The sequence below is a fragment of the Vibrio sp. R11-SG3-ISO3-SZ genome (assembly GCF_059834345.1).
This window is the reverse complement of the sequence record NZ_JCBDGX010000091.1, coordinates 1-57,671: the sequence shown is the minus strand read 5'-3', so window position 1 is coordinate 57,671 and position 57,671 is coordinate 1. Positions and strand designations below refer to the sequence as shown.

Annotated in this window: 45 protein-coding genes and 9 tRNA genes (1 of these 54 running past the window's edge); 37 read left to right on the top strand and 17 right to left on the bottom strand. The window is 47.7% G+C overall.

Going from position 1 to position 57,671, the window contains the following annotated elements; all coding sequences use genetic code 11:
* The 3 genes from pyrB to AC6R1O_RS12145 form a co-directional block, all read right to left on the bottom strand.
* A protein-coding gene (pyrB, locus tag AC6R1O_RS12155; RefSeq protein ID WP_487901764.1) for an aspartate carbamoyltransferase crosses the window boundary here: on the bottom strand, positions 1-281 show its 5' portion. It extends 649 nt beyond the left edge of the window; the window shows 281 of its 930 coding nt (coding positions 1-281); the start codon lies at positions 279-281; the stop codon falls past the left edge of the window.
* A gap of 289 nt (positions 282-570) precedes the next feature.
* Entirely contained in the window at positions 571-1,575 is a 1,005-nt protein-coding gene (locus AC6R1O_RS12150) for an ornithine carbamoyltransferase (RefSeq protein WP_500657120.1), read from the bottom strand.
* A gap of 165 nt (positions 1,576-1,740) precedes the next feature.
* Positions 1,741-3,117, bottom strand: a complete 1,377-nt coding sequence (locus tag AC6R1O_RS12145) for a PhoH family protein (protein WP_500627080.1) — start codon at positions 3,115-3,117, stop codon at positions 1,741-1,743.
* A gap of 663 nt (positions 3,118-3,780) precedes the next feature.
* Here AC6R1O_RS12145 and rapA point away from each other — a divergent pair.
* On the top strand, positions 3,781-6,690 hold the full coding sequence (gene rapA, locus AC6R1O_RS12140) for an RNA polymerase-associated protein RapA (RefSeq protein ID WP_500657119.1): 2,910 nt from the start codon (positions 3,781-3,783) through the stop codon (positions 6,688-6,690).
* A gap of 87 nt (positions 6,691-6,777) precedes the next feature.
* Here rapA and AC6R1O_RS12135 read toward each other — a convergent pair whose 3' ends face one another.
* Positions 6,778-8,049: an NRAMP family divalent metal transporter gene (locus tag AC6R1O_RS12135; RefSeq protein ID WP_500657118.1), complete on the bottom strand. Its 1,272-nt coding sequence runs from the start codon at positions 8,047-8,049 to the stop codon at positions 6,778-6,780.
* A gap of 215 nt (positions 8,050-8,264) precedes the next feature.
* On the opposite strand from AC6R1O_RS12135, the gene rluA reads away from it, so the two are divergent.
* Both rluA and AC6R1O_RS12125 read left to right on the top strand, forming a co-directional pair.
* Positions 8,265-9,002 (top strand): bifunctional tRNA pseudouridine(32) synthase/23S rRNA pseudouridine(746) synthase RluA, encoded by a 738-nt coding sequence (gene rluA / locus AC6R1O_RS12130; protein ID WP_500657117.1) that lies wholly within the window; start codon positions 8,265-8,267, stop codon positions 9,000-9,002.
* A 35-nt stretch (positions 9,003-9,037) separates the two neighbouring features.
* Positions 9,038-9,997 carry a D-2-hydroxyacid dehydrogenase gene (locus tag AC6R1O_RS12125; protein ID WP_500657116.1) on the top strand — a complete coding sequence of 320 codons (960 nt, stop codon included), beginning with the start codon at positions 9,038-9,040 and terminating at the stop codon, positions 9,995-9,997.
* A gap of 1 nt (position 9,998) precedes the next feature.
* Here AC6R1O_RS12125 and AC6R1O_RS12120 read toward each other — a convergent pair whose 3' ends face one another.
* The 4 genes from AC6R1O_RS12120 to pepA all read right to left on the bottom strand — a co-directional run bounded on the left by AC6R1O_RS12120 (position 9,999) and on the right by pepA (position 15,939).
* Positions 9,999-10,712 (bottom strand): substrate-binding periplasmic protein, encoded by a 714-nt coding sequence (locus AC6R1O_RS12120; protein ID WP_500633972.1) that lies wholly within the window; start codon positions 10,710-10,712, stop codon positions 9,999-10,001.
* A 163-nt stretch (positions 10,713-10,875) separates the two neighbouring features.
* Positions 10,876-13,749, bottom strand: a complete 2,874-nt coding sequence (locus AC6R1O_RS12115) for a valine--tRNA ligase (RefSeq protein WP_500657115.1) — start codon at positions 13,747-13,749, stop codon at positions 10,876-10,878.
* 171 nt (positions 13,750-13,920) lie between these two features.
* Positions 13,921-14,370, bottom strand: a complete 450-nt coding sequence (locus tag AC6R1O_RS12110; RefSeq protein ID WP_500633965.1) for a DNA polymerase III subunit chi — start codon at positions 14,368-14,370, stop codon at positions 13,921-13,923.
* Positions 14,371-14,430: 60 nt separating this feature from the next.
* Positions 14,431-15,939, bottom strand: a complete 1,509-nt coding sequence (gene pepA, locus AC6R1O_RS12105; RefSeq protein ID WP_334555072.1) for a leucyl aminopeptidase — start codon at positions 15,937-15,939, stop codon at positions 14,431-14,433.
* A 191-nt stretch (positions 15,940-16,130) separates the two neighbouring features.
* Between pepA and lptF the strand changes: the two genes are divergently transcribed.
* Positions 16,131-17,237, top strand: coding sequence for an LPS export ABC transporter permease LptF (gene lptF / locus AC6R1O_RS12100; RefSeq protein WP_500627074.1), 1,107 nt, complete (start codon positions 16,131-16,133; stop codon positions 17,235-17,237).
* A 3-nt stretch (positions 17,238-17,240) separates the two neighbouring features.
* Positions 17,241-18,311, top strand: a complete 1,071-nt coding sequence (lptG, locus tag AC6R1O_RS12095) for an LPS export ABC transporter permease LptG (protein ID WP_500633966.1) — start codon at positions 17,241-17,243, stop codon at positions 18,309-18,311.
* Between the two features lie 93 nt (positions 18,312-18,404).
* Here the strand turns inward: lptG and mutS are convergent, their stop codons facing one another.
* Positions 18,405-20,969, bottom strand: a complete 2,565-nt coding sequence (gene mutS / locus AC6R1O_RS12090; RefSeq protein WP_500633967.1) for a DNA mismatch repair protein MutS — start codon at positions 20,967-20,969, stop codon at positions 18,405-18,407.
* Positions 20,970-21,041: 72 nt separating this feature from the next.
* On the opposite strand from mutS, the gene pncC reads away from it, so the two are divergent.
* The 22 genes from pncC (at position 21,042) to luxS (ending at position 39,361) form a co-directional block, all read left to right on the top strand.
* The gene (gene pncC / locus AC6R1O_RS12085; protein ID WP_500657114.1) at positions 21,042-21,542 is read left to right on the top strand and encodes a nicotinamide-nucleotide amidase; all 501 of its coding nucleotides are present in this window, start codon (positions 21,042-21,044) and stop codon (positions 21,540-21,542) included.
* A 180-nt stretch (positions 21,543-21,722) separates the two neighbouring features.
* Positions 21,723-22,769, top strand: coding sequence for a recombinase RecA (gene recA, locus AC6R1O_RS12080; protein ID WP_334568429.1), 1,047 nt, complete (start codon positions 21,723-21,725; stop codon positions 22,767-22,769).
* A 170-nt stretch (positions 22,770-22,939) separates the two neighbouring features.
* Positions 22,940-23,404, top strand: coding sequence for a recombination regulator RecX (gene recX, locus AC6R1O_RS12075; protein WP_500633969.1), 465 nt, complete (start codon positions 22,940-22,942; stop codon positions 23,402-23,404).
* Between the two features lie 133 nt (positions 23,405-23,537).
* Complete coding sequence (alaS, locus tag AC6R1O_RS12070) at positions 23,538-26,120, top strand: alanine--tRNA ligase (RefSeq protein WP_500657113.1); 2,583 nt, start codon at positions 23,538-23,540, stop codon at positions 26,118-26,120.
* 193 nt (positions 26,121-26,313) lie between these two features.
* Positions 26,314-27,501, top strand: a complete 1,188-nt coding sequence (locus AC6R1O_RS12065) for an aspartate kinase (RefSeq protein WP_500657112.1) — start codon at positions 26,314-26,316, stop codon at positions 27,499-27,501.
* Between the two features lie 92 nt (positions 27,502-27,593).
* Positions 27,594-27,791, top strand: coding sequence for a carbon storage regulator CsrA (gene csrA / locus AC6R1O_RS12060; protein WP_009847619.1), 198 nt, complete (start codon positions 27,594-27,596; stop codon positions 27,789-27,791).
* A 181-nt stretch (positions 27,792-27,972) separates the two neighbouring features.
* A tRNA-Ser gene (locus tag AC6R1O_RS12055) sits at positions 27,973-28,065 on the top strand.
* Positions 28,066-28,130: 65 nt separating this feature from the next.
* Positions 28,131-28,207: transfer RNA gene (locus AC6R1O_RS12050), tRNA-Arg, on the top strand.
* 24 nt (positions 28,208-28,231) lie between these two features.
* Positions 28,232-28,324: transfer RNA gene (locus AC6R1O_RS12045), tRNA-Ser, on the top strand.
* Positions 28,325-28,408: 84 nt separating this feature from the next.
* Positions 28,409-28,485: transfer RNA gene (locus AC6R1O_RS12040), tRNA-Arg, on the top strand.
* 51 nt (positions 28,486-28,536) lie between these two features.
* Positions 28,537-28,613: transfer RNA gene (locus AC6R1O_RS12035), tRNA-Arg, on the top strand.
* Positions 28,614-28,683: 70 nt separating this feature from the next.
* Positions 28,684-28,760 (top strand) — tRNA-Arg (locus tag AC6R1O_RS12030).
* Between the two features lie 51 nt (positions 28,761-28,811).
* Positions 28,812-28,888 (top strand) — tRNA-Arg (locus AC6R1O_RS12025).
* A 71-nt stretch (positions 28,889-28,959) separates the two neighbouring features.
* Positions 28,960-29,036 (top strand) — tRNA-Arg (locus AC6R1O_RS12020).
* A 452-nt stretch (positions 29,037-29,488) separates the two neighbouring features.
* Positions 29,489-29,746 carry an oxaloacetate decarboxylase subunit gamma gene (locus AC6R1O_RS12015; RefSeq protein WP_334555094.1) on the top strand — a complete coding sequence of 86 codons (258 nt, stop codon included), beginning with the start codon at positions 29,489-29,491 and terminating at the stop codon, positions 29,744-29,746.
* 31 nt (positions 29,747-29,777) lie between these two features.
* A complete protein-coding gene (gene oadA / locus AC6R1O_RS12010; protein WP_334555095.1) occupies positions 29,778-31,553 on the top strand; it encodes a sodium-extruding oxaloacetate decarboxylase subunit alpha in 1,776 nt (591 codons plus the stop codon).
* A gap of 9 nt (positions 31,554-31,562) precedes the next feature.
* Positions 31,563-32,693, top strand: coding sequence for a sodium ion-translocating decarboxylase subunit beta (locus tag AC6R1O_RS12005; protein ID WP_500657111.1), 1,131 nt, complete (start codon positions 31,563-31,565; stop codon positions 32,691-32,693).
* 117 nt (positions 32,694-32,810) lie between these two features.
* Complete coding sequence (locus AC6R1O_RS12000) at positions 32,811-33,761, top strand: NADP-dependent oxidoreductase (protein ID WP_500657110.1); 951 nt, start codon at positions 32,811-32,813, stop codon at positions 33,759-33,761.
* Entirely contained in the window at positions 33,755-34,216 is a 462-nt protein-coding gene (locus AC6R1O_RS11995; protein ID WP_500638426.1) for a YqaA family protein, read from the top strand. Before AC6R1O_RS12000 ends, AC6R1O_RS11995 begins: the two co-directional genes overlap by 7 nt.
* Before the next feature lie 8 nt (positions 34,217-34,224).
* Positions 34,225-37,083 carry a M16 family metallopeptidase gene (locus tag AC6R1O_RS11990; protein ID WP_500657109.1) on the top strand — a complete coding sequence of 953 codons (2,859 nt, stop codon included), beginning with the start codon at positions 34,225-34,227 and terminating at the stop codon, positions 37,081-37,083.
* A 51-nt stretch (positions 37,084-37,134) separates the two neighbouring features.
* Positions 37,135-38,712 (top strand): glutamate--cysteine ligase, encoded by a 1,578-nt coding sequence (gshA, locus tag AC6R1O_RS11985; RefSeq protein WP_500657108.1) that lies wholly within the window; start codon positions 37,135-37,137, stop codon positions 38,710-38,712.
* A 130-nt stretch (positions 38,713-38,842) separates the two neighbouring features.
* A complete protein-coding gene (gene luxS, locus AC6R1O_RS11980) occupies positions 38,843-39,361 on the top strand; it encodes an S-ribosylhomocysteine lyase (RefSeq protein WP_500657107.1) in 519 nt (172 codons plus the stop codon).
* A gap of 87 nt (positions 39,362-39,448) precedes the next feature.
* On the opposite strand, the gene AC6R1O_RS11975 is transcribed toward luxS, so the two are convergent.
* The gene (locus AC6R1O_RS11975) at positions 39,449-39,925 is read right to left on the bottom strand and encodes an RDD family protein (RefSeq protein ID WP_500627065.1); all 477 of its coding nucleotides are present in this window, start codon (positions 39,923-39,925) and stop codon (positions 39,449-39,451) included.
* A 191-nt stretch (positions 39,926-40,116) separates the two neighbouring features.
* On the opposite strand from AC6R1O_RS11975, the gene AC6R1O_RS11970 reads away from it, so the two are divergent.
* The 7 genes from AC6R1O_RS11970 (at position 40,117) to AC6R1O_RS11940 (ending at position 46,604) form a co-directional block, all read left to right on the top strand.
* Positions 40,117-40,201: transfer RNA gene (locus tag AC6R1O_RS11970), tRNA-Leu, on the top strand.
* Between the two features lie 532 nt (positions 40,202-40,733).
* Positions 40,734-41,918, top strand: coding sequence for an SIR2 family NAD-dependent protein deacylase (locus AC6R1O_RS11965; RefSeq protein ID WP_500657106.1), 1,185 nt, complete (start codon positions 40,734-40,736; stop codon positions 41,916-41,918).
* Positions 41,918-43,732 (top strand): ATP-binding protein, encoded by a 1,815-nt coding sequence (locus tag AC6R1O_RS11960; protein WP_500657105.1) that lies wholly within the window; start codon positions 41,918-41,920, stop codon positions 43,730-43,732. The genes AC6R1O_RS11965 and AC6R1O_RS11960 overlap by 1 nt, the downstream gene beginning before the upstream one ends.
* Before the next feature lie 91 nt (positions 43,733-43,823).
* Entirely contained in the window at positions 43,824-45,041 is a 1,218-nt protein-coding gene (locus AC6R1O_RS11955) for a tyrosine-type recombinase/integrase (RefSeq protein ID WP_500657104.1), read from the top strand.
* A 102-nt stretch (positions 45,042-45,143) separates the two neighbouring features.
* Positions 45,144-45,527, top strand: a complete 384-nt coding sequence (locus tag AC6R1O_RS11950; RefSeq protein ID WP_500657103.1) for a hypothetical protein — start codon at positions 45,144-45,146, stop codon at positions 45,525-45,527.
* A 44-nt stretch (positions 45,528-45,571) separates the two neighbouring features.
* Positions 45,572-46,072 carry a hypothetical protein gene (locus AC6R1O_RS11945; RefSeq protein WP_500657102.1) on the top strand — a complete coding sequence of 167 codons (501 nt, stop codon included), beginning with the start codon at positions 45,572-45,574 and terminating at the stop codon, positions 46,070-46,072.
* Between the two features lie 100 nt (positions 46,073-46,172).
* On the top strand, positions 46,173-46,604 hold the full coding sequence (locus tag AC6R1O_RS11940) for a DUF2787 family protein (RefSeq protein ID WP_500657101.1): 432 nt from the start codon (positions 46,173-46,175) through the stop codon (positions 46,602-46,604).
* A 583-nt stretch (positions 46,605-47,187) separates the two neighbouring features.
* Here AC6R1O_RS11940 and AC6R1O_RS11935 read toward each other — a convergent pair.
* Positions 47,188-47,313, bottom strand: coding sequence for a hypothetical protein (locus tag AC6R1O_RS11935; RefSeq protein ID WP_255212448.1), 126 nt, complete (start codon positions 47,311-47,313; stop codon positions 47,188-47,190).
* Between the two features lie 295 nt (positions 47,314-47,608).
* A complete protein-coding gene (locus AC6R1O_RS11930; protein WP_500657100.1) occupies positions 47,609-48,475 on the bottom strand; it encodes a helix-turn-helix transcriptional regulator in 867 nt (288 codons plus the stop codon).
* Between the two features lie 360 nt (positions 48,476-48,835).
* Here AC6R1O_RS11930 and AC6R1O_RS11925 point away from each other — a divergent pair, with 360 nt between their 5' ends.
* Positions 48,836-48,973, top strand: coding sequence for a hypothetical protein (locus tag AC6R1O_RS11925; protein ID WP_005484894.1), 138 nt, complete (start codon positions 48,836-48,838; stop codon positions 48,971-48,973).
* Between the two features lie 84 nt (positions 48,974-49,057).
* Positions 49,058-49,258, top strand: coding sequence for a hypothetical protein (locus tag AC6R1O_RS11920; protein ID WP_053809386.1), 201 nt, complete (start codon positions 49,058-49,060; stop codon positions 49,256-49,258).
* A 247-nt stretch (positions 49,259-49,505) separates the two neighbouring features.
* On the opposite strand, the gene AC6R1O_RS11915 is transcribed toward AC6R1O_RS11920, so the two are convergent.
* The 4 genes from AC6R1O_RS11915 to AC6R1O_RS11900 all read right to left on the bottom strand — a co-directional run bounded on the left by AC6R1O_RS11915 (position 49,506) and on the right by AC6R1O_RS11900 (position 54,456).
* Positions 49,506-49,775: a hypothetical protein gene (locus tag AC6R1O_RS11915; protein ID WP_053809387.1), complete on the bottom strand. Its 270-nt coding sequence runs from the start codon at positions 49,773-49,775 to the stop codon at positions 49,506-49,508.
* Between the two features lie 34 nt (positions 49,776-49,809).
* Positions 49,810-50,280: a hypothetical protein gene (locus tag AC6R1O_RS11910; RefSeq protein ID WP_500657099.1), complete on the bottom strand. Its 471-nt coding sequence runs from the start codon at positions 50,278-50,280 to the stop codon at positions 49,810-49,812.
* A 60-nt stretch (positions 50,281-50,340) separates the two neighbouring features.
* The gene (locus AC6R1O_RS11905) at positions 50,341-50,940 is read right to left on the bottom strand and encodes a hypothetical protein (protein WP_500657098.1); all 600 of its coding nucleotides are present in this window, start codon (positions 50,938-50,940) and stop codon (positions 50,341-50,343) included.
* A gap of 648 nt (positions 50,941-51,588) precedes the next feature.
* Entirely contained in the window at positions 51,589-54,456 is a 2,868-nt protein-coding gene (locus tag AC6R1O_RS11900; protein ID WP_500657097.1) for a DNA polymerase, read from the bottom strand.
* A gap of 566 nt (positions 54,457-55,022) precedes the next feature.
* Between AC6R1O_RS11900 and AC6R1O_RS11895 the strand changes: the two genes are divergently transcribed.
* On the top strand, positions 55,023-56,150 hold the full coding sequence (locus tag AC6R1O_RS11895) for a DNA cytosine methyltransferase (RefSeq protein WP_500657096.1): 1,128 nt from the start codon (positions 55,023-55,025) through the stop codon (positions 56,148-56,150).
* Positions 56,151-56,199: 49 nt separating this feature from the next.
* Here AC6R1O_RS11895 and AC6R1O_RS11890 read toward each other — a convergent pair whose 3' ends face one another.
* Positions 56,200-57,285, bottom strand: coding sequence for a type II restriction enzyme NmeDI-related protein (locus AC6R1O_RS11890; protein WP_500657095.1), 1,086 nt, complete (start codon positions 57,283-57,285; stop codon positions 56,200-56,202).
* Positions 57,286-57,671 lie beyond the last annotated feature (386 nt).

The window sequence follows — 57,671 nt, the reverse complement described above, 5'->3', positions numbered from 1 at the left end:
TGTACGGAGTCAGCTAGGGTTTCGCCTTTTTTCGCCAGAGAGGTGTTGCCGCCATTGTCAAAGCCAATCACGTCGCCACCAATACGTTGAATCGCAGTCTCAAATGAGAGTCGAGTACGTGTTGAGGGCTCAAAGAAGCAGCTCGCGACCACTTTATTTTTGATTAAATCTGGGTTTGGCTCAGCTTTGAGTTGACCTGCGGTTTTGACAATCAATTCCAGCTCTTCACGTGAAAGCTCAGGAATGGAGATAATGTGCTTGTTGTAAAGCGAGTTTGTCATAATCATCTTCCCAGTTGTATGCGTTAGGCATGAATAATATGCGTTAGGTATAAATAATAAGTGTTAGGCATAAAAAAGCCCCCCATAACGGGAGGCTTTACAAATCAATGAAGATAGAGAAACGTCGCATCAATAAGCCAGTTTGCTTATGTGCAGTAACACGTTTTGTAACACACCAACGACGTGACATATTTCACTATCTCCAGACAAATTGCCGAGCATTATACGCCGAACTTTGCGCAGAGCAAGCGATTGCATCGCGGTTTTTTGTGTCGATCTGTGTTCGATCCTAGCTGCCCAATGTGGCGACCATCACAGCCTTAATGGTGTGCATTCGGTTTTCTGCCTCATCGAAGACGATCGAGTGCTCAGATTCAAACACCTCCTCGGTCACTTCTAGGCCGTTCATGCCATATTTCTCGGCCACTTGTTTGCCAATGGTGGTCTCATCGTTGTGAAAAGCGGGCAGGCAGTGCATGAATTTGACGTGCGGGTTGCCGGTCTTTTCAAGCATTGCCGCATTCACTTGGTACGGGGTCATTTTAGCCACGCGTTCATCCCACGCTTCAGGCGCTTCGCCCATCGACACCCAAACGTCGGTGTAAAGGAAATCACAGCCTTCCACGCCTTGCGCCACATCTTCGGTCAATGTGATGCGTGCCCCTGTTTGCGCAGCGATGGTTTGGCAAGTGTCCACCAACTCAGCCTCGGGCCAAAAATCTTTCGGTGCGACTAGGCGAATGTCCATGCCCATTTTGGCTGCGCCAACCATCAAAGAGTTGCCCATGTTGTTGCGTGCATCACCGAGGTAAGCAAAGCGCATTTGGTGTAACTGTTTTCCTCGCCCATGTTCGAGCATGGTAAGGAAGTCGGCCAAAATTTGCGTCGGGTGAAACTCATCGGTCAAACCATTCCAAACTGGTACGCCTGCGTATTGACCCAGCTCTTCGACGATTGCTTGGCCAAAACCGCGATATTCAATGCCATCGTACATGCGACCCAGTACGCGCGCGGTGTCTTTCATCGACTCTTTATGGCCAATCTGTGAACCCGATGGGCCGATGTAAGAGACTTGCGCGCCTTGATCAAATGCGGCGACTTCAAACGCGCAGCGAGTTCGTGTCGATGACTTTTCAAAGATAAGGGCAATGTTTTTACCCACGAGCTTCTTTTGCTCCGTCCCGGCATATTTCGCTTTCTTTAAATCCGCAGAAAGGTCGAGCAAAAATTGGATCTCTTTGGGGGTAAAATCAAGCAGCTTGAGAAAGTTACGATTACGAAGATTAAAAGCCATACACCAGTCCTTGAATCGGTATTCATTATTTGCCAATAGTTAAACATACCTGATGGCTGTTTGTGAATAATTATTTTAAAAATAAAGCGAGATATAGATAATATCCCGCTTTTAGTGACTATTAATGCTTAATGTGGTTGTGAGTGACAGGACTGCTTAGTGAGGTTACAAGTTCTCTTCTGCAAATTCTGCCAAGCGACTGCGCACCACTCCGTTGAGGTGAATATTGGCGCTGCCTTCAAAGTTTTTAAATCGCTCGACCATGTAGGTAAGCCCCGAGGTCACCGGCGTGAGGTAGTGGGAGTCAATCTGCGCTAAGTTACCGGAGCAGACAATTTTCGTCCCTTCGCCACAACGGGTGATGATGGTTTTGATTTGAGACGCCGTGAGGTTTTGGCACTCGTCCAGCAGCACGAACGCATTCTGAATGGAGCGCCCGCGCATAAAGTTGATCGATTTGAACTGAATGTTGGCTTTGTCGCAAATGTACTTGAGCGATCCTTCTGTACAGTGATCATGTTTGTGCAGCGCTTCCAAGGTATCGGTGACCGCCGCGAGCCAAGGCATCATCTTCTCTTCCTCGCTGCCGGGTAAGAAGCCGATTGACTCACCAATATCGGGCGTGTTTCGGGTGACGATGATTTTATCAAACATGCCTTTTTCGATCGTCTGCTCAAGCGCACAGGCCAGCGCCAACAAGGTTTTCCCGCTGCCCGCAGAACCCGTCAGTATGACCAAATCGATATTGGGATCGAGTAGCGCATCAAGGGCCATGCCTTGGTAAATATTTTTTGGAGTGATGTCCCACGCTTTACGGTGCATTAATCGCTCCCGGCTGAGATCTTTAATGGTGATCTTGTCGCTGGTGATGTCCTCGACTCGACCGGCAAAGTCGCTCGAATCGTCCAAGACATATTGATTAATGTAAGTGGGTTCAAACGGCTCGCGCGGCAATGTGTGGTAAGTGCGGCCGTGAATGGTTTGGCTGTCGACTTCATCGACCTTGCTCCAAAACTCCCCTTCGATCTGTTGGTAACCTTTGGTGAGGTATTGGACATCATCGATCAGTTGGTCGGTGCGATAGTCCTCAACAAAACGTACTCCCGCCCCTTTGGCGCGTAAACGCATGTTGATGTCTTTGGTAATGAGGATCACTTCTCGCGGCGCACGCTTGTTTTGTAAGTAGAGTACGGCGTTGAGAATGCGGTTATCACCGGCTTTGTCTGCGAAGGCTTTGACGGTTTCTTGCAGTTCGAAATCCGCCAAAATGGCGATGTGACCTGTGCTTTCTTTATCGCGGTTGATGGGGATCCCTTCTGATATTTCATCGGGCGTGGCGTCTTTAAACAGTGCTTCGAGCGCGCGAATGGCGACACGGGCGTCGCGAGCCACATCGCGTTTGCTGTCTTTGATTTTATCGAGCTCCTCGAGGACCGTCATCGGTATGACGACATCGTGCTCTTGGAATGAGTAGATTGCGTGAGGTTCATGAAGAAGGATGTTGGTGTCTAAAACGAAGAGTTTCCGTTCCGTATCACCCATAAGCGTCTCCTTGCCGCAGCGCGGCTTGCTTACCTGTCATACGCAGCACGGCGTGTGCGCCATGTCAGGTGTATCCTCATTGTGTGAGGTAACTTGCAGTCATTTTGCAGTGACACCTTCAGTGAGCAGGAAGCTGACATGGCTTAGGCGTTGCCCTGTCCATTCAACATGCCGCCTAACAAGGCGTCGCTACAAACCCGAGTGGATCATCAACGTAGTGAGTCAGCGTTTTTCGTGCTGACCGTTTGGTTCACTGTACCGCTCTCTCGATGGATAGCATTTCTTGTGCCGTGTTAGGGGTAAAGCCAAGAAATTGCCAAGGTACTAACCCATTGTCAGAGATGCGCCTGCCCTTAAAGTATAAGTCAGTTTCCATCTCTTCCACTTTAGAAATGCCACTTCTTTTTTACACTTTGATGTCAGCCAGAGAGTGGCAAAAAATTTGTTGAGAATTGAGGTGTTTGTGCGTGACCAATATCACAGCTTCGAGTACCATTAGCGACCTTTTTTATGTGTGGCTGGAAAAGGCTTGAGTCCTGTTCTAGCGGCGCATTGGGGGCAGATCTTGATTGTTGGTTGGGATGATGAGAATCATTGTCTACACTATCATCAATAAGCCGTACCCCGACTCACTACAGACCGATTGAAAGAGGTAGTCGATAGATGACATTTGCTTTGGGCCAGCGTTGGATCAGCGATACAGAGAGTGATTTAGGTTTAGGTACTGTAGTCGCACTGGATGCTAGAACGGTCACATTGATGTTTGCCGCATCCGAAGAGAATCGCGTGTACGCGCGCAATGATGCGCCGGTGACTCGTGTGACGTTTAACCCAGGGGATGTTGTGGATAGCCAACAAGGGTGGTCATTGCGCATTGAGCAAGTGGTTGAAGAGCAGTCGCTGCTGACCTACATCGGTACGCGTGAAGACAACGACGATAAAGACGTCGAGCTGCGTGAAATCATGCTCAGCAACCAGATTCGTTTTAACAAGCCTCAAGATAAGCTGTTTGCCGGTCAAATCGATCGCATGGACAACTTTGTGCTCCGTTATCGTGCACTGATGAACCAATATGAGCAGCACAAGAGCCCAATGCGCGGCTTATGTGGTATGCGTGCAGGCTTGATCCCTCATCAGCTTTACATCGCCCATGAAGTGGGGCGTCGTCACGCGCCGCGCGTGTTGTTGGCCGATGAAGTGGGCCTAGGTAAAACCATTGAAGCGGGCATGATCATCCACCAGCAAGTGCTGGCGGGTCGAGCGGAACGCATTTTGATCGTGGTGCCAGAAACGCTTCAGCATCAATGGTTAGTGGAGATGATGCGTCGATTCAATCTGCATTTCTCTATCTTTGATGAAGAGCGTTGCATTGAAGCGTTCGCGGAAGCCGATAATCCATTCGATACCCAGCAATATGTGCTGTGCTCACTCGATTTTCTACGCAAGAGCCGCAAGCGCTTCGAGCAAGCGCTTGACGCCGATTGGGATCTCTTAGTGGTCGATGAAGCGCACCATTTAGAGTGGAGCCCAGAGCAACCGAGCCGTCAATATCAGGTGATTGAAGGCTTGGCTGCGCGTACACCTGGTGTACTCCTGCTCACCGCGACACCTGAACAGCTAGGTCGTGAAAGCCATTTTGCACGCTTGAGATTGCTCGACTCGGATCGCTTCTTTGACTATGAAGAGTTTGTCAAAGAAGAGCAGCAATACGCCCCGGTGGCCGATTCGGTCAGCGCTCTGTTCTCTGGCGAATCCTTGGCGGATGAGGCGAAAAACCAGATCACCGAGCTCTTATCTGAGCAAGATGTTGAGCCACTGTTTCGTATTATCGAGAGCAACAGTGACGACCAGGCGATTGCCGCCGCACGTCAAGAGTTGATTGATAATTTGATGGATCGTCATGGTACGGGGCGCGTGCTGTTTCGTAACACGCGTGCAGCGATCAAAGGCTTCCCAGTGCGTAATGTGCATTTGGTGCCGATGCCGATTCCGAGCCAATACACCACGGCGATGCGTGTCTCTGGCATGATTGGCGGCAAGATGAGCCCAGAAGCGCGTGCGCTGAAAAATCTCTACCCTGAAGAGCTGTTCCAAGAGTTTGAAGGTGACGAATCAAGCTGGTGGCAGTTTGATAGTCGCGTTGATTGGTTACTTGAGAAGATCACGCAAAAACGCAGTGAAAAGGTGTTGGTGATCGCCTCTCGCGCCAGTACAGCGCTGCAACTGGAACAAGCGCTGCGCGAGCGTGAAGGCATTCGTGCCACGGTATTTCATGAAGGTATGTCGATTTTAGAACGCGACAAAGCGGCGGCATACTTTGCCCAAGAAGAGGGAGGCGCGCAGGTTCTCATCTGTAGCGAAATTGGCTCTGAAGGGCGCAACTTCCAGTTCGCAAACCAACTGGTGATGTTTGATCTGCCGTTCAACCCAGACTTACTTGAGCAACGCATCGGTCGCTTAGACCGTATTGGTCAGCAGCGCGATATCGATATTCATGTCCCTTACCTTGAAGGCACCTCGCAAGCGATTTTGGCGCGTTGGTTTAATGAAGGTTTGAATGCGTTTGCCCAAACCTGCCCAACCGGTCGCATGGTGTACGACAAGGTGTCGGATGCACTGATCACTATGTTGGCCAGTGGGGATACCAGTGAGTTAGATGACGTGATTGCTCAATCAGCGGCGATGAACAAAGTGCTCAAAGCGGAGCTGGAGCAAGGGCGTGACCGTCTGCTTGAAATGCACTCGCACGGCGGTGAGAAAGCGCAAGCGATTGTCGATACGATTTCCGCGACCGATGGCGATACGAATCTTGTCACGTTCGCCTTGAGCCTGTTTGATACCATTGGTCTTAACCAAGACGACAAAGGCGAAAATGCGCTCGTGGTCACCCCTTCTGAGCACATGATGGTGCCCAGTTACCCAGGGCTGCCATACGAAGGCGCAACTATCACCTTTGACCGTGATACGGCGCTGTCTCGTGAGGACATGCACTTTATCAGCTGGGAGCACCCGATGATTCAAGGCGGTATTGATCTGCTGATGAGTGAGGGCGTGGGGACCAGTGCGGTGTCACTGCTGAAAAACAAGGCTCTGCCCGTAGGTACGCTGCTGCTTGAACTGATCTACAAAGTGGATGCGCAAGCGCCCAAACGTACTGGCATCAGCCGTTTCTTACCGACCACGCCGATTCGCATCATGCTTGATGGCAAAGGCAATGATTTATCGGCGCAAGTGGAGTTTGACAGTTTCAACCGTCAGCTCAGCCCGGTCGGCCGCCATATTGCGGCTAAACTGGTCTCTTCGGTACAGGCGCAGGTGCATCAGCTGATTGCCGCAGGTGACAAGCTGGTGGTCGAAAAAGTGGAAGCCGTACGCGAGCAAGCGCAAAAAGAGATGCAATCGAGTCTAAATGGCGAGCTTGAGCGTTTGCAGGCCCTGAAAGCGGTGAACCCGAACATTCGTGATGAAGAGATTGAAGCGATTGATGAGCAGATTACCGCGCTGACCGGTTACATCCGCCAAGCGCAATACCAGCTCGACTCACTGCGTATGATTGTCGTCGCGCACAACTAAGTGATCGCAACGCGAGTAACGTATTAGTACAAGGCCCTCAACGTTGAGGGCCTTTTTGATCGTTAATAAAGATGACGAAACCGATGACTAAAGAAGCCATTTCCACCAAATAAAGACCGCCAAAAAGCCGAACAGATAAATCAGACCGGCGATAGAGAGCCACTTTAGCGAGGATGTCATTGCGAGCGGCTTAGGCAGATCGGTTTTGGTCACCAAAATGTAGTTGAGTAAACCGAAAAATGGAGTCGTAACAAAGGCAAGGATCATCGCAAAATTGAGCATTGGCAGTAGCGCTTTGGCCCAAAACAAGATGATGGCAAGGGCTGCTGCAGAGATGATCACCATCCAAGTCAGCGTCACGCCGTTTTTCATGTCTGGTTGCTTTTGCACTAAACGTTGAGATTCAGACAACACACGCGCATAACCGTCAATCACGGTGATCGTACTTCCAAAAATACAGAAGAACGCAATCACAGCAATCAAGTAGCGTGACCACTCACCAATGGTCGATGCATAGAGCCCAACCAACTGATGCGAGAAGCCGACACCAGAGCTTGAAAGCTCCACGCCTGTCCCATGCAGCACCAAAGCGCCCAAGGAAAGAAAGACAATCGCCAGCAGCGCTGTCCCTATGTAGCCCACGTTGAAATCAAACAGCGCAGAGCGCGGCGTCACCGTTTGCTGCTTACACTGACTTTTTAGCCACATTGAGGTGATACTGGAAATTTCAATCGGTGCAGGCATCCAACCCATGGTCACAACGAGAAATCCGATTGCGGCTAATGTCCAAGGCGAGGGGGATTCGAAGCCCACGACGGGCTCGGCAGGTTTATCCAATGCGATGCACACCGCGAGCAGTGTGGCAATGGTTAGAACCGCCATGATGGTTTTCGATAACGCATCCAACGCCTTGTATTGGCCTGCAAATAAAATCGCTAAACAGGTGCTCAGTATAAGGATGCTGAGCACGGGCATCGAGAGATCAAAGGGGACGAAATAGGCGAGCAAGCTAGCGCTAAACATCAGCAGTGCAGCGGTGTTGACCACAGCGGAGACCGCACTTAAGCCGGCAAACAGCCACAAGTATGGTTTGCCAAGTTTTGAGTAGCCTTCGACTAAACTGGTGCCGGTGCCCATAGTGTATTGCACACCGGCGCGAAAAAACGGGTATTTGAATACGTTGACGAGCAAAATGAGCGCCGCCAACTGCCAGCCATAAATGGCACCCGCTTTGGTGGAGGCGACTAAGTGAGAGCCACCGACAGCAGCGGCGGCCATCATAATTCCTGGGCCTAATGAGCGAATAAGGTGGGCTAACGAGAAACGCGCCTTCGGGGGCGCTGAAGTGATACTTTCCATACTACTGCCTATGGGTGAAATGTTGTGTTTTATTGTATTTATTACCTGTCAAGGTCATTAAGGAATAACACATTTGCTTTGTCTGTCATAGATTTTTTACACTTTGAGTGAAACTTTCTTTTCAAGCGTGAATAATCGACAAAAATGCCAGACTGGTGCCCTTGCGAGTGGCTTCGGGTATACTTCGCCCGAATTCATAGTAGTTGAGAGTGTTTATGGCCATGCTGGAGTACAACCCACCAAGGGAACCCTGGGTGGAGGTTGTTTTTGAAGATGAACATATCCTTGCGGTCAATAAACCGTCAGGACTGCTGTCTGTGCCTGGGCGCGATCCTGCTCATCGCGACAGCATGTGGTCACGACTGCAAGAGACGCACCCGGATATTCAAGTGGTGCATCGCTTAGATATGTCCACTTCCGGCTTAATGGTATTAGCAAAAAACAAACGCGCAGAAAGTGCGTTAAAGAAGCAGTTTCAGTTTCGTCTCACACACAAAGTCTACTATGCACGAGTATGGGGAGAGGTGAGTGAGCAAGAGGGCGTTATTGATCTGCCGCTGATTTGTGACTGGCCAAATCGCCCGCGGCAGAAAGTGTGTTTAGAGACAGGTAAACCGTCAAAAACCTTATACCAAGTGGCGAAACGAGAAGAGAACACCACCATCGTGCGCTTGTTGCCGGTGACGGGGCGCTCTCATCAACTGCGCGTTCATATGCAAGCGCTCGGCCACCCGATTGTCGGTGATGAGTTCTACTCCAGCGGTGAGGCGCTGCTCTGTTCGGAGCGCTTAGCCCTTCACGCGGCGGAGTTGAGCTTTTATCATCCACGCAGTCATTGTCTGAAAAGTATTTTTGTTCCTTGTGACTTCTATCCCGAGGCGCAAGAGATGCTGTTTGATTATTTCGATCCTGTGCGAAAATTACCCGATTATAAAACACTGCCCAAACCATAATCGGTGACACAGAGTGGGCAGTTGAAGGAGACCTTATGCTGCCCAACCTTGTTTTTCTTGACAGAGCCACCATTCCAAGCCAAATCACCTTGCCCATCCTTCGCCATCCGCACGTTTGGCAAGCGTATGATTTCACCGCACCAGAACAAATAGTTGAGCGCCTGCAAGGCGCCACTGTCGCGATCACCAATAAGGTGGTACTCGATGAAGCGGTGCTTGCGCAGCTTCCTTCACTCAAACTCATCGCCGTCTCGGCGACAGGATACAATAACCTTGATATTGAAGCGTGTCGCCGCTTGGGCATTGCTGTGACCAACGTTCAAGGTTACGCCACCCAATCGGTACCTGAGCACGTGCTGGGTATGATCTTTAGCTTGAGTCGTCACCTCAGTGCCTACCATCACGACATTGCCCAAGGGGAGTGGCAGCGCAACAAGCAGTTCTGCTTTTTTACCCACCCGATAAGGGATGTAGCGGGGGCAACCCTTGCGATTGTGGGCGGCGGGGCATTAGGACGCGCTACCGCGCAACTGGCCAGTGCGGTCGGTATGCACGTGATCTTTGCTGAGCGTAAGGGTGAACATCAGTGCCGTGAGGGCTATGTCCCGTTTGAGGCGGCGCTTTCTCAAGCGGATGTGGTGAGTTTGCACTGTCCACTGAGTGATGAGACCTTTCACCTCATCGGTGAGCCAGAGCTGGGCATGATGAAATCGAGCGCGATATTGATCAATACTGGGCGAGGGGGATTGGTTGATGAACAGGCATTGGTGTCGGCGTTGACGTCTGGTCAGATAGGGGCGGCGGGGGTCGATGTGTTCACGAGTGAGCCAGCCGATGAGAGTAACCCTTTGTTGGCGAATATTTCGCTCCCAAACTTGCTGCTTACACCACACGTTGCTTGGGGTAGCGACTCCGCGATTCAGAAACTCGCCGACATTCTTATTGATAACATCGACGCATTTCTTGACGGTCGAGAGCAAAATCGCGTGGTGTGATTTACTCGCTGCTGCTGGCCTTTAATTGACTCAAGCCTTGATTGAATACACGCAGCAGCTTTTCTCCATCGGGGTGCGCTTTGGAGAACATCAAATAATTACTATTAGTCAAAAATGGCTTAGGGTGAAAACTGATCAGAGCCTGGGTTTCATAGGGGAGTTTGTTGAGCGTAGATAGACCGATGTGTTTCTCTTCTGGCACGAGCTCAACCCGGCGATATTTGAGAAATTGAAACGCTTTGGTAGGGTCGGCGACCCGATGTATGGTGACATGCCCATCCTCGATCAGTGCATCCAGTTCTTCACCATAGCTGTAGCCCAGCCCACCGCCAAGGTGTTTACCCTCTAAATCTTCTAAACGCTGCCAAGAAAAGTCATCACTTTTGCGATGAAAGAAAACAAATTCCTCCTGTGCCACTGGTTCGCTGAAATAAAAATGTTCGGTTCTCTCTTGGGCAAACATCCAGATCGCGGTGGCGACAAATTCGCCTTCACTCGCTTCTTTGTAGGCCCGTTTCCAAGGAAAGAAGTGGAATTCGACTTGATAGCCTTGTGTCGCAAACGCCTGCTCAATGGTCTTTCCGACAAAACCGAATTCTTCTAACTCTTGGCCAATAAAAGGTGGCCACTCACCTGCGGCAATTTTGACAATCTTATTGTCTTCATCATTATTCACTTCACCATTATTGGTTTCAGCCGTGGCGTAAACACTCACGGCGAACCACAATGCGAATAGGGCACTAGAAAGGGATACTGCGAGCGCGCGCACAAGTCACTCCTTTGTCGCTTTTACTTTAACTTTAGTTCTCAGTCGATAAAGAGCAAGACATAAAAAAGGCTGGTCATCATGACCAGCCTCCCAGACTTGATTTGTGCACTTACAGTGCGGCAATCGTCGTTTTTTGCTCTTCAAGCTTCACGAGCGTTTCTTTGTAGCCTTCTAGCTTCTCACGCTCTTTGGCCACCACTGCTTCTGGTGCTTTAGCCACGAAGCCTTCGTTACCTAGCTTGCCTTCAATGCGTTTGATTTCGCCTTGTGTCTTTTTGATTTCACCATCGAGGCGAGCAAGCTCGGCGTCTTTGTCGATGAGACCCGCCATTGGGATCATTAGCTCCGACTTAGCGACAAGTGCCGTTGCGCATGCTGGCGTTTCTTCACCCGCTTCCAGTACACGTACAGACTCAAGCTTCGCCAGAGAAACAAGAACTTGCTTGTTCGCTTCTAGACGAGCTGCGTCTTCCGCGTTTGCGGCTTTTAGCATCACTTCAAGCGGCTTACCTGGGTTGATGTCGTACTCCGCACGTAGGTTGCGGATGCTAGTGATGAATGACTTCACCCACTCGATGTCATCCAGTGCTGCTTGGTTGAAGTTCGCTTGGTCGAACTGAGGCAACGCTTGAAGCATGATCGTCTCACCTTCAACACCATCAACCAGTGGTTTAACGCTCTGCCAGATAGTTTCTGTGATGTATGGGATCACTGGGTGTGCTAGACGAAGTGTTTTCTCTAGAACGGTGATCAGCGTGCGGCGAGTACCACGTTGCTGAGCTTCGTTACCTTTCCAAAGCACTGGCTTAGTGAGCTCTAGATACCAGTCACAGAATTGGTTCCAGATGAATTCGTAAATCGTGTTTGCTGCCATATCCAGACGGAAGTTATCAATGTGGCTATTGAACTCTTTCGCTGCTAGCTCAAACTGAGACTCGATCCATTTGTCTGCGAGTGAGTACTCGATCTCACCTGCCTGTTCGTTAGATGAATGGAAGCCACAATCCTGATCTTCTGTATTCATCAGCACGTAACGGCTCGCGTTCCATAGCTTGTTACAGAAGTTACGGTAACCTTCCAGACGCTTCATATCCCAGTTGATGTCACGACCCGTTGAAGCCATAGCAGCAAGAGTGAAGCGCAGTGCATCCGTACCGTAGGGTTCGATACCGTTTTCAAACGTCTTGCGCGTGTTCTTCTCGATCTTCGCGGCAAGTTGAGGCTGCATCATGTTACCGGTGCGCTTCTCAACTAGAGACTCAAGGTCGATGCCGTCAATCATGTCGATTGGGTCAAGCACGTTACCCTTAGACTTCGACATCTTGTCGCCGTTTTCATCACGGATGAGACCCGTTACGTAAACCGTTTTAAATGGCACTTGTGGCTTGCCGTTTTCATCTTTACAGAAGTGCATAGTCATCATGATCATGCGAGCAACCCAGAAGAAGATGATGTCGAAACCGGTGACCAGCACATCTGAAGGGTGGAATGTTTTTAGATCATCTGTGTTTTCAGGCCAGCCTTGTGTGCCAAACGTCCACAATGCAGAAGAGAACCAGGTATCCAGTACGTCGTCATCTTGGCGCAGTACCACAACCGGTGCTAGGCCGTTCTTCTCACGCACTTCGTCTTCAGTGCGACCAACGTAGACATTGCCGTCGTTGTCGTACCATGCAGGGATACGGTGACCCCACCAAAGCTGACGAGAGATACACCAGTCTTGAATGTCACGCATCCAAGAGAAGTACATGTTTTCGTATTGCTTAGGTACGAATTGGATTTCGCCGTCTTCCACTGCTTTAGTTGCGGTTTCTGCAAGAGGAGCAGTACGCACATACCATTGGTCGGTCAGCATCGGTTCGATGACCACGCCGCCACGGTCGCCGTATGGCACGGTGAGGTCGTGGTCTTTGATTTCGTCTAGCAGGCCAATCTCTTCAAATTCCGCTACGATGGCTTTACGCGCGGTAAAACGCTCCACCCCTTGGTATTTAGCCGGGATCTCTGTTGAGTAAGCATCGCTTGCTTCGCCATTCGTGTTGAACACTTCGGCTGCCTCACGGATGTTGGCATCAAAGGTGAGGATGTTGATCATCGGTAGCTGGTGGCGCTTACCCACTTCGTAGTCGTTGAAGTCGTGCGCAGGGGTGATTTTCACACAGCCTGTACCTTTCTCCATGTCCGCGTGCTCATCACCGACGATAGGGATGCGGCGGTCAACGATCGGAAGCAGGATTTCTTTGCCGATCAAGTCTTTGTAGCGAGGATCTTCTGGGTTCACCGCAACGCCCGTATCACCCAGTATCGTCTCTGGACGAGTGGTAGCGACAACGATGTAGTCTTTGCCGTCTGCCGTTTTCACCCCATCCGCTAGTGGGTAGCGGAAGTGCCACATGTGGCCTTTTTTATCTTTGTTTTCCACTTCAAGATCAGAAATTGCGGTATGCAGTTTAGGATCCCAGTTAACCAGACGCTTACCACGGTAGATGAGGTCATCTTCGTAGAGGCGCACGAATACTTCTTGAACGGCGTTTGATAGGCCGTCATCCATAGTGAAACGTTCACGGTCCCAGTCGACAGAAGCACCTAGGCGACGCAGCTGTTTAGTGATGGTGCCACCTGATTCGCCTTTCCATTCCCAGATTTTGTCGATGAACGCATCACGACCGTAATCGTGCTTGGTTTTGCCTTCTTCTGCTGCGATCTTACGCTCAACCACCATCTGTGTGGCGATACCCGCGTGGTCAGTACCGACTTGCCAAAGGGTGTTCTTGCCCTTCATGCGTTCGGCACGGATCAAGGTATCCATGATGGTGTCTTGGAATGCGTGGCCCATGTGAAGGCTACCGGTGACGTTCGGTGGCGGGATCATGATGCTGTATGATTCTTTCGTCGTGTCGCCGTGCGGCTTAAAGTAGCCTTTTTCTTCCCAAGCCTGGTATAGAGCTTGTTCAATTGAAGTTGGGTTGTATGTCTTTTCCATAGCGCTCATTTTGCCTCGTGATGATGGAACTTAGGCGGCGTGCATTCACCTAATGATTAGGGCCAGCCTACGTTCTACCCCTTGGAGGTTTGATTCTGGTTAATGGTAAATCTAGGTCAATCTTTATAAGTGAGCTCTCTGAAAAGAGAGCTTAACTATAAGGATTGACGGTCAGTGGTGTTCGAGTGCGAACGTTTGCATTTGAAAGCCCGATTGACGGTAAATTTTATACCGTTCTCGCGCTTGCTGCTTGGCTTTTTCGTCGCAAGGGACGAAGTCTACCACCTCTGTAAACGGATGCGCAAAGGTTGTCTCATTTTCAGCCAAATTTATCACCAACTGGCGATGCCAAGAAGGGCGGACCTGCTGATGGCCGATCTCAATCTGCGTGCCATACTTGGGGCCTTCTCCAACCAAGTTATGGCCGATGTACTGCTCAGGTTCCACTTGCCAAAACCGCTCAGCAAGGGCTTCCGCGTGGGCTTTGTGTTGGCAGTTGACGTACACTTTTGCCCCTTGTTTGGCAAAGTGCTGCGCCAAAAAGACCGCATACGCATCCAACCCCTCAGGGGTGGCTTGGGGAGAATCCGATTGAATCAGATAAAAGGTCGCGTTAGCCATGATATATACTGATGCCTGTATACAAAAAAGGGCCTTGCGGCCCTTCGATGTGGTTGAGGATTACTCCTCAGTATCTTGACCGCTGCGATTGAGCAGGAACTGGACAAGCATAGAGACTGGTCGGCCTGTTGAGCCTTTCGCTGCGCCAGATTTCCAAGCAGTGCCCGCGATATCGATGTGAGCCCAGTTGTACTTCTTAGCAAATTTCGACAAGAAACAGCCGGCAGTAATGGTGCCACCAGGACGACCACCAATGTTCGCCATATCGGCGAATGGGCTTTTCAGCTGTTCATGGTACTCATCGGCCATCGGTAAGCGCCATGCACGATCGCTCGCTTGCTCAGAAGCGTTAATAAGCTCGTGAGACAACGGGTTGTGGTTTGAGATCACGCCACTGATGTGGTGACCCAGTGCAATCACACACGCACCAGTGAGGGTAGCGACATCCACGACACATTCTGGTTCAAAGCGCTCAACGTAGGTCAGTGCATCACACAGAACCAAGCGGCCTTCGGCATCGGTATTCAATACTTCGACCGTTTGACCTGACATTGTGGTTAGGATATCACCCGGACGGTAAGCGTTGCTGCCTGGCATGTTTTCACAGCCGGCCAGCACACCAATCACGTTGATAGGCAGGTTCAGTTTCGCGAGCGCTTTCATGGTGCCAAACACGGAGGCAGCGCCACACATGTCGTATTTCATCTCATCCATGCCTTCGCCAGGCTTGAGTGAAATGCCGCCTGAATCGAACGTCAGACCTTTGCCGACTAATACGATAGGCTTGGCTTGTGCGTCTGGGTTACCCTTGTACTCCATGATTGACATCATCGATTCGTTTTTCGAACCGCGGCCTACCGCTAGGTAAGAGTTCATCCCCAGTTTTTCCATCTCTTCTTCGCCGATCACTTTCGTCGTAATCGTCTCGTAGTCGTCCGCTAAGCGGCGCGCTTGAGAGGCGAGATAAGCTGGGTTCGCAATGTTGGGTGGCATGTTGCCAAGGTCTTTACACGCTTTGACGCCCGACGAGATGGCCAAGCCGTGCGCGATCGCTTTTTCACCCAAGTTCAACTCACGACGCGTCGGTACGTTGAACACCAACTTGCGCAGTGGGCGACGAGTTTCAGGCTTGACGCTTTTAAACTGATCAAAGGTGTAGAGGCCATCTTTGGTCGCTTCGACCGCTTGGCGCACTTTCCAGTAGGTATCACGACCTTTCACATGCAGCTCAGTCAAGAAGCACACCGCTTCCATAGAGCCCGTTTCGTTCAAGGTGTTGATGGTTTTCTGGATAATCTCTTTGTACTGACGTTCACCCAACTCGCGCTCTTTGCCGCAACCGACAAGCAGAACACGCTCAGACAACACACCAGGTACTTGATGCAGAAGTAGCATCTGCCCAGGTTTTCCTTCTAGATCACCACGGCGAAGTAGTGAACTGATATAGCCATCGCTGATTTTATCTAGCTGCTCAGCAACTGGAGAAAGGCGACGTGGCTCAAACACCCCGACAACGATACATGCGCTACGTTGTTTCTCTGGGCTGCCACTCTTTACACTGAACTCCATGCGTACTCCTACATCCTGAAGACAAATCGAACTAAATGTTAGATAATGGCGTCTTACTTGTTGATTCCTACACCGGAACTATCTTTAAATAAGCGCGTTAACAATTAGTCAAAAAATTTAAAAACAAAAGGTTCATCGGGAAATTATAGTGATTCAATTAAAAAAACAAGTTTTGTATAGGTAATTTCAGCGTGATTATTGTTAGATATTTGATCCGCGAGACACTCAAGAGCCAATTAGCGATATTTTTTATCCTGTTTTTGGTGTTTCTCAGCCAAAAACTGATCAAAGTGCTCGCCGATGCATCCGATGGTGATATCCCCGCAAGTTTGGTTATGCACTATGTCGGCTTAAGCATGCCATCAATGGGGCTTTTGATGCTGCCGCTCAGTCTATTTTTAGGCATTCTTCTCACCTTTGGCCGTCTCTACGCAGAAAGTGAAATTACCGTGATGAACGCGACGGGGATTGGCAACAAATTCCTCATTCGCGCCGCTTTGTACTTGGCGGTGATCACCGGGTTAATTGCCGCCGCCAACGCGTTTGTTTTTGCGCCTTACAGCCAAGAAAAGCTGATTCAATTGCAAGAAGAAGTCGAAGCGGAAAATAGCGTTGACCTCCTCAAAAAAGGCCACTTCCAAGGTACGCCGGATGGATCATCTGTTGTGTTTATTGATGATATAGACGGTAAAAAACTCAAACACGTTTTTGTCGCACAAATGCGCCCGAGAGACTCCATTTTACCGAGCGTCTCTTTCTCTCAATCTGGTGAAGTAAAAGAGCTGAGCGATGGGCGTCAGGTTATTCGCATGTATGACGGTACACGCTATGAAGGGGTGCCAACGCGTGTGGATTATATGATCACTGAGTTTGATCAGTACGAGGGACTGATTGGTCAGCGCGATGTAAAAGCGAAAGGGCGTGACTGGGAAGCAATTCCGACGATGGAGCTGTTGTCCAACCCTGACCGACGCGCACAAGCGGAGTTACAATGGCGCCTCTCGTTAGTGGTCTGCATCCCTTTGCTTACCATGCTGGTGGTGCCGTTATCGGCGGTTAACCCTCGTCAAGGGCGCTTCGCGAAAATGGGGCCGGCGATATTGATTTACTTGGCTTACTTCTTAGCCATCAGTGCGACGAAGTCGGCTCTTGAAGATGGCTCTATTCCTACGATGATCGGCATGTGGCCAATTAACGCGGCATTGTTGCTGACCGCAGTGGGTATCAACTCGATGGACAGTATTGCGGTTCGTCGCTTTAAAGATAGACTCAGACAAAGAAAAAAGAAGGCAGCGTAAGTCGTGTTTAAGATTCTTGATCTCTACATAGGTAGAACCATTATTGCCACGACGTCTCTGGTGTTGGCTACGTTTGTTGGCTTGTCGGCCATTATCAAATATGTCGAGCAGTTGCGTAAGGTCGGCAGTGGCACCTATGACTTGTTGCAAGCGCTGTTTTTTGTCGTCCTCAGTATTCCGCGTGACGTCGAGATGTTTTTCCCAATGGCGGCATTGCTTGGCGCTTTGATAGGGCTTGGTATGTTGGCTTCAAGCTCCGAGCTTGTGGTGATGCAGGCGTCGGGTTATTCGAAGTTAGATATCGGTTTGTCGGTACTCAAAACCGCAGTGCCGTTAATGGTGCTGGTGACGTTGCTCGGACAATGGGGGGCGCCGCAAGCGCAAAAAATGGCACGTGACTTACGAGCGTTTGCCACCTCTGGCGGCGCGATTATGTCTGTGCGTACCGGCGTTTGGGCGCGTGATGCCAACGATTTTATTTTTATGGGTAAAGTCGAAGACGACACGATTTATGGCATGAACATGTGGCGATTTGACAGCGATAAAAAGCTGCAAACCGTCGTGTACGCCAACAAAGTGGATTACCAGTCCGACAACACTTGGCTCATGAAAGAGGTCCAAGTGACGGAAATGATGGACGACGTCGAGATCAATAAAACGGCGCTGCCCGAGTATCGTTGGACGACGTCACTCGCCCCCGACAAGCTCGCCGTGGTAACGGTGAAACCTGAAGAGTTATCACTGGGTGGCTTGTACGATTACGTGACCTACTTAAAAGCCTCAGAGCAGGACTCTTCACGCTATGAATTGGCGCTGTGGCGTAAAGTCACGCAGCCTTTCTCCATTGCCGTGATGATGTTGATGGCGCTGTCGTTTATCTTTGGTCCGCTGCGCAGTGTCACCATGGGCGCACGCATTTTATCGGGTGTGGTGGCCGGCTTCACCTTTTACATCTCGAGTGAATTCTTTGGCCCGCTCAGCTTGGTGTACAGCATTCCGCCTGTTTTTGGTGCGGTGATGCCGAGCGTGGTGTTCTTGACCATTGCGCTGTTGCTGTTACGCCGCAAGTTGTAGCCACGGGGCGTGATCTTTCACTAGCATGTTAACAACAAGGCCTCCCAAATTCGGGAGGCCTTGTTGTCTGTAGGCTTGATAGTGTACTGAGCTTTAGAGGTATTTCTTTAAACGGTACAGCGCTTCTAATGCTTGTCGAGGCGTTAAATCATCAGGGTCAATATTGGCCAGCATCTGTTCCACTTCACTTGGCTCGGGGATCAAGCTGAGCTGGTTAGCCACATCAACGCCAGCTCGCGCAGGTGCTGGCGCATCGGTTAACGAGATTGATTCCAACTGCTGCAATTTAGCTCGTGCTTGTTTGATGACACTTTTTGGTACGCCAGCTAACCCGGCAACGGCGAGACCGTAGGATTTACTTGCCGCCCCTTCTTGCACCGCGTGCATAAAGGCAATGCTATCGCCGTGCTCCACCGCATCAAGGTGTACGTTGGCTAAGGTTGCGATCTGGTTGGGCAGCTCTGTTAATTCAAAATAGTGGGTGGCGAACAGAGTCATCGCTCCAAGCTCTTTGGCAAGCCATTCAGCGCTTGCCCAAGCAAGCGACAAGCCATCGTAGGTACTGGTGCCACGGCCAATTTCATCCATTAACACTAAGCTGCGCTCCGTGGCGTTGTGCAAGATGTTGGCGGTTTCTGTCATTTCGACCATAAAGGTTGAGCGCCCAGAGGCCAGATCGTCGGAGGCGCCAATACGGGTAAATATACGATCAATCGAGCCTATGGTTGCCGATTCAGCGGGCACATAGGAGCCGATATGCGCCATCAAAGCGATAAGGGCGGTTTGGCGCATGTAGGTCGATTTACCGCCCATGTTAGGCCCGGTAATGATCAACATCTTACGTTGTGGCGTCAGTTCTGTGGGGTTGGCAATAAACGGCTCATCCATTACCTGCTCCACCACTGGATGGCGACCGCCTTGGATATGAACACCAATCTCACCATTGAGTATCGGGCGGCAGTAGTCGAGGCTATCGGCGCGCTCTGCTAGGTTTTGCAACACATCGATTTGTGACAATGCTGAGGCCAGGTTTTGCATCTGCTCTAAATGAGGCAGCAGCAGATCAAACAGGCCTTCCCATAACTGCTTTTCGAGCGCCAGTGCTTTTGACTTGGAGTTTAAGACCTTGTCTTCATGCTCTTTTAGCTCAGGAATGATATAGCGCTCGGCATTTTTTAACGTTTGGCGGCGAACATAATGAGGCGGCACAAGGTGGCTTTGGCCACGGCTGACCTGAATAAAGAAGCCGTGCACATTGTTGTAGCCGACTTTCAATGTATCAATGCCGTGACGTTCGCGCTCTTCTTGCTCAAGTTGGTCCAGGTATTCGGTGGCGCCATCGGCCAATTTACGCCATTCATCGAGCTCTGCGTCGTAGCCTTGTGCAATCACTCCTCCGTCACGAATGACGACGGGCGGATTCTCTTTAACGGCGCGCTCAAGCAGCTCGCAGACCTCATTCATCGGCGCGGCATACTGGGCGAGCTTTTTAAGGTACGGGTGTTCAGCGCTTTTCATCACATCAGCGAGCTCTGGCAACTGTTGCATGGCAAAGCGCAGTCTTGCCATATCGCGAGGTCGAGCACTGCGTAGCGCTAAACGTGCAAGAATGCGTTCAATGTCGCCCACTTGTTTGAGTACGGGCGCTAACTCAGCAAAGAGCGTGTTCTGCTTAAGTTCTGTGATGGCGTCGAGACGCTGATTGAGCGTGTCGATATCGCGCATCGGTTGGTGCAACCAACGTTTGAGCATTCGACTGCCCATTGGCGTTGCGGTGTGATCGAGTACGGAAGCCAACGTGTTGTCGGTGCCGCCTGCGAGGTTTTGTGTGATTTCCAAATTGCGTCTTGTCGCCGCGTCTAAGATCACCGAATGATCTTGGCGATCAAACGTCAACGAGCGAATATGAGGCAGGGCGGTGCGTTGCGTATCTTTGACGTACTGGACCAAACAGCCAGCGGCACAGAGACCCAGTTTGGCATGCTCAACACCAAAGCCGACCAAATCTCGCGTGCCAAATTGTTGGTTAAGCTGCTGCTTGGCCGTATCGAGCTCGAATTCCCAGATTGGTCGGCGGCGATTACCACTGCGCGAAGACATCAGATGCACGGGCTCAAAATCTTCAGGGAACAAAAGCTCTCTTGGCGAAGTGCGCTGCAGCTCTGCCGCCATCGCTTCTTCGCTTTGCGGCTCCATCAACTGAAAGCGACCGGAAGTTACATCGAGCGTCGCGTAGCCGAATCGACCGTCGTGATGATAGATCGCGGCAATCAAGTTATCGATCCGTTCAGAGAGTAGGGCTTCATCGGTCACTGTGCCGGGTGTCACGATGCGCACTACCTTACGCTCCACAGGGCCTTTGCTGGTGGCTGGATCGCCGATCTGCTCACAAATCGCGACGGATTCACCGAGTTGAACCAACTTGGCGAGATAGCCTTCGACTGCGTGGAAAGGCACGCCCGCCATCGGGATGGGTTCACCGGCAGAAGCGCCACGCTTAGTGAGGGAAATGTCTAACAATTGCGAGGCGCGTTTTGCGTCATCGTAAAACAGTTCATAAAAATCCCCCATGCGGTAAAAGAGCAGAATGTCAGGGTTCTCTGCCTTTAACTTGAGATACTGCTGCATCATTGGGGTATGTTTTTGTTCTGCTTTCACGGTTACATCTTTCGTTTGTGGTTATTGCGGCTTAGGATACGTGAATCACCAAATGGGTAAAAGGTGCAAAGGATGCAAAGCAAACAAAATTTATCTCACCAAGTTGGGGAAGCCTTGGCTCAACATGGCTTGGTGCTGACGACCGCAGAGTCCTGTACCGGTGGCGGTGTCGCGACAGCGATCACAGACATCGCTGGCAGCTCAGCGTGGTTCGATCGAGCGTTTGTCACCTACAGCAACGAAGCGAAAATGGAGATGCTGGGCGTGAGTGCCGATACTTTGGATCAATATGGCGCGGTGAGCGAACCGACTGTGCGCGAAATGGCGCAGGGAGCATTGGCTCATTCACGGGCCGACATCGCGATAGCGATTAGCGGCATCGCGGGTCCTGGAGGCGGAACGCAAGAGAAGCCGGTAGGCACGGTCTGTTTTGCTTGGTGTGACCGTCACTCATGGCAAAAAATCGAGACGCGTCATTTTAATGGGAACCGTGACGCAGTTCGCTCCGCTGCGGTCGAAACCGCTTTAGAAGTGCTGTATAAAGAGTTGCAAAAGAGAGTGAAAACGTCGTAGCTAAAACAGTTAATTATTATTTATCAGTAGCATACGATTGAATTTCAAAAAAACGTTGATCAGCTATAGACACTGTATGAATCAACAGTATAATGGCGTTTATAGAGTGTTCGGGCCACCCCCGATTTGAAGAAAGTATTCATTTTTACCTGATTTCAGGTGAAAGTTTTGGAGAAAGTAATGGACGATAACAAACAGAAAGCGCTCGCCGCTGCGCTAGGCCAGATTGAAAAGCAATTCGGCAAAGGTTCAATCATGCGCCTTGGTGACAACCGCGCAATGGATGTGGAAACGATTTCTACTGGTTCTCTTTCTCTTGATATTGCACTGGGTGCCGGTGGCCTACCAATGGGTCGTATTGTTGAGATTTATGGCCCTGAATCATCAGGTAAAACAACCTTAACGCTTGAACTGATTGCCGCTGCGCAACGTGAAGGTAAAACGTGTGCCTTTATCGATGCTGAGCACGCGCTTGACCCTGTCTACGCGAAAAAACTGGGTGTGGATATCGATGCGTTATTAGTGTCTCAGCCAGACACAGGCGAGCAAGCGCTTGAAATTTGTGACGCGCTCGCACGTTCTGGTGCGATTGACGTGATGGTTATTGACTCCGTTGCTGCCTTGACACCAAAGGCTGAAATCGAAGGCGAAATGGGCGACAGCCACATGGGTCTTCAAGCGCGTATGCTTTCACAAGCAATGCGTAAGTTGACGGGTAACCTTAAGCAATCTAACTGTATGTGTATCTTCATCAACCAGATTCGTATGAAGATCGGTGTGATGTTTGGTAACCCTGAAACCACCACGGGTGGTAACGCACTAAAATTCTACGCTTCTGTCCGTCTTGATATCCGTCGTACGGGTTCTATCAAAGAAGGCGATGAAGTGGTCGGTAACGAGACGCGCATCAAGGTGGTTAAGAACAAGATTGCTGCGCCGTTTAAGCAAGCTGAAACGCAAATTATGTACGGTCAAGGTTTCAACCGTGAAGGCGAGCTTATTGACCTTGGCGTGAAACACAAGATGGTAGAAAAAGCCGGTGCATGGTACAGCTACAACGGTGACAAGATCGGTCAGGGTAAAGCGAACGCGTGTAAGTTCCTGCGTGAGAATCCTGAAGCGGCGAAAACACTGGATAAAAAGCTGCGTGACCTTCTGCTTTCTCCGGCTGAAATCCCAGCTGAAGAGCCAGAATTTGGCCAAGCGCCAGAGCAAGAAGAGCTATAAGCTTTTAGCGTCATTCATCAAAGCCCTGCTTATGCGGGGCTTTGTCGTTTCTTGTACTCTCAATGTTCGCTACATTCTCGATATGAAAAGTAGGCGGTACCTTCTCGAGAGTTACTGAATTCGAGGGTCACTGAATCATCCTCTCACTTGTCATGGATCACTGTGCGATTATGTATCAACGTCAACCTCCGACACTGTCCAGTAAAGAAGCTGCGATGCAATTGCTTAGCCGCCGAGATCACGGCGTGTATGAGCTGCAACAGAAGTTAAGCCTCAAAGGCTATGAGGACGCCGACATTCAAGAGGCGGTGAATTTTTGCCTAGAGCACCGCTATCTCGATGACCTGCGTTATGCCAAGAGCCAGGTTCGCCAACAGGTTTACAAAGGCCATGGTGAGCGTCGAATTCGCCAAGAGCTGCAACAAAAAAGAGTGGCTGAGTCGACAGTCAATCAAGCCCTTGAGGAAGAACCTCAAGACTGGTTTGAGCTTGCCAAGCTTGCGGCAGAGAAAAAATTCAAAGGCATCAAAGCACAAGATCAAAAAGCGTACGCTAAACAAGTGCGTTTCCTACAGTATCGTGGATACAGCTTTGAACAAATCAGTTACGCCTTAAACGACCATTGTGACTCTTAATTCAATACGCTTTCATCAATCTAAGCATGAAGTACCGTCAACGGCGGCATTTTTTCAAGAAAACTAGTCGTAGCTGACTGCATGATCTACAATACGGCAAAATTCTAACTCGACTATTTTCAGGAAGAGCTGCATGTACATGAGCACTGATGAGGTTCGTAACGCGTTCCTCAAGTTCTTTGAAAGCAAAGGACACCAAATCGTAGAAAGTTCATCGTTAGTACCGCATAACGACCCAACCCTGCTATTTACTAACGCAGGCATGAACCAATTCAAAGATTGCTTCTTGGGCGCAGAAAAACGTGCCTACACGCGAGCAACTACGGCTCAGCGTTGTGTACGTGCGGGTGGTAAACACAATGACCTAGAGAACGTCGGCTTCACGGCTCGTCACCACACCTTCTTCGAAATGCTCGGTAACTTCAGTTTTGGTGATTACTTCAAAGAAGATGCCATTGCGTTCGCTTGGGAGTTTCTGACCGAAACATTGCAATTGCCAAAAGATCGTCTTTTAGTCACTGTCTACGAGACCGATGACGAAGCATTTGAAATCTGGAACAAAAAAGTAGGTGTTCCCGCTGATCGTATCGTACGCATTGGTGACAAAGAGGGCGGTAAGCAATACGAGTCCGACAACTTCTGGACCATGGGTGATACTGGCCCATGCGGTCCTTGTACCGAAATCTTCTACGATCACGGTGAGCACATTTGGGGTGGCCGTCCGGGTACGCCTGAAGAAGATGGCGACCGTTTCATCGAGATCTGGAACAACGTATTCATGCAGTTCAACCGTCATGCTGACGGTACGATGGAGCCACTACCTAAGCCAGCTGTTGATACGGGCATGGGTATTGAGCGTATTTCTGCCATCATGCAGGGCGTTCATTCAAACTACGAAATCGATGTATTCCAAAAGCTCATCAAAGCGGCGGCAGAAGTGGTCGGTTGCGAAGACCTTTCAAACCAATCGCTACGCGTGATTGCTGACCACATTCGCTCTTGTTCATTCCTAATTGCAGATGGCGTGATGCCTTCAAACGAAGGCCGTGGTTACGTTTTGCGTCGTATTATTCGTCGTGCTGTGCGTCACGGTAATAAACTAGGTGCCAAAGGCGTCTTCTTCTACAAGCTTGTCGGTGTTTTGGCTGAAGTGATGGGCAGCGCCGCTGACGAACTTAAGAAGCAACAAGCGGTTGTTGAGAAAGTACTTCGCATTGAGGAAGAAAACTTTGGCCGTACACTCGAGCGTGGCATGGTTATCCTCAATGAAGCGCTGGATGCACTTGAAGGTAAAGAGCTTGATGGCGAGACCGTATTTAAGCTTTATGACACATACGGCTTCCCGGCTGACTTAACTAACGACGTGGCTCGTGAGCGTGATTTCACCATCGACGAAGCGGGTTTCGAAAAAGCGATGGAAGAGCAGCGTCAGCGTGCACGTGAAGCCGGCCAATTCGATACGGATTACAACGCAACCATTAAAACGGAAGCGGAAACCGAATTTTGCGGTTACACCGGCACTCAAGGTAAGAGTCATGTGGCTGAAATCTTCGTTGAAGGTGAAGTGGCAGAATCTCTATCGGCAGGTGACAAAGCGATCATCATCCTGGGTGAAACGCCTTTCTATGCAGAATCTGGTGGTCAATGTGGCGATGCGGGTGTTCTGAAAACAGAATCAGGCCTATTCAAAGTCGAAGATACTCAGAAGTTGGGTAATGCGATTGCGCACCACGGCGTTTTGGCTGAAGGTGTACTGGCAAAAGGCGAACAAGTTGAAGCGCTGGTTGACGCTGAGCGTCGTGCGGCTATCTCTCTCAACCACTCAGCCACGCACTTACTTCACGCAGCGCTGCGCCAAGTCCTTGGTGAGCACGTCACGCAAAAAGGTTCACTGGTTAAACCTGAGAACCTTCGTTTTGACTTCTCTCACTTAGAAGCGGTAACCGCGGCTGAACTGAAAGAGGTGGAGCGCTTAGTTAATGCTCAGGTTCGTTGCAACCATACGATTGAAACTAACATTATGGACATCGAGTCGGCGAAGAAGAAAGGGGCAATGGCTCTGTTCGGCGAAAAATACGATGATGAAGTGCGTGTACTATCGATGGGTGACTTTTCGACCGAATTGTGTGGTGGTATCCACGCGGCTAATACGGGTGATATTGGTCTATTTAAGATCACGTCAGAAAGTGGTATAGCAGCGGGTATCCGTCGTATTGAAGCGGTAACAGGTGAAGCGGCGTTAGATGCGATTGAAGCTCAAGCGGCGAAGTACGAAGAGAAGCTGGCGGAATCTGCGCAGAAAGCCAAATCTTTGGAAAAAGAGATCCAGAAGCTCAAAGATAAGATGGCTGCAGCCGAGAGTGCCAACATCATGGGTAAAGTACAGGATATTGCCGGTACTAAAGTCCTGATTGCAGCACTAGAAGGTGCGGACAACAAAAATCTGCGCGTTATGGTAGACGATGTCAAAAATCAGATGGGCAGCGGCATCATCATGCTGGCGAACATCAACGATGACAAAGTCGGCCTTATCGCAGGCGTGACCAAAGATCTCATCGGCAAAGTAAAAGCGGGTGAGTTGGTCAACATGGTCGCGCAACAAGTCGGTGGTAAAGGCGGTGGTCGCCCTGATATGGCTCAAGCTGGTGGTACGGATGTGTCGGCACTACCGAAAGCGCTTGAATCCGTTCAAGGGTGGCTGAAAGAGCGCCTCTAAAATCGCGAGAGTAATTATCACGCTCAATCATTAGTTTGATTGGGCGTAATTTATTTTTGTAAGCCAAGTGGTTTAATTGGGCCTGATGAGTCAAGCCTATAAGCCGCTTGGTTTTTGTTTTAACTACTGCAAACAATATTCAACGCATTGAATGCAGTCCTAATGAGACATAGTCTTGGGAAGGTGAAGACTGGTGAAAAAGCCCCTTATCGTGCAAAAGTTTGGCGGAACCTCAGTGGGTTCTATTGAGAGAATTCATACGGTAGCCAAACACATCATTAACGCGAAAAATGATGGTAATCAAGTGGTTGTCGTGGTGTCTGCGATGTCTGGTGAAACCAATCGATTGATGGATTTGGCGAAGCAGGTAGACAGCGTACCGACGGCGAGAGAACTTGATGTTTTGCTCTCTGCTGGTGAACAAGTATCGATGGCTTTATTGGCGATGATGCTCAATAAACTTGGCTATCCGGCCCGTTCACTTACCGGAGCACAAGCAGGCATTGTGACGGATAATGTTCACAATGATGCGACGATTAAACAGATTGATACCCAACTTATCGATGAACTGCTGGCGGAAGACCATATTGTGGTCGTGGCTGGTTTTCAGGGGATCAATGAAAAAGGGGACATCACCACACTGGGACGCGGCGGTTCGGACACCAGCGCAGTGACTCTAGCGGGCGCTTTGCAAGCCGATGAGTGCCAAATCTTTACCGATGTGGATGGCATATATACCTGTGACCCTCGTGTTGTGGCCAACGCGAAAAAGCTAGAAGTGATCGACTTCCCATCCATGGAAGAGATGGCACGTAAAGGGGCGAAGGTATTGCACTTGCCCTCTGTACAGTACGCATGGCAACACAATGTGCCTTTGCGTGTGTTATCCACCTTTGACACTAACCCTGGCAGCTTAGTCAAAGGGGAAGAGTGCCAAGATGCGGTTTGTGGTATTGCGCTGCAGCGAGATATGCGTCTGATCAGCATTGAAAAAGAGTCACTTGAGAGCCTGAAGAAACAGTGTTTAATGTTAGGTATTCATCTCTGGAATGTGATCGAGCATGCAGAATGGGTCGACGTGGTGTTAAAAGAGGACGCATACTCTAAACTGGAACTGGTTTTCAAAGACAAAATCCGCAATAGTGGGTCTGTTAGCTTACTCACCGCAGTAGGTTTGCATGTCGAAGGATTGGTAGAACAGTCGTGTGCGTTATTGTCAGAAGTTGCCATTGACGTGATTCATGTATCGATTAACCCGCAATCGTTAACTTTGGTGGTTGAACCTGAGTCTGTTGATAAAGCGGCTAATGTACTGCATGAGCATTACATCACTTCTGCAAAGGCGATCGACTGCTTAGAAAAACATGCCTTTTGGGGTTGATTAGTCACAACAATAGAGTTTACGTAAATAACCCTTTTGTTGGATAATAACCCAGTAGCAAGATAAATCAGAGATTACTCAAGGAGCACAGAATGCTAATTTTAACTCGCCGAGTGGGCGAAACTCTAATGATCGGTGACGAAGTAACAGTAACCGTACTGGGTGTAAAAGGTAACCAGGTACGTATCGGCGTCAATGCTCCGAAAGAAGTATCCGTTCACCGCGAAGAAATCTACATGCGAATTCAAGCGGAAAAAGGCAACGGTAACGTTGCACCAGGTAACTACTAACCTGTGAAAAGGCTGACGATTGTCAGCCTTTTTTGTATCGCCAATTGTGACAAAGTGAATGAAAAGAGCGAATTAACATCGCTTTGATTAAATACCCAACGGTTGAAGGATAAAATGACGTTTTTGCCAAGAAAGTGTTTGACATATTTTCGGTAAATCGTAATATGTGCCTCCGCAAGACGGTGAGGTGGCCGAGAGGCTGAAGGCGCTCCCCTGCTAAGGGAGTATACGGTTTGTAGCCGTATCGAGGGTTCGAATCCCTCCCTCACCGCCATTCTTGCACTGCTCGTTAGAGCATTCGTTTAAAGCGTTCTTTGGAAGAACAGCGGAAAACATTGCGCGCTCGTAGCTCAGCTGGATAGAGTACCTGGCTACGAACCAGGCGGTCGAAGGTTCGAATCCTTCCGAGCGCGCCATATTTCCTTACCAGGGAATAAAACGGTGAGGTGGCCGAGAGGCTGAAGGCGCTCCCCTGCTAAGGGAGTATACGGTTTGTAGCCGTATCGAGGGTTCGAATCCCTCCCTCACCGCCATTAATTGGCCTATGGTCAATTTTTTTGTTTTAGACGAAAATTTGTGTGATATACTTCACAACCTTCTCGTAATGAGAATATTGCGCGCTCGTAGCTCAGCTGGATAGAGTACCTGGCTACGAACCAGGCGGTCGAAGGTTCGAATCCTTCCGAGCGCGCCACTATTACGTTTGATTGATGATGGCGAATAGACCAAAATCAGTGAAACCGACGCGTCCTTAGCTCAGCTGGATAGAGTACCTGGCTACGAACCAGGCGGTCGGAGGTTCGAATCCTCCAGGACGCGCCACTCTTTAGGGCATAGCCCGACCACTATTGGTGTCCCAATAGTGACAACTTTCTCGTAATGAGAAGATTGCGCGCTCGTAGCTCAGCTGGATAGAGTACCTGGCTACGAACCAGGCGGTCGAAGGTTCGAATCCTTCCGAGCGCGCCACTATAACGTTTGATTGATGATGGCGAATAGGCCAAAGTCAGTGAAACCGACGCGTCCTTAGCTCAGCTGGATAGAGTACCTGGCTACGAACCAGGCGGTCGGAGGTTCGAATCCTCCAGGACGCGCCACTCTTTAGGGCAATAGCCCGACCACTATTGGTGCCCCAATAGTCACAAATTTCTCGTAATGAGAAGATTGCGCGCTCGTAGCTCAGCTGGATAGAGTACCTGGCTACGAACCAGGCGGTCGAAGGTTCGAATCCTTCCGAGCGCGCCATATTATAAGCCCCGCTAGCGATAGCGGGGCTTTTTAACATCTTCGTAATATTATTCCAACCTTCCATTTACAACCTGATGTTTTTTATGAAGTTTTTCGTGAAACATTAAGTCTATCCCAGTAATTGCTCCAAATTTGCAATAACGTCATAAAATCAGCAGTTATTTGTGTTCGGATACGGTGAAATTGCAGATTTATGTGATTTGTAAGACGTGTTCGTCCTTAGAAATGTGCATTATCCTCAAGAGTGCAGGAATCAAAATTGACAAAGTTTAGCCAATCGAGATAATCCTAAACCTCTTGTCGGGATTAAACGGTTTATCCTGAACAATGATGGGCCAGCTTTGCGCTGGTTTTATTAGGCCATCAGGACTTTTTATTCGACCCTTAGGATAATGACGTCCACATTGAGGCCTATCTCCTTGTCAGGATGACAAAGAAAGGATGCAAAAATGGAAAATGTTGGAAGCCTGCTAGTAGACGCGGCCGCCCTGATGTTAACAGGGATGACGGTTGTGTTTCTGTTCCTCACTATTCTTGTCTATCTCGTTCGGCTGATGTCGAAACTGGTCCCCGAAGAGGTGCCAGAGCCGATCGCCACCCCACTTAAAAATAATAAAGTTCAACCCAGCTCTTCTACGGTGAGCCCGACTGTTGTAGCGGCGATCTCCGCTGCGGTGCATCAATATCGCACCAAGACGGCAAATTAGTATTGGACTGGATTAAAAGGAGTTAATGAGCATGTCTAAACCACTAGCGTTAACCGACGTGGTACTTCGTGACGCCCATCAATCGCTGTTTGCGACCCGTATGCGCCTTGAAGATATGTTACCTATCGCAGCTGAGCTCGATAAAGTCGGATATTGGTCTTTAGAAACATGGGGCGGTGCCACCTTTGATGCCTGTATCCGTTTCTTAGGAGAGGATCCTTGGGAGCGTCTTCGCGCATTGAAACAAGCGATGCCAAACACGCCGATGCAGATGTTACTGCGTGGACAAAATTTATTGGGCTATCGCCACTACGCGGATGATGTGGTGGAGAAATTCGTCGAGCGTGCCCATGCCAATGGTATGGATGTGTTCCGTATTTTCGACGCCATGAACGATGTGAGAAACTTCGAGAAAGCGGTCAAAGCGACCGTCGATGTGGGTGCGCACGCTCAAGGTACGCTCTCTTACACCACCAGTCCTGTGCACAACGCCGATACTTGGGTGGATCTGGCCAAGCGCTTAGAAGACTTGGGCTGTCATTCTCTCTGTATTAAAGATATGTCTGGCTTGCTTAAGCCTTACGAAGCCGAAGAGCTGATCACGCGTATTAAAGCCTCAACGGACATTCCATTGGCTCTCCATTGTCACGCGACGACTGGCCTATCTACGGCCACGGCAGTGAAAGCGGTAGAGGCGGGCGTGGATATTCTCGATACGGCGATCTCCTCGATGAGCTGTACCTATGGCCATACGCCAACAGAAACTGTGGTGGCAATGCTAGAAGGGACAGAGCGCGACACAAACCTCAAGTTGGATCAGCTTGAACCTATTGCGGCGTATTTCCGCGAGGTTCGTAAGAAGTACGCGAAATTTGAAGGTCAGTTGAAAGGCGTCGATTCTCGTATCTTGATTGCTCAAGTACCTGGCGGCATGCTGACCAACATGGAGAGCCAGCTTAAAGAGCAGGGCGCCGCGGATCGTCTTGATGAAGTGCTGGAAGAGATCCCACGTGTTCGTCAAGATCTTGGCTACATTCCTCTCGTCACCCCAACCTCACAGATCGTTGGTACCCAAGCGGTGATCAACGTGCTTACTGGCGAGCGTTACAAGAGCATTACCAAAGAAACCGCAGGCATACTCAAAGGCGAGTATGGCGCAGCGCCCGCAGAGCTTAATGCAGAACTTCAAGCGAAAGTGCTGGATGGCGCGGAAGCGATCACTTGCCGCCCTGCGGATCTTTTGGTTGATGAGATGGACACCCTCACTGACGATCTGCTGACAAAAGCGAAGGCGGAAGGTATCGCGTTGGCGCAAGACACCGTTGATGACGTGTTGACGTACGCACTCTTCCCACAAGTGGGGCTGAAGTTCCTTAAAAACCGTCGTAATCCAGATGCGTTTGAGCCTGCGCCGGGTAAAGAAGAGCCTGTCGTTGCAGCCCCTAGCGTTGCCGCACAAGGCGGAATTGAAACCTACAGCGTTAAGGTCGATGGCCAAGTGTACGATGTTGAGGTGGGCCCTCAAGGTCAGCTCAGCTCCGTCACACCAGCGAAATCGGTGTCGTCGGCTCCTGCACCTGCGGCAGAAAGCAATGCCGAAACAGTACCCGCACCACTGGCGGGTAACATTTTCAAAGTAAACGTACAAAGCGGCGCTGAAGTGGCAGAAGGTGATGTCCTACTCATCTTAGAAGCCATGAAGATGGAAACTGAAGTCCGCGCGGCGCGTGCTGGCATCGTCCAAGATCTGCATGTCAAAGAAGGTGATGCCGTGACGGTAGGCGCCCCGTTATTAAGCTTGGCGTAAGGGAGTAACATGGAAGGTTTAATGACTCTGTGGTCAGAGACAGGGATCGCTCACTTCGAATTTGGCCAGATTTGCATGATCTTGGTCGGCTGTGTGCTGCTGTTTTTGGCTATCCGCAAAGGTTTTGAGCCATTGCTGCTGCTGCCGATCGGCTTTGGTGCGATCTTAGCGAATATTCCGAATGCGGGTTTTACCGAAGAGGGCGGTTTGCTCTATTACGTCTACTACGTGGGGATCGAATCGGGTATTTTCCCGCTGTTGATCTTTATGGGTGTGGGCGCGATGACGGACTTCGGTGCTTTGATCGCGAACCCTAAAACCTTGTGGCTAGGTGCTGCGGCGCAGTTTGGTATTTTCGCTACCTTGTTTGGTGCGATCTTGCTTAACTATGTGCCGGGTATGGAATTTAGTATGCCTGATGCGGCCTCGATCGCCATTATTGGTGGTGCAGATGGCCCAACGGCGATTTTCCTTGCCAGCCGATTGTCGCCTGATCTGCTCGGCGCGATTGCCGTGGCAGCCTACAGCTACATGGCGTTGGTGCCGATCATCCAGCCACCGATTATGAAAGCGCTGACTACGTCTGAGGAGCGCAAGATCCAAATGGCGCAACTGCGTCATGTGGGTAAAGCAGAGAAGATCCTGTTCCCATTGGCGGTCTTGTTGATGACGATCCTCTTCCTGCCAGCGGCGACGCCGTTGGTGGGTATGTTCTGTCTAGGTAACTTGATGCGTGAAGCTGGCGTGGTGGAGCGTTTATCGAAAACGGCGCAAAATGAGTTGATCAACATAGTGACCATTTTCCTTGGTCTGGGTGTCGGCTCCAAGCTTCAAGCACAAGAGTTTCTCAACATCGAAACATTGGGGATCTTGGCGCTGGGTGCGGTTGCCTTCAGTATCGGTACCGCAGGCGGTGTCTTGATGGCGAAGCTACTCAATAAGCTGTCAAAAGAGGACATCAACCCATTGATTGGTGCTGCTGGTGTATCGGCGGTACCTATGGCTGCGCGCGTGGTGAATAAAGTCGGCTTGCAAGCTAACCCACAAAACTTCTTGCTGATGCATGCGATGGGCCCGAACGTGGCCGGCGTGCTCGGTTCGGCCGTGGCCGCCGGTATATTGCTGGCACTGGTTCAATAGGTCGAGCGAGTGACGCAAGGCGAAATTGCGACAGTTCGGTTAACTTCTCACTAAGAATTGGTATATATTCAAAGGGATGCTTTCGCATCCCTTTTTTTATCGATAGGGAAAGTACACATGGAAAACAAACAAATCGTAATCACGAAATTTGGCGAACCGGATGTCTTAGCGATTCAATCTTCAGCGGTGCCTCAGCCTCAAGCCGGCGAAGTGTTGGTTAAAGTGGCATTCGCTGGGGTTAACCCTATCGACGTAAAAACCCGTGCAGGGCTCGGTTGGGCTGCCGCGCAAAACAAAGACAACCTCCCTTGGGTGCCCGGCTACGATATCGCTGGAGAGATAGTAGCAGCGGGCGATGACGCGCAGCGTTTTGCTGTTGGCGATAAAGTGGCGGGATTTATTGGCTTTCCTTTGCAAGGTGGAGGCTACAGCCAGTATGTCGCCGTACCAGAGACGCTACTAACCTTAGTGCCTGATGCCATCACGTTGGAGGCGGCTGCCGCTCTGCCTTTGGCTGGGCAAACCGCTGTTCAGGCGCTGGATAAAGCCGGCGTCAAAGAAGGGCAACGCGTGCTTATTCTTGCGGGGGCTGGCGGGGTGGGGCACATCGCTGTCCAAGTGGCGCTCGCGGCGAAAGCGGAAGTGTTTACCACCTGTTCGGAAGCCAATTTGGATTACCTGGCGACATTGGGCGCACATGCGGTCAACTATCAGTTTGCCCCGGTCTCTGAGCGCGTTGAAGACGTAGATGTCTTGATTGACCTAGTGGGCGGTGACGCCGCATTAGATGCGCTAAAATGCCTAAAAGATGGCGCGACCGTCGTGACGGTCCCGACCATCAGTGCTGAGATGATTTGCGAAAAAGCCAAGATGCTGGGTTTTGAGGCGACCGGGATGCTGGTCGACCCAAATCCTGAACAGTTAGATGCCCTCGTCTATATGGTCAGCGTTGGCTTACTTAAAACGGAAATCCAGCACGTCTACCCAATGGATAATGTCGCTGATGCACATCGACAAATCGAGACGGGCAGAACGCGCGGGAAAGTCTTGCTTGATATGCAATGTTAGACGCGTTTAATCACGCATTTCAGTCGGTCGCATTGTGGTTTTCTGATTCGGCTCTGTGGGTACTCTTCATCACAGGGTTTCTCAGTGCGACTTTGCTGCCGGGTGGCTCCGAGACGGGGCTCGTTGCCACCCTCAGTCTCAATCAATTCTCCACTATGATGGTGATCGTCGTTGCCAGCCTAGGTAACACCTTGGGCGGGCTCACCAATTATTGGCTCGGGCTCTGGTTACCAAATCGAACTCAAGATGAAAAACACGGTCATAAAGCCGTAGCTTGGCTGCAAAAGTACGGCTATTGGTCATTGCTGCTCAGTTGGCTGCCGATTATTGGCGATCCTCTCTGTTTAGCCGCTGGATGGTTGAGAATGCGGTTTTGGCCATGTTGCTGGCTTATTTTGCTGGGTAAGGCATTACGTTACAGCGCGTTAGCTGCGCTTTATTTTGGACTTTTCTAGGAGATGTCATGAGAAAACTCTGGCTTGGTGCCCTTTCTCTCCTTGCTTTGTATGGCTGCGCGAGCAGCACGATTCCTTCAGTATCGCTGTTTTCTTCTCTCCCTCCGGGCGTTTCTCTGATCGAAGAGGTAAAGCCTCAGCCTGGCGTTGCGATGATCCCTTATGCCAAATATCGCCTCGACAACGGGTTGACGGTCATCCTCTCTCCGGATGATTCAGATCCTCTTGTCCATGTGGACGTCACTTACCATGTAGGCTCTGCGCGGGAAGAAGTCGGTAAATCCGGCTTTGCCCACTTTTTTGAACACATGATGTTCCAAGGCAGCGAACATGTTGGCGATCAGCAACACTTTAAAATTATCACTGAAGCGGGCGGTACGTTAAACGGTACGACCAACCGTGACCGAACCAACTACTTTGAAACTGTCCCTTCAAATCAGCTAGAAAAAATGTTGTGGCTTGAGTCCGATCGTATGGGATTTTTGCTTGATGCGGTCTCACAACGTAAGTTTGAAGTCCAACGTGATACGGTGAAAAACGAGCGAGCGCAGAATTTCGATAATCGCCCGTATGGCTTGATGTGGGAAAAGATGGCGGAAGCCATGTACCCAGAAGGCCATCCCTATTCGTGGCAAACGATCGGTTATGTCGAGGATTTAGACCGTGTGGATGTCAACGATCTTAAAGCTTTCTTTTTACGCTGGTATGGACCGAATAATGCTGTGCTGACGATCGGTGGCGATATCGACGTGGATCAAACGCTTGAATGGGTTCACCAGTATTTTGCTTCAATTCCGGCAGGACCAGAGGTAGAGAAAGCGCCGAAACAGCCGGCTCAGCTCAATGAAGATCGCTATGTCACGCTAGAGGATCGCATTTCTCAACCTATGGTGTTGGTGGGATGGCCAACCACTTACAACGGCGAGCAAAATCAGGCCTCGCTTAATGCATTGGCGAATATTTTGGGCAGTGGCGCCAATAGCTTGCTCTATCAAAACTTGGTCAAAACAGAGATGGCTGTGGATGCGGGCGCCTTCCAAGATTGCGCTGAACTTGCCTGTAGCTTCTACGTTTATGCCATGGGACCATCCGGTGACAAAGGGCAGTTGACGCCGCTCTACCAAGCGCTGATGGACACCCTTGAGGAGTTCGAGCAAACAGGGGCCACTCAAGCGCGCCTTGACCAGATTACCGGTATGGCGGAAGCTGACGCCGTCTTTGCCTTGCAAAGTGTGCGCGGTAAAGTCTCGCAGTTGGCATCCAATCAAACCTTCTTTGGTCAACCAGATAGAATGCAGACTCAGCTAGAGCAGATCCGTAACGTGACGCCAGAGTCCGTGCAAGCTGCGTATCAGCGTTTTATCAAAGACCAACACAAAGTGACATTAAGTGTAATTCCGCGTGGGAAAGCGGAGCTTGCAGCCGCGCCGGCGACGTTTGTCACCCCTAAACGCCAGTTGCCGGAATACCAAAAAGTGGATGAGAGCCAGCTGGCGTATCGACGTGCAGAGGATGATTTTGACCGCTCGGTGATGCCAGAGGTCGCCAAGGGTGTCGAAGCAACGATGCCTGAGCTGTACCGCGTCTATTTTGATAATGGCGCTGAGCTGATTGGTACCGTGAGCTCAGAAACGCCGACGGTTCAGCTGGAGATAAGTTTCCCGGCTGGGGAGCGTTATGTCCCGCAAGGTAAAGAGGGGCTGGCTAACTTAACGGCGTCGTTACTCGAAGAGGGCACCACTGAGTCGAGTGTGGAAGAGCTGCAAGCCAAACTGGATGCGTTGGGCAGTACGCTTTCGGTGAGAGCGGGCAATTACACCACCTCGCTGTCGATCTCCACCTTGGAGAAAAACCTCACGCCAACGTTAGCGATTGTCGAAGAAGTGCTGTTCAAGCCCGCTTTTGATGCTGACGACTTCGAGCGGATTAAAAAGCAGACATTAGAAGGGCTGGTGTATCAACATCAGAAACCGACTTGGCTGGCGTCACAAGCCACGCGACAAGTTCTGTTTTCTGGTAGTGTCTATGAACGTTCGAGCGACGGCACCCAAGCCTCGGTCGAGGCGATTAGCCTAGACGATGTGAAGGCGTTTTATCAGCAGCACTACACGCCGCAAGGTGCACAAGTAGTGGTTGTGGGGGACATCATCCGCAGGCAGATCGTCAAACAGCTCGCGTTTTTGAAAGAGTGGCAAGGCGAGGCGGCGCCATTGCTACGACCTCAGTCGGTTGAGCCCCTTGCCCAGCAAAAGCTCTACCTAGTGGATAAGCCGGGAGCGCCACAAGCGATTATTCGTATGGTGCGACAAGGCTTACCATTTGACGCAACCGGAGAGGTTTATCTTACGCAACTGGCCAACTTTAACTTGGCTGGCAATTTCAATAGCCGTCTGAATCAAAACCTAAGGGAAGACAAAGGCTATACCTATGGTGCCAGTGGCTATTTGGCCTCCAACCGCGAAGTGGGGGCCTTGGTCTTTTCCGCTCAAGTTAGAGCAGATGCCACACAGCCTGCACTGGTGGAGATGAGTAACGAGCTTGAACAGTTTGCCCAGCAGGGAATGAGCGATGAGGAGATGAAATTTTTGCGTCTTGCCGTCGGTCAACAAGATGCACTCAACTACGAAACTCCGGCGCAAAAAGCGCAACTGCTAGGCAGTATATTGGCGTTCGGATTGGATGAAGATTATTTACAGCAACGAAATCAGATTGTGGCAACGGTCAGCAACGAGACGTTAAACGCACTCGCGGCGAAGTGGTTTGATCCCAGCCAGTATCAAATCATCGTGGTGGGCGATGCGAAATCGTTAAAACCCCAGCTAGAAAGTTTACAGATTCCGATAGAAGAGCTTGAAATCATCCGTTAGAGTACACATAACTGAGAACGTAGAAACGATTAAACATAAGTGAACTTCATTTTGACAGATTTTGCTGCGCGATTAGAGCGAGTCGCTCGTAACCCAGAAGTATTCCAACACTTTAGCCGTGGCGTCGAGCGAGAGACTTTGCGCTATCAAGACGGGCGTTTGGCGACCACTCCGCACCCTCAAGGGTTAGGGTCGGCGTTGACCAACCAATGGATCACGACGGATTTCTCTGAATCGCTGCTCGAGTTCATCACTCCGGTGTCGCACGACATCGATCAGTTGATGGCGCAGCTTGAAGACATCCACCATTTCACCCAAACCAAACTGGGGAAAGAGAAACTGTGGCCACTGTCGATGCCTTGTTACGTCGAGCATGAGGAGTTGATCAACCTTGCTCAATATGGCGACTCGAACTCAGGCAAGATGAAAACGCTGTATCGCCAAGGGTTGAAGCGTCGCTACGGCAGTTTGATGCAAATTATCTCCGGTGTGCATTTTAACTTTTCTTTCCCAGACAGTTTCTGGGAGGCCCTCTATGGAGAGCAAGATGAGAAGGCGCGTCAAGAGAGCAAATCTGAGGCGTACTTCGGCTTAATTCGCAATTACTACCGCTTTGGGTGGCTGATTCCTTATTTCTTTGGCGCTTCACCGGCGCTCTGCTCTTCGTTTATTCGTGGCCGAGAGACAAAACTGCCGTTTGAAAACATTGGTGAAACCCTCTATCTGCCGAACGCTACCTCACTGCGCTTGAGTGATTTGGGTTACACCAATAGCGCGCAAAGCGTCCTCAAGATCGGATTCAATAGCATTGATGAGTATTTAGCAGGGCTTAATGAAGCGATTCGCACGCCTTCAGACAAGTTTGCCAAGATAGGCGTGAAAGTGGATGGTGAGTACCGTCAACTCAATAGCAACGTTTTACAGATTGAAAATGAGCTTTATGCGCCTATCCGTCCGAAACGAGTGACCAAAAGCGGTGAGAAACCGTCTGAAGCGTTGCGCCGAGGCGGAGTTGAGTACATTGAGGTGCGCTCACTGGATGTGAACCCATACAGTTCGGTGGGTATTACCGAAGATCAGGTTCGCTTCCTCGACCTCTTCTTAGCATGGGCTGCATTAAGTGACTCTGAGCCGATGGATTTTTGTGAGCAAGCGTGCTGGCGAGAGAACTGGAACAAAGTGATTGTCGAAGGTCGCAAGCCGGGTCTTGAGTTGCAGATTGGCTGCAAAGGTGAAGTCTTAACGTTGCAAACCTGGGCTAAGCGTGTATTTTCTGAATTGACGGCGATCGCCAAAGTCATGGATGAGGCAGCCGGTGGTCAGGCGTACCAAGATGTGGCAAAGACACTGCTTGAGTGGATTGATAACCCAGAGCTGACCATTTCAGGGCAACTACTGGCAGACACCAAACGCCTAGGCGGTTTAGGGAGTGTGGGCCGAGAGTTTGGTCGTCATTACAAAGCGCGCCATCAAGCTCATCAATACCGTACCTACAGTGAGTCTCTGATGGAACAAGAAGTCGCGCGCTCAGTGGAGGCACAAGCTGACATTGAAGCGAAAGACAGCCTGTCATTTGATGCGTTTTTAGAAGACTACTTCGCGTACTTAAAAACGCCGCAGCAGGCGTAATCCGTGCCACAATAGGCTCGCTCATTCATCGTCGATTTGCTAGGCTTTGACTATCTGCCTAGCTGTTATCGCCGGGCGAAGAAAAAGAATAGAACAGCTCCCAAGAGCTTGGAACCAATGGAGACGGACCATGCCGTTACTAGATAGCTTTACCGTAGATCACACTCGTATGAACGCCCCAGCCGTTCGCGTGGCAAAAACGATGACCACGCCTAAAGGGGATACCATCACAGTGTTTGATTTGCGTTTTACCGCCCCAAACAAAGACATCTTGTCAGAAAAAGGCATCCACACCCTTGAGCACCTATACGCCGGTTTCATGCGTAACCACCTTAACGGTGAGAGCGTGGAAATCATCGATATTTCACCGATGGGTTGTCGTACAGGCTTCTACATGAGCCTAATTGGCACACCGAGCGAGTCTCAAGTTGCTGACGCATGGCTCGCGGCAATGCAAGATGTGCTGAAAGTGGAAAGCCAGAACAAGATTCCAGAGCTCAACGAATACCAATGCGGTACGGCAGCGATGCACTCACTGGATGAAGCCAAAGCGATTGCAACAGCGATTATTGACGCGGGCATTTCGGTCAATAAGAACGATGAGTTGGCGCTACCAGATTCGATGCTGAAAGAGCTCAGTGTTGACTAAGTACCGAATAGACCAGCTGATTGAGGCTGGGACAGAAACCAAAAAAGGAAAGCACATCGCTTTCCTTTTTTATTACCTATTAGATTGTTATTGCGCTTTAGGCAATACCACGACGCGTGTTTTGGCCCATATATCGTGAAAGCCACGCTTTTTGGGATCGATAGGCACACTCAGATTAGCCAGGCCGAAACCGGATGTGCCAATGCGAATCAGCGCTTGCGTCACCGTGATTCGCCCGCCTTGATCATTTTGCAGTTGCAGTTTCCAGGCACGCATGCCCAATGTTTGGCCCGCTTTTGTCCAAAAGTAGACAAAGAAGTAGACCCACACCGCCGCGAGATAGAAGGTGTAGAGAGGGCTCCATACCGGATGCTGCGTAAGGAAATCACTGACGTCTTGGTATTGGCCAACATGAAATACGCCGAGCGCCATTAGCGCATGTAAAATGGCGATAACGATACCGGCCGCCATCATTTCGATGGCAATGATGATCAATCCATCATAAAAAAGTGCCCCTAAGCGGCGAAAAAGTCCCGCTGGTGGCAAGGTGCTATTGCTAGACATAAAACGACTTACCCTTAAAAAACTGGCGCCAGAATATAGTGTCAAACTGGTGATGAAAAGAGAGCTTGCGCACAGCTTACGACTTTGTGGCGAATTTATCAGCAAACAATAAGCAAATCAGCTTTTTGCACTTGCGCGATGGCAAAGCTTACGTATAATGCCAGACATCAACAGGGAGTCATCCCCAAGATGCCGGTGTGGTGAAATTGGTATACACGACGGATTCAAAATCCGTTGCCTTCGGGCGTGGCGGTTCAAGTCCGCCCACCGGTACCATACATAGAAAGGTCGCTTTTATAGCGGCCTTTCGTCGTTTTAGGTGTTTGAAAATATTCGAATTTTCAGAAGCTTATCTCATTTCCCCTTCCTTGTTATCGACGCTTTTCTCGCTCCAATAAGCTCTCTTTATCCGCCTTAAAATTTCTCCCATGGTCCATATATGGTTCATCGCATGACGATTCTGTGCGCAAGGGAATCCCAGTAAATCCAACAAGATCCGTTTTGTGAAAACTTGCCTTTCAACATAGCTGAGGAGGTCGGAAGAACAAGGTTACGGTCTTTTTTACTGTCTTTTCTGACTCTATGAGGTGTCTGATCGTTTTGATGCAGTCAGGAAAAGTCTTATGTGATGGTGAGCTTTGAGGCGTGTGTAATAGTGCTGTTGGGGAGTATCTAAACGTTAAAAACACGATTCTCAGTTTGTGTTTTCGATATGAGTCACGAATAGCAGCAGTTTTATATGCTTTCATATTACTTGTTTGTAACTTGTAGCATATAAGATCCATGAGTAGCAGAGGACGGAGTGTTTATGGATGAGTTTGAAAATAAACTGGAGAATTTAAAGCAATTACTTACATCTCAAAGCAGACAAAGTTGGCTGTTTGGGGCTGGGATTAGTTTTGGTTCCAAAATTCCTCTTATGTACCCGCTAACGGCTCGGGTTGAAGAAGTTATGGAGCAGAATGGAAGCGAAGCTAATAAGGCTATATTAGCGGCACTAAAAGCTGATTTAGATGATAATTGTCATGTTGAGCATTACTTGAGCCATTTGGGGGATTTACTTGCTTTATCCGGGCGTTCTAAAGAGCGTGTTGCTTATATAGGGGGGACTGCGTATTCGGATGAGCAACTAAGATCTCTATATACAGAAATCATAAAGGAAATCGGTGGTATCGTTCGATATGGATATGTTGGAGCCAATGCCGAATGGGGAATTGAAGAGCAAATAGGCTCTGCAGAAGCACCGATAGTTGAGATAGAACCTCACTATGATTTTATTGATGCATTATTACATAGCCAATCCAACCTAGAGCGGCGTTCAAAGACTACTTTCTTTACTACTAACTATGACACTTTACTAGAAGATGCGCTTGCTTTGCATCGAAAAGATGTATGTGACGGTTTTTCCGGAGGTGCTGTCGGGTTTTGGAATCCTGAAAGGGAATACTCTGCGTCACTAGACTCTAATACATATCGACTATTTAAATTACATGGTTCTATAGATTGGCATCGAGATAGTCGTTATGGGCTAGTTCGAGCTAGATATGGTAGTAAGTACTTATCTGAACCTGCCAATATAATGATATATCCGCAAGCTACCAAATATGTAGAAACACAGAAAGATCCTTTTGCCAATTTATTTATTGGGTTACGAAATACGCTCATGAACAAACAGCAAAACACGTTAATTACTTGTGGTTATAGTTTTGGAGATGACCATATAAATGCTGAAATAGAGAGTGCATTGAGAAGCGAGGGTAATCAAACTACATTGATTGCTTTTATTGAAGAAGCTCCTAAGGAAGGTATTAAAGTAAATGCTACTTTAGATCGTTGGTTAAATTGCTCTAAAATTTCGTCACGAGTATATGTTGCAGGGAGAAATGGTATATATCATGGTTCTGATGAAGTAGTGTCTGAAGAAGAAGGTGCTTCGTATGATTGGTGGCGTTTTGATGGGTTAACTAAATTTATTCGGACTGGAGAAGTATAATGAATGAACTATTTCAGCCTAGGTCCGAATTAAAAATTGGAAAAATAGTAGAGGTTTCTGGAAATAACCTTCGAATAGAGATTAGTGAAGAAGTAAATGAATTAATTCGGGCTGTTGATGGTCATGTATACCCCATAGGTCAGATGGGTAGTATCATTAAAATTCATTTTGGTCGCAAACTATTATTTGCTTTTGTTCGCTCTCTGAAAATGAGGTCTGAGCTAGCTATTGATGATAATGTAAGGCAATTAAGCGCTGATGATGACGCTCGAATATTAGAAGCGGACATGTTTGGACAAGGAGAATGGTCTGTCCGTAAATCTAGACTCGAATTTTCCCGTGGGGTTGAAACATACCCGCTACCTCTCCAGAATGCATACATTTGCTTAAATGCAGAGCTAGAGTCAGTATATAAAGCTGCTGAATCACATGCTAGTGAAGAAGGTGTTAGCCCTATGGTGCCTATCGGTAATTATATTGGTGGGCATGGAGCGGTTTGCAGAGCAAATATTGATAAGTTGTTTGGTCACCACTTCGCTGTTCTTGGTTCGACAGGGTCAGGTAAATCAGGAACCGTTGCTTCTATATTACACTCAGTATTAGATCATAAACCTGGTGACTCAATACTTAAGCCTAAAATAATAATGATTGATCCGCATGGTGAGTATGCAAGCGCTTTTAAAGATCGAGCGAAAGTATATAGGGCATATAATGATGCTTCATTTAATGGAGAGGGTGCTGAGTTATTAAAGCTACCTTATTGGTTGATGTCTAGTGATGAATTGAGGTCATTAATTATAGGTAAAACAGAATACGAAGCTACCTCTCAAAATAACATTATTTACGAAGCTGTGGCTTATTCTAGATTGTTAGAATCAAAACTTGTTAAAGATCTAGGAGATAATCCGGATGGAGGGCAAGAAATTGAGAGAGAAGATGATATAAGTGAAGAGAAAGTTCTTAACTTTGATCGAGATAAACCGGTACCGTTTAAGTTATCTCAGTTCATTAATCATATAGATAAAGTGCAAGGACGAAAGGCTGGTAAAAAAGATAATTTAGCCGCATCATCTGGCCGTGACAAAGTCGATGCTATATTAAAAAAACTAAAGGTACTTCGCTCTAACCCTCAACTTAAGTTTCTGTTACATGAGCATGATGATGAGTCTCCCGAGTTGCAGGAGGTTCTTTCTCAGTTTGTAGGAGAGTCAGTCGGTAGGGACATACGTATTATTGATATTTCAGGTTTGCCAAATGAAGTTGCAGGTCCTCTGACGGCATTGATATCACGTTTACTATTTCAATATAAGTTATGGCAGACAAAGGAAGAAAGGCAGAAAGACCCAATTCTATTTTTGTGTGAAGAAGCGCATAGATATGTGCCTAACCATGGAGAGGCGCAGTACAAAGAGGCTCAAGATGCTATTCGTAGAATAGCAAAAGAAGGAAGGAAATATGGACTAGGTTTAGGACTTATTTCGCAACGGCCTTCGGATGTTGAAAGTACTGTATTATCTCAATGTAACTCTTGGATTGTTCTTCGGTTGTCAAACTCTAGTGACCAAGAGCATGTAGCCAAGTTTTTGCCTGATAGTCTCAGTGGATTAACGAAAATGCTATCTGCTTTAACACGTAGAGAGGCTATATTTGTAGGGGAAGCTGCAGCTTTACCTAGTCGAATTAGAGTACGTAAATTGTCTGAGGATCAGCTGCCAGATTCTAATGATATTAAATTTGCTGAAGGTTGGTCTAATGATGCTATTGATGGCGAAGGGTTATCTAATATTGTAAATCGTTGGTGTGGTAACTCTTAAAATGATTAGGTTGAATTTCTAAGGACTTAACTGAATCAAAGTGAACTTAAAACTTATATTAAATCAGTACTTACTAATGCAAGGAGCTGATATGAATAAGAAATTTAAGTTCACTACCACCTCTCTTAACAATCTTTCGCGTCATTCCTACTCGTCCAAATCCACCGAACTGGAATTCTCGGATACCGAAGTCATAGGTTTGCGATGCTTGGTCGGTAGGACGGGGAATAAACGCTTCCTACTTAGGTATACCAGCCCCGTTACTCGTAAGAAAGCGTCTATAGGACTGGGGCGCTGGCCTGACATTGATTTGCCAGAAGTTCGTAAGAAAGCTCGTTCCTACAAGCAGCAAATTATTGAAGGCGTTGATCCCAAGCTTGAGCGTGACAATCAGACTACCGAGAAGACGATGACTCTGGAGCGGTTCTTTGATGAAGTTTACCTGCCATTGGCTAAACAAAAACGTAGCTGGAAGGATGATGTAGCGCGATTTCGTTTAGCAAAGTCAATACATCACATATCTATTCACGACCTAACTGCCGCCGATATCATCAAAGTCCAAATGGAGATGCAAAATGCCGTTACGATTAAAGGCAAGCCTTATGCTCCTGCTTCGATTAACCGTGTTCTAGCCCTATTGAAAACTATTAATCGTCAGGCATATAAGTTGATGGACGCGCCGCTCATTGCTGACAAGGTGAGCTTGTTGAAAGAAGATAACGTGCGAACTGGGTACTTATCGGAAGCGCAGCTAAAGGAGTTCATAGGTCACGCTCTGAACCATGAAGATAAAAGTATTGGCGCGTACCTAGCTTTGCTGTTTTTGACTGGCGCGAGGGATAAGGAACTGCGTTTACGCTTGAAATCCGATGTGAATTGGGAGGAGAAAACACTCACTATTCCACATTCGAAAAACGGTAGTAGTCACGTTTTATTCCTAAGTGACTACATGCTTGATATTTTGAGGTCGGTGCCTCATGTGGCGAATAATCCGTATCTCTTTCCTGGACGCAAAAAGGGTAAACCAGTAGGACAACCTAGGCATGCTTTCAAGGCTATAAAAGCCAAGATGGGACTGCCCGACATACCCGGAGATAAAGCGAACCTAACCCTGCATTCAGCTCGTCATACGGTTGGAAGTTTGTTAGCTAGTCAAGGAGTCTCGTTACACGACATAGCCAAGCAGTTAAATCACGCTGATCTGTCATCAACAAGGCGCTACTCAAAATTGACTGTAGGGCGTCGGAGGGAGATTGGCTCTCGTTTATCGGATATGGTGACTGCGAAGCCAGAGATACGTTGGGAATGAAGAAGTTAGGTTTAACCAGTTAATTTAGAAATGACATTAGAAAAGCCCCTGTTTAGCGATGAGCTAAACAGGGGCTTTTTCATTATTAAACGGAGATTAGAAATGAAAGCAGTAAACAAGTTTGAAGACATTCAATCATTGCCAATGCCTGATGGTGTGAAAGCAAAACTGCTCGAACACTTGATTGAGCCGTTCGGTGATGAAGAAAGTACCAAAGCGTTCTGGGATGAGGTCGGTACGACCTTGTACTTGATTGAGGAGTCCGATACTGACGAATCCTTGAGTGAAGAATCTGAGGAAGACCAACACTTCCTCCGCTTTGTTACGAATTACCCAGAATGGGTTCTGTTGTTAAACGACGATGATTGTCCTTGGTTATTAGCGGTCGCCATAGTGACCATGGAAGGCGGTGGCGTGTACTGCTGTGCTCCTATGAACAGTCCAACGTTCCCTGTCGCCAAGCTCGCTGACCAAGCTGAATCTTAAAACCAAATTAAACCTGAACAATTCCATCTTAAAGGAGGTGTCCTATGGCACGTAAACCAAGCAATAAACAAGCAGCAGTTCTACCAGAAGTTGTTGAAGGCAATGAACAAGTCACAGTCACTGACGATCAACCAGTAGACCATTTCGCTAATATCGTGCGCGAGGGTAAAGCGAGAAAGTTATCACCGAAAACGGAAAATCATTTGTTCTATGAAATTGCTATTCATCAAGGGGAGAAGGAACTTTATATCCGTATATCGGGTAATCAAGGGGGTGGTCTTTATTGTCGAAGTTGGATCCCACTTAAAGATATCACCGCTGTTCTGGATGTGCAGGGTGATAAGCCGTTCAAGAGCTCTGTGCTGAAGTGTGTCTTTTCCGGGCAGTCAGCGAATAACGCTGGTTTTATGGCTGCTTGTTGCAGGGGGCTTGGTCTTATCATCCAGTCGGAGAAATCAGTCTTCCTCCATGTTCTAGCGCCTGACTACGAGCAACGTCGTGATGAGTTGCTGTCATTAGTGGACGCTGAAACCAAAACTAAATAACCCCGAATCCACATCAATCCTTACCCACCAAGCCAACTATGGCTTTCATACCGAGCACTTAACAAGAGTGCTTCCTTAGCAAACTAAAAGAGATTTTATTATGAACTTAACTTTTGACGTTGAGCGATTACTGCTGCCTGTCAGTGTCGATCTTCAAGATGCTTTAAACCGAGTGATCAGTGAATCAGGCAAATGGACACCCATGATCCAATCGGTTGTGATCAACTTCCGAGATTCTTCCTACAGTTCGGAAAACGGTGGTTGGCACCCTGTTGAAATCAGGCTTGTTCGCCTCTACGACCAGTGGATCTTTGATTACATCACTGACTTTGCGTATTGCGGTGGTCCTTATCCCGAACTGGTGAAAGAGGTGGATTTTAACTTCTCATCTGGAACAGCGAGTTTTTCCTATGTTCCAGAACTGCTGATAACAAGTAGTGAGGTAATGGAGTTCTACTCGATGTGGGAATCCAACTTTCTCAGCTACGTCGAAATGGGCGTGTTCGATGAGATAAAAGTCACTGTGGATTAGTTCATCAGCAACAAACCAAGTAGAAAGCACCATGTATGTACCATAAAATAGTCGACTCACTTCCTAGTGAAACTAAGGCTTCCCATTGTTCCATGTTAGTCATGGCGTGATGGGAAGCCTTTTTCATTGGGGCAAGTTTTAGCAACGTTTACCCAATCCGTTGCCTTCGGAATTCAGAGGGGATGAAGTTGTTGGATTGCGATGGACGGTGGAAACACCAAGGAAGGGAGCGTTAATTTTAACGAGTTTGCTTGGTTTACACTGGTGTTTTGTTATTAAAAGCTCCCATTGCTATGTCGAAGCAATGGGAGCTGATGTTTAGGTTTTGCTATAGCGCGTAACGTATAGGGGTATTGAGAACGAGTTTCCATGAGATTTTCCATAGTCATCTGTTCTAATTACAGCGCCAAGAGCGCACCTTAATCTTATGTTTACAGGTCGGCGCGAAAACTTGATCATTTTCAACGTTGCCATGCGCTGTAAGCGGTAATCCACGATTCCCACACATTAGCTCTAAACCCGTTGAGTAAAAAAGGAACTTGTCACCGGAATCTATAGTGACAAGTTCAATTCATGACTCTGTTTATCCAGTCATCATACCCAGTAGATAGCCAACGGCGGTGAAGCTTAACAAGTTAGCGATATCAACTAGGTAAAAATACGGACTGGACTGAGTGATTTGGAGCAGAGTTCGTGCATCAGACATCATGGTTATACCCCTATTAAATTACTTCTCCTACCGGAGTTATTTTAGTGTTTGCTAATTAACGACGAAAAACGGCATCATTTTGAGTTTTCCCTTGCGCAGTATCGGTTTGAGGCTTCGCTAAATCGTCTCTTTCGCTTACCCCACATAGGTAAGCTCAAAATCGGTACATAGTGGCAAGTTGATGATTAGGGCGGTCGGTCTCGACGTAGTGAAACGACATTATGTCGGTGTTCTTTGTTGTCTTGGAGCTGTGCTTCTAGAGGGAGTGTTAGGACGTCATTTATTAACGTGGCAACTACTTGTAACGATCCAATGTGGCGTGAAGGTCGCGTATAAGTTCAAGCTTGAGACTGACAGGAGAGAGAACCTCGACTTGAGGTATCCAGGACTTCAACAAGGGTAAGATATCGCTCAATCTTGATACTCGACTGCTAACCAATAAACTACCGTCACTCAGTTCTTTCAATAGCTGCTGGTGGGGAAAAATCATACCTTCAAGAAAGCGCGGAGCTACTTCCCTGTCAACCTGTACAAGCACCTCAGCATCATCCGGAGTTAGCCACTCCATCCCTTGTTTATGTATCTCCTCGTGGACCTTTTGATTCGGTTTGTATTTATCTTCCCGGCGGTGGATCCGTGAAATATTCGGTAATCGGTACGAATGTAGCTGGTCACTGTAGGTCGCAGCGAGGAACCAGATACCACGGTCATTTACCAAACGATATGGATGGACAGATTCAAACGTTTTGCCATTGTAAATAAGGTCAATAACAGAGTGAGTGGTAATCACTTCGGTCAGTTGTCTAAACAGCGCATCGAACTTCTCCATGGGTTCGGAGCGTGGGTTCTTAAACAGAACGGGAGTGTGACCGTTGAACTTGTAGTGATTCGGTAGTAGCGCAGACAACCCCGTATCGTGAAGTACCTTGTTGGTATTCGCATTACCATTACCATTATTTCGAGTTACTGGATCTAACCGATAACCTTCATTGGTGCGGATGATCGGAGCGTTGGCTAGCCTTTCATTGAAATCGCGTCTCAGGGTTTTCTCGCTTACCTGATAATCCGCTACCAACTGCTCAGGGGAGAGCACTTCTCCCATAAACAATCTCGTCAATATGTCACCTAGCCTTAAAGCTAGCTTTTCACTCTTATCGCTCATGCTACTAGCGTACGGTTTCCCTTGGACAGGTTGAGGGCAAAACATTTTTAAATGTTTCAAACCGTTGCGCACTGAGATTTGGCATAGCTTTCATCGGATAAGGCAGGGCAATGACGATGCCTATTTTCACACTCATTCTGCGCTCTTGGACACATCCTGTCCGAACGCAGTGGGATACTACACAACGTAGATTTACTACAACGTCAATTAAAGGAAACAAGTAATGCAAGTGACATTCATTAAGCCGCTTATGGCATCAGGTTACTCATGCCGCTCTTTAGGTTGTCCCGGTTGGGTCACCAAGGGCGGATCATGCGATACATGTGGCGCAATGGATTACAGTTAAGAAGGAGCGTTCATATGGGCAACTGGACAGAAGACCAAGGTGACTATGATGATGGCACAGAAGATTCTGGCTTCAGTCAGGACTTCGACATGGAGCCGGGCGACGATGGTTGGCTCGGCGGTGACTTCATGGCTGATGATGACGATGATTAAGTCCCATCACTAAATTAGGCTTATCAACAAGGGCGATATCGAAAGGTATCGCCCTTTTCTGTATCTAGAGAAAAGGAAAAAATTATGACGAAAACACATTTTCATTCTAACCCTCAACAGCGCTGGTTTAAGCCGAGTCTATCGACGGGGATTCAAGGTGCTCATTATGGCAGCGTTCTAGGGCAGCGCATCGCCGGGGCTAGAGGGATGGTCGCATTTGGCGCGGTTGGATTTTTGGCAGGAGCAGTGATTGGTGGGGTCATGGAGGAGAAAGACGTTACCTAGCAAAGGAAGAAGTAGGGGAACCTGCTTCTTTTTTATTGGTGGGTTCGTGCTGAAATTATGTCGTTTCAAGAATGGAAAGCAGAGGGTAGAGAGGGTAGAAAGGTGTTTGCCAACGTCTGTCAACAAACACCTTTCAGATAGGATATTGAAATTCTTGCATGAAATAATCGCTAAGGTCTGGGCAATTTATTTGATAAAAAACGTACTATTAAAAAACTATTAAGTAGTGAGAGTAACTTGTAACACGTTAGTGACCAGTGACTTCGCTAATCACCTGCTTCAAGCGCTTCGCTGTCTCCTTGTAACCGAAAGAATCGCGTTTAGGGTCATAGGGATGCACAAGCGCGGTTTCAAGCTCCTCAAGGATTTGATCCCAGTGCAGAATTTTCCCACCTTTCGACTCGATATTCTGACCAACTTGACGAACCTCACGAAGGCGAGTTCGGCGGTTCTGGTTATTGCGATTTGCTTCGGCGGTGAAAGCATTAACGATTAAATCGTAGATAGACATGTTCATGATGGATACTCCAATAGTTAAGTAAAAGATGCAGTTAGACTGCGGTTTGATAAAAATCCCAAGTCGGTTTGTAACGACGGGACGGTGATGAGGCTGCTGTAGCCTTATGAATTTCCTGTTTAATCATTAACTGTGTATCTAGATCATCACAGGGAATAAATGAAAGAATCCGGTTACCTTGAGTTCTCAGGATAAGCCCTTGATATTTTTCACTAAGGTGACATTCATATCCTAGAATGGAGTTTTTCCGCACCCAACTACCTGTTGGGAGAGTTATCCAGTAATTCGCGTCTCGGATACAAAGCTTCTCAAGGTCAGCAAATAGCGTATCGAGATTTTGCTCACTTTCTTCATCTTTAAGAGTTAAATGAGCTAGCTGTTTACCGCTCGCTGCTCTGACACTGACATTACCATCAGTGATATTGATTGATGCCAAGATACTCGTTGACACCTGTAACTTGACACTGAATAAGTTAACCGTGTTCTTTTTTACTTCGGTTGCCATGGGTGTTCCTTAATAGTCGATAGCAAAACCGAAACGTCATAATGTCGTTTCGGCAACAAGTTACGCAGCTTCAAGAGTGGGGTGATTTTCTAATTGTCGACGTAGGTTGACATTTTCCTGCTCTAGCTCCTTGAGGCGAGCTTCCAGCTCCAATACTTTGTCAACCAAGTCATCATTCACAACGGGGGTGGTCTGTTTCTTCTCTGTTTTTAATTGAATTGCAAAATCGTTGAACATTTCATTGATAGTGTCAGATTCAACATCCGGGTGTTGTTCTAGGTGTTGTTTAATTTGCTCACGCAAAGGGACATAGCGCTTACTCGATAACTTGTAAACTTTGGTGAATCCTACTTTACGGCATTCTTCTAATGTTCCGAATTCACATAAGCTAGTCCAACGTGTAAGCGTGCGCTTATCTACCGTACGTTTACCGTTGCCAATAATATTTTCATCACGCCATTTACCGAACTTATTCTTGTTCCCTTGGAAGAGCTGTCTAACTTCATGCATTGCAGCACCAATATTGTATTGAGCTTGCTCACACTGTTCCTTATCAACAACACGACCAGCACCAGCGTTCGACAACGCGTTTACTATGGCATCGGCTAATTCATTTAGACGGCTTTCAGTGAGTTCTAGTACTTTGTTTGCATCAGTCATTTTTCTTGTCTCCATATTTAAAAAGAGCCCTCATTTAAGCCCCTTTTAAGTTTTTGGTCAATAGTAAAAATTCTTTTAAAACAATCACTTGATTGCTGTTTTGGGTGTTTTATAGTGAAAAAATGAAAAGTGGATTACAAGGGGACGTATCGTTGTTTAAAAGGCGTGTAACGAGGGTATTACCGAATTGCTTGTCACTAAAAAGGGATATTCATCCACTCGGGAGAATTGGTTTAAGAATCTGATGGATATGTATCGGTATTTGTCAAGAGAAAATTGGATTAATATTCTCATCTTTTACTTTTGTGATGGGCGTCACAAACCGTAAATTTGGAAAAAGTTGAATCACTGACCCCCTTTTTAAGATTGGATAAAGGCAAGAGATCAGGATAGGTTAACTCGGTTAGGAATGAATAATGATATTTAAATCATCATGTTATGAGAAAAGATGGATGTTGTATCTTGATAGTGTAATTAGGTTACGCAATTCCCCTCTGATTACGCCAGTAATCCCATCACGAAATCGTTAACCTAATCTCCTATCAAAATGCAATATCCATTCTTGTTGATTTAATTAATTAAAATCAATGGTTTACATGTTTATGCTTAAGCGATTACCTTCACGTTTTCCGCTATCGTTAACCACTATCATGAGTCCTTCAGCATCATTTTTACTTCATCCAGTTCGTCTTTATGGAAAAAGTGTTCTATCTCCATGTCAGGGAACGTTGCAATTAACCAATGCAATAGTGGGATGAGTCTTGGGGTTGCAGCGAGTACGTTAGGACGGAAGGCTGTGTCTCGTGAGTTCCTAATGGCATTATCTGCAATCCTAAATCCTGCATTGTTAAACAGTTCAGTAAGTTGTTTGAGAGTAAGTTTCTTACCATTAATGGTTTTGGTCAGTCCGTAGCTCTCTTTAGATAGGGCACGTAACGCGAGTTTTAGTAGGGCACCCTGTGAACCGCCTTCCTCATACTTGATGTATGATCCCTTCAGTAGTGGTTTGGTTTTGCTGTAGTCGATCCAGTTCTCCCAATCTTCCATGGTTTTAAGACAGTTATCACGTCGCCATCCATCAAACAATGCGCGAGTCTGTTGTCCTTCTTGCTCGTTTTTCCAAGGTACGGTATCGAAGTAGATATGCTCGACGATGTGACCTTTAGGATGGCGTATTTTAGTCATGCGAGGATTAACGGGTTTACGCTTAAAGTCGAACTCCAAGTTGAGCGTCTTTTCTCGTTGGATTTCTATCAAGTCCATGTCTTTCAGGTACATGTCACGAGGTGAAATCAATGAGTTGTTTGGGATCTTCTGTCCGGGGTAGCGGTCTAAGAACAGTTCGACCATATAAGCATTTTCATCCTTTGCCGATGATAAGGCTGATTCTGGTGGCTTAACGCCTGCTTTTGCTATGACGGGTTCGGTATCGCCATATTCACCAGTGATTTGTCCACGGGTTTTCATTGCGATGATTTGTTTAGCATGGTGCTTATGCTTAATCATCTTACCGTCACCCGTTTGTTCACATATCTTACTGAACCGTTGGCTAATGGTTCCTGAAACGTGGAGTTGTTCTTCAGTACAGTCTACGAGATACCCATCTGTCGTGGCACTTACAACGGTAACGTCGTCGCCATGGTGTTTATGAATCCCTGCTAATTGCTCTGAGAGAACCGCTCTAACGAACCCTGTCGCATGAGCTGCAAAATATGGATTAGTAACAGGAGAGTGTGGGATATTTTTGCTTAACCCATCTTGTGAGTTAAAACCGTGCTTTCCTTTAAGTCCTTGCCCTAATTTACCGTACAGCGTATTCCCTATCTCTTTCCATAGCTTCTCTCTGAATTTATCGCCCTTATCCGTATATTTTTGTCTTTGCTCTCTGATGAGTTCCGTAAAGCCTTTGAAAAGTGGCTCTTTATCTTCAATCCATGGAACGATCACTCCGAACTGAATTTCAATATCACATCCCATGTTATATGCGACTTCTATTTCAGGTGCGGTGCAGTAAGAGTAGCCCTCTAGCGGATAATATAATCCATAGAGGTCAGTTCTAACGGGTAGGCATGGAAATTTCGTAGTGTCTTTATTGAAGCTGAACTTAACGTAAGCAAACCCCATTTTATGACCGAGATAGTCATTGATATTGGTTGAAGTGAAGCTTTTCTCGAAGTCTACGGGTTTAATGTCCATTAAGGCATTGACGTACGCCGTAGCAAGATCGAAATCGTTGTAATCACCTAAGTTTGCACCACCAAACACGTAACACTCGTTTCTACCGCCATGGAAGCAGTCTATTGCCAGTTGTTCGAAGATACGACGACCAGCTGTGATGACAGTTTCTTTCTTCTGTATGACACGACCTTTTGTTTGATTCCAGTATTGAATCGTTTTGGTCTCCATGCCGAGTGCTTGGTTTAATGCATCTTTATCACCCGTGAGTGCTTTGAAGAGTGATACTGAGAAGTTACCCAGTGTTGATGGTAGATGTTCAAATTGAAGTTTGTCTAACCGTTCTTCTGGAATTTTACCCTTTAATGATTCTTTGATGTCGTTAAGAGCGAAGCGTTGCATTTCCAATCCGTACTTAACGGTGATTTTGGCATCTCGTAGGGCATAGCGAAGGAAGAGTGGCTCGTCTGCGACCAAAAGCTCATCCATACGGCTTTTACTATATGGCTCTGGTATCACTTCTTTAGGAATTTTGATGAGTTCACCGACGTTATCAAGTCCACTTTGCCCCGGACTAAGTAGTAAAGTATCTACAAAGCGGACACGGCTCTCACGTTTCTTTCCATTCTTGTCTGTAAAGTGAACGGGCTCTGAAGCTTGCTTGGTTCTACCCACTGCGTCTAGGTCGATGCCGTATGCGCCACGCGTGGAGGTTAATGTGCTTCTGACGACTTCCAGTTTCGCTTTCTGACTGGTATCCCAGAACGCTTCGAATGACACCATGTCAGCTCTAAGGTAGTGGGCATAGATGTAGATTTTCTTTGGCCATCCTGTAATAAATCCGCGCCCCATTGCAGTTTGGAGTACTTCAACCAAGAACTCTTCAAATTTCTTACGAGGTTTCTTGATTCGATTAATCGCCTTGAGTTCATCTTCTCGGCTTTTGTTAGCGGCTCTGGACTTCTTGATAACATCAGCAACGGGGGTAAGTACCACATCACTCATGTGGTGTTCACCTGCGATTAGATAATACTGATAGGACAGAATGTCGTTTCGGTTTTCCTCGGCGTTGTAGACGTACTCACTGTCTATACCAATGTGAACCGCTTCATCATCACCTTTGAGTGCTTGCCATGGTGACTGCTGTTCATTCTCGAAGTAGATATCGAGCTCATCATCGACAGCTTTACTTGAGTATTCATCGGTTTGCTCTTGCGCTAGAAAAGCGTCGAGTTCAATGCTGCTTGATTCTGTGGTTTGGTCGGTAGTTTCTGCTTGGAAGTATTCGTCGAGTTCTTTATCTATGGCTTCAACATGGTTAGGTTTGTTTTCATTGTTCATCGTTGTTCTCTTATAACCAAGTGCATTGTTGGCGGGTGATGCGTCCCTCTTTATACCACAGAGCTCATCCACTGATGAGTGTGGCTTCGTCTTGGTTTGGTGTGTGAGTGATAAGGTTGTGTAGAAAGTAGGAGGGGCAGAACGATGATTTTTGAGATTTTGATGTGTGGTATGGAGAGTGGGGTAATTGATGGAAGTAGAAACCCATACCAGATATGGGAACTCTCAAAACGGTGCTGTTTTTCATCGAGTGTAACTAAACATATAAATAACTCCGCTAGGAGGTCCGATTTAAATATGATTTACCCTAGTAGTTGGTGGTGGATGATTTTGTCTGGCGGTATGCGGGGTATAGATATAGAGAGCCTGATCCTTTAGTGGGATCAGGTCTTTGTTACTGCTGGATAGTTGTTTGTAATATCAGGTTGTTAGCTCTCGTAGTCCGTGTAGTGGGGGGCGTTACGTTTCCTGTTGATGTCAGTTCTTTTTGTTTTCTTTTGGGTAGCAGGCTAGAATTGCCGATTCGAACAAAACATTGCAGATTCCTTGAGGTTACTACATAACTAATGGCTACTATCTTTTCTTTTTTCTCAGGCTCTGGCTTTCTTGATTTAGGGTTCGAAAATGCTGGTTTTAATGTGGCACTGGTTAATGAGTATCACGAACCGTTCTTGGATGCATATAAATATTCAAGAGTTGTTATGGACAACCCAAAACCAGAGTTTGGCTACTATCTAAACTCCATCGAGGAGTTCGTAGATGGTGGTAAGTTAACAAATGAACTCAAACAACATGTTCGCAAAGTACAGAAAGAAGGAGAGTTAGTCGGGTTTATAGGTGGCCCCCCTTGTCCGGACTTTTCTGTCGGTGGTAAAAATAAGGGTTCTGAAGGTGATAACGGTAAGTTAACGAGAACATATGTCGAGACCATCGTTGAGCATAAACCTGATTTCTTTTTATTTGAAAATGTAAAAGGCTTGTGGCGAACAGCTCGTCACAGAGAGTTTTATGAAGAAATGAAATCTAAACTTATCAGCTCAGGCTATGTACTTACTGAGAACTTAACTAACTGCATTCAGTTTGGTGCGCCTCAAGACCGAGATCGAATCCTTCTTTTTGGAATCAAAAAAGAACATGTTGTAGGACTTTTAGATATCGAGTCTTTAGGTAGGAATGCTCTCCCTAAAACACTTTTTGATTGGAGTAGTCACGTAACCTTTACTCTTGATGAGTCTTTGAAACTTTCATCTTGGCCTGAAACTGCTGTGTTTGAAGAAGGTGGAGTAAGGGCTATGCCCGCAGGTATAAAACCAGAGCTTACTATTCAATATTGGTTTGAAAAGAACAAAGTAATGGAACACCCTAATTCGAAACATTTTTTTCAGCCTAAATCTTCTAAATTTAAGGAAATTGCTGAGGGTGATGTGGGTAAGAAGTCATTTAAGCGATTGCACCGTTGGAGATTTTCACCAACAGCTGCATACGGTAATAATGAAGTTCATCTTCATCCCTATTTTGCTAGGCGTTTGAGTGCTGCTGAAGCACTCGCGATTCAATCTCTACCTAGTGAGTTTGTATTACCGCCTACAATGACGTTGAGTAATATGTTTAAAACTATTGGTAATGGTGTTCCATATGTAATGGCTTTAGGTGTTGCAAATACAGTATCTGACTTTCTACATCGTATAAAGTAAAGGAAGAGGGTGGGTTGTGCCCATCCTCTTTTTTGACGGATATTGTTCGTTATCTACAAGGCTCTAAGAAGGTATGGAAGAACATCGTGTTGTTGATACCTTTGAGTCCTCTTTTACATAATAAGTAGAGCTCTTCTATTGCTGAGTAAGGTAAGAAGAAAGTATTCATATCTTGGAATTGAGGGGCGTTGGCTTTTTTTAGAACTTGTTCTCTGATTTCATCTGGAGCCGCGATGATATATGTCATATGTGCTAGTTCGGGGGATTCTTCCTTAAACCCTTTCATACGATTTAGACCTGACGTTACCCCTGTGCTATGTTCGATCTCTATGATAGCTGGGATTTTTTTCCCCTCGTCGCCAAACCAAATACAATCAATTAGTTCACCAGCAGGTGCTGCATTTGGATATCCTTGCAATGCAGGAGTATTGTCGAGATCTTTCAAGACACAATCCATTTCAATGAGTTTTTCATTGTTGTATAGAATTCCATGGTCGTTTTTGGCGACCCATGACTTCAATCCCATTGCTTCTGCGGACTTCACTAATAGTATTTGTATTTGAGCATGTCGCCTTTTTTGTTCGATATCAATTTCTTTTTCTTTTCCAGAAATATTAAGGTCGAGGGCATCAAAGTACAATTCTCGATCTACTTCGGAAATGACCATATCATTGACTTCTTTGACATGCATTTTACCCTGTTCGTGAGGGATGTCAGGGCAATAGATTAGGTGTTTATGTCCCTCTTTTACCTTTGTTTCCGGACCTATTTTTTCTAGTCGACCGGGAAAGCATAAATAGAATGTAGGCGTGTGTAGTAGTAAAGCTTCTAGAGCTGAACGAGTGTTATAGCTTCCCCCATAAATGCGGTCGACATTCACAGGTTTATTTGGCTTTAGAGCACTAGCTAATCTCCAAAGCATCTGCGGTGATATCGGTTCTTTTTTCTTTTGTGCAGGGGTTTGACCTTTGCTCGGATCCCATCTTTTGATGTAGATTGGTCCTTCAGGAAGTTTAATATCAACGATCATTATTTTGGTCTTGGTTTCTTTAGTTGGATACTCATAGATATTATTTCTATTGAGTGCGTTGATATCAGAGACCAAGTTAGATGCTGTGAGTTGAATTTTATTCATACAGATACTACATATTGATAGAGCTGAAGGTAATGAAACTAAGTTTATAGCATATTAAGTCTTGGTCGTTAAGCAATGCTATAGTTATAGTACTTTTGACGTTTATCTAAGCAACTGTCTTGTATGAGATTATTTTGAGATAAGGTTAGTGTGCTAAGTTGTTATCTATGGACTTCAGTTCGATGGTAGTTTCTTGGCGAATTAGGGGCAAACGCGATGGTTGGATGGGGTTCTGCTTGCGTTATCTAACAGTGCATTTCATGCCGATAAGTTACCATGGATTCTGGTGTGGAAATGACTTCAAGTAATTGTTTATACACGCATTTAGCTCCGCTAGATTTGATTCAAAATCCGTTGCCTTCGGGCGTGGCGGTTCAAGTCCGCCC

Bases quoted from the DNA above. Each gene is read 5' to 3' on its own strand.
- csrA (WP_009847619.1), top strand. From the start codon at position 27,594: ATGCTAATTTTAACTCGCCGAGTGGGCGAAACTCTAATGATCGGTGAC.
- AC6R1O_RS11900 (WP_500657097.1), bottom strand. From the start codon at position 54,456: ATGAACAATGAAAACAAACCTAACCATGTTGAAGCCATAGATAAAGAA.
- AC6R1O_RS12005 (WP_500657111.1), top strand. From the start codon at position 31,563: ATGGAAGGTTTAATGACTCTGTGGTCAGAGACAGGGATCGCTCACTTC.
- oadA (WP_334555095.1), top strand. From the start codon at position 29,778: ATGTCTAAACCACTAGCGTTAACCGACGTGGTACTTCGTGACGCCCAT.
- AC6R1O_RS12145 (WP_500627080.1), bottom strand. From the start codon at position 3,117: ATGGGTGATACGGAACGGAAACTCTTCGTTTTAGACACCAACATCCTT.
- AC6R1O_RS11905 (WP_500657098.1), bottom strand. From the start codon at position 50,940: ATGACTGATGCAAACAAAGTACTAGAACTCACTGAAAGCCGTCTAAAT.
- AC6R1O_RS11920 (WP_053809386.1), top strand. From the start codon at position 49,058: ATGACGAAAACACATTTTCATTCTAACCCTCAACAGCGCTGGTTTAAG.
- AC6R1O_RS12115 (WP_500657115.1), bottom strand. From the start codon at position 13,749: ATGGAAAAGACATACAACCCAACTTCAATTGAACAAGCTCTATACCAG.
- luxS (WP_500657107.1), top strand. From the start codon at position 38,843: ATGCCGTTACTAGATAGCTTTACCGTAGATCACACTCGTATGAACGCC.
- AC6R1O_RS11925 (WP_005484894.1), top strand. From the start codon at position 48,836: ATGGGCAACTGGACAGAAGACCAAGGTGACTATGATGATGGCACAGAA.
- AC6R1O_RS11930 (WP_500657100.1), bottom strand. From the start codon at position 48,475: ATGAGCGATAAGAGTGAAAAGCTAGCTTTAAGGCTAGGTGACATATTG.
- AC6R1O_RS12125 (WP_500657116.1), top strand. From the start codon at position 9,038: ATGCTGCCCAACCTTGTTTTTCTTGACAGAGCCACCATTCCAAGCCAA.
- AC6R1O_RS11990 (WP_500657109.1), top strand. From the start codon at position 34,225: ATGAGAAAACTCTGGCTTGGTGCCCTTTCTCTCCTTGCTTTGTATGGC.
- AC6R1O_RS11935 (WP_255212448.1), bottom strand. From the start codon at position 47,313: ATGATGTCTGATGCACGAACTCTGCTCCAAATCACTCAGTCCAGTCCG.
- AC6R1O_RS11890 (WP_500657095.1), bottom strand. From the start codon at position 57,285: ATGAATAAAATTCAACTCACAGCATCTAACTTGGTCTCTGATATCAAC.
- alaS (WP_500657113.1), top strand. From the start codon at position 23,538: ATGTACATGAGCACTGATGAGGTTCGTAACGCGTTCCTCAAGTTCTTT.
- AC6R1O_RS12135 (WP_500657118.1), bottom strand. From the start codon at position 8,049: ATGGAAAGTATCACTTCAGCGCCCCCGAAGGCGCGTTTCTCGTTAGCC.
- AC6R1O_RS11975 (WP_500627065.1), bottom strand. From the start codon at position 39,925: ATGTCTAGCAATAGCACCTTGCCACCAGCGGGACTTTTTCGCCGCTTA.
- AC6R1O_RS11945 (WP_500657102.1), top strand. From the start codon at position 45,572: ATGGCACGTAAACCAAGCAATAAACAAGCAGCAGTTCTACCAGAAGTT.
- AC6R1O_RS11955 (WP_500657104.1), top strand. From the start codon at position 43,824: ATGAATAAGAAATTTAAGTTCACTACCACCTCTCTTAACAATCTTTCG.
- AC6R1O_RS11995 (WP_500638426.1), top strand. From the start codon at position 33,755: ATGTTAGACGCGTTTAATCACGCATTTCAGTCGGTCGCATTGTGGTTT.
- AC6R1O_RS12015 (WP_334555094.1), top strand. From the start codon at position 29,489: ATGGAAAATGTTGGAAGCCTGCTAGTAGACGCGGCCGCCCTGATGTTA.
- AC6R1O_RS11965 (WP_500657106.1), top strand. From the start codon at position 40,734: ATGGATGAGTTTGAAAATAAACTGGAGAATTTAAAGCAATTACTTACA.
- rapA (WP_500657119.1), top strand. From the start codon at position 3,781: ATGACATTTGCTTTGGGCCAGCGTTGGATCAGCGATACAGAGAGTGAT.
- AC6R1O_RS11910 (WP_500657099.1), bottom strand. From the start codon at position 50,280: ATGGCAACCGAAGTAAAAAAGAACACGGTTAACTTATTCAGTGTCAAG.
- AC6R1O_RS11915 (WP_053809387.1), bottom strand. From the start codon at position 49,775: ATGAACATGTCTATCTACGATTTAATCGTTAATGCTTTCACCGCCGAA.
- AC6R1O_RS12110 (WP_500633965.1), bottom strand. From the start codon at position 14,370: ATGGCTAACGCGACCTTTTATCTGATTCAATCGGATTCTCCCCAAGCC.
- pncC (WP_500657114.1), top strand. From the start codon at position 21,042: ATGCAAAGCAAACAAAATTTATCTCACCAAGTTGGGGAAGCCTTGGCT.
- recA (WP_334568429.1), top strand. From the start codon at position 21,723: ATGGACGATAACAAACAGAAAGCGCTCGCCGCTGCGCTAGGCCAGATT.
- AC6R1O_RS11940 (WP_500657101.1), top strand. From the start codon at position 46,173: ATGAACTTAACTTTTGACGTTGAGCGATTACTGCTGCCTGTCAGTGTC.
- AC6R1O_RS12150 (WP_500657120.1), bottom strand. From the start codon at position 1,575: ATGGCTTTTAATCTTCGTAATCGTAACTTTCTCAAGCTGCTTGATTTT.
- AC6R1O_RS12000 (WP_500657110.1), top strand. From the start codon at position 32,811: ATGGAAAACAAACAAATCGTAATCACGAAATTTGGCGAACCGGATGTC.
- rluA (WP_500657117.1), top strand. From the start codon at position 8,265: ATGGCCATGCTGGAGTACAACCCACCAAGGGAACCCTGGGTGGAGGTT.
- AC6R1O_RS11960 (WP_500657105.1), top strand. From the start codon at position 41,918: ATGAATGAACTATTTCAGCCTAGGTCCGAATTAAAAATTGGAAAAATA.
- AC6R1O_RS11895 (WP_500657096.1), top strand. From the start codon at position 55,023: ATGGCTACTATCTTTTCTTTTTTCTCAGGCTCTGGCTTTCTTGATTTA.
- pepA (WP_334555072.1), bottom strand. From the start codon at position 15,939: ATGGAGTTCAGTGTAAAGAGTGGCAGCCCAGAGAAACAACGTAGCGCA.
- recX (WP_500633969.1), top strand. From the start codon at position 22,940: ATGTATCAACGTCAACCTCCGACACTGTCCAGTAAAGAAGCTGCGATG.
- AC6R1O_RS11950 (WP_500657103.1), top strand. From the start codon at position 45,144: ATGAAAGCAGTAAACAAGTTTGAAGACATTCAATCATTGCCAATGCCT.